The 57025-nt window shown below is 69.7% G+C and carries 47 protein-coding genes, 1 tRNA gene, 1 pseudogene and 1 riboswitch (2 of these 50 cut by a window edge); of the genes and pseudogenes, 29 read left to right on the top strand and 20 right to left on the bottom strand.

Annotated features, from left to right (window positions below):
* The 12 genes and pseudogenes from pobA to OMP39_RS11395 form a co-directional block, all read left to right on the top strand.
* Positions 1-294, top strand: the end of a protein-coding gene (pobA, locus tag OMP39_RS11450; RefSeq protein ID WP_264891854.1) for a 4-hydroxybenzoate 3-monooxygenase. It extends 888 nt beyond the left edge of the window; the window shows 294 of its 1182 coding nt (coding positions 889-1182); the start codon falls outside the window, past its left edge; its stop codon occupies positions 292-294.
* 159 nt (positions 295-453) lie between these two features.
* A complete protein-coding gene (locus OMP39_RS11445) occupies positions 454-2364 on the top strand; it encodes a type IV pili methyl-accepting chemotaxis transducer N-terminal domain-containing protein (protein WP_264891853.1) in 1911 nt (636 codons plus the stop codon).
* Between the two features lie 51 nt (positions 2365-2415).
* Positions 2416-3093: a response regulator gene (locus tag OMP39_RS11440; protein WP_264891852.1), complete on the top strand. Its 678-nt coding sequence runs from the start codon at positions 2416-2418 to the stop codon at positions 3091-3093.
* 165 nt (positions 3094-3258) lie between these two features.
* Positions 3259-4539 carry an MFS transporter gene (locus OMP39_RS11435; RefSeq protein ID WP_264891851.1) on the top strand — a complete coding sequence of 427 codons (1281 nt, stop codon included), beginning with the start codon at positions 3259-3261 and terminating at the stop codon, positions 4537-4539.
* Between the two features lie 26 nt (positions 4540-4565).
* Complete coding sequence (locus tag OMP39_RS11430) at positions 4566-5951, top strand: NarK family nitrate/nitrite MFS transporter (RefSeq protein ID WP_264891850.1); 1386 nt, start codon at positions 4566-4568, stop codon at positions 5949-5951.
* Between the two features lie 25 nt (positions 5952-5976).
* A complete protein-coding gene (locus OMP39_RS11425; protein WP_264891849.1) occupies positions 5977-9756 on the top strand; it encodes a nitrate reductase subunit alpha in 3780 nt (1259 codons plus the stop codon).
* A 19-nt stretch (positions 9757-9775) separates the two neighbouring features.
* Positions 9776-11299, top strand: coding sequence for a nitrate reductase subunit beta (gene narH / locus OMP39_RS11420; protein WP_264891848.1), 1524 nt, complete (start codon positions 9776-9778; stop codon positions 11297-11299).
* A gap of 30 nt (positions 11300-11329) precedes the next feature.
* Entirely contained in the window at positions 11330-11773 is a 444-nt protein-coding gene (locus OMP39_RS11415) for a universal stress protein (RefSeq protein WP_264891847.1), read from the top strand.
* A 10-nt stretch (positions 11774-11783) separates the two neighbouring features.
* Positions 11784-12500: a nitrate reductase molybdenum cofactor assembly chaperone gene (gene narJ / locus OMP39_RS11410; RefSeq protein ID WP_264891846.1), complete on the top strand. Its 717-nt coding sequence runs from the start codon at positions 11784-11786 to the stop codon at positions 12498-12500.
* Between the two features lies 1 nt (position 12501).
* Positions 12502-13200: a respiratory nitrate reductase subunit gamma gene (gene narI, locus OMP39_RS11405; protein WP_264891845.1), complete on the top strand. Its 699-nt coding sequence runs from the start codon at positions 12502-12504 to the stop codon at positions 13198-13200.
* Positions 13201-13211: 11 nt separating this feature from the next.
* Positions 13212-13985: a peptidylprolyl isomerase gene (locus OMP39_RS11400; RefSeq protein ID WP_264891844.1), complete on the top strand. Its 774-nt coding sequence runs from the start codon at positions 13212-13214 to the stop codon at positions 13983-13985.
* 7 nt (positions 13986-13992) lie between these two features.
* A pseudogene (locus OMP39_RS11395) lies at positions 13993-14673 on the top strand (carbonic anhydrase); the annotation flags it as partial.
* A 162-nt stretch (positions 14674-14835) separates the two neighbouring features.
* Here the strand turns inward: OMP39_RS11395 and OMP39_RS11390 are convergent.
* Positions 14836-15414 (bottom strand): TMEM165/GDT1 family protein, encoded by a 579-nt coding sequence (locus OMP39_RS11390; protein ID WP_264891843.1) that lies wholly within the window; start codon positions 15412-15414, stop codon positions 14836-14838.
* Between the two features lie 51 nt (positions 15415-15465).
* Positions 15466-15654: riboswitch (yybP-ykoY riboswitch) on the bottom strand.
* 108 nt (positions 15655-15762) lie between these two features.
* On the opposite strand from OMP39_RS11390, the gene OMP39_RS11385 reads away from it, so the two are divergent.
* Positions 15763-16350 carry a hemerythrin domain-containing protein gene (locus OMP39_RS11385; protein WP_264891842.1) on the top strand — a complete coding sequence of 196 codons (588 nt, stop codon included), beginning with the start codon at positions 15763-15765 and terminating at the stop codon, positions 16348-16350.
* 13 nt (positions 16351-16363) lie between these two features.
* Here the strand turns inward: OMP39_RS11385 and OMP39_RS11380 are convergent, their stop codons facing one another.
* Positions 16364-16555, bottom strand: a complete 192-nt coding sequence (locus tag OMP39_RS11380; protein WP_264891841.1) for a hypothetical protein — start codon at positions 16553-16555, stop codon at positions 16364-16366.
* Between the two features lie 138 nt (positions 16556-16693).
* The gene (locus OMP39_RS11375; protein ID WP_264891840.1) at positions 16694-16921 is read right to left on the bottom strand and encodes a hypothetical protein; all 228 of its coding nucleotides are present in this window, start codon (positions 16919-16921) and stop codon (positions 16694-16696) included.
* A gap of 198 nt (positions 16922-17119) precedes the next feature.
* On the opposite strand from OMP39_RS11375, the gene folE reads away from it, so the two are divergent.
* Positions 17120-17836 (top strand): GTP cyclohydrolase I, encoded by a 717-nt coding sequence (folE, locus tag OMP39_RS11370; RefSeq protein WP_264891839.1) that lies wholly within the window; start codon positions 17120-17122, stop codon positions 17834-17836.
* Positions 17837-17840: 4 nt separating this feature from the next.
* Positions 17841-18266, top strand: coding sequence for a BLUF domain-containing protein (locus tag OMP39_RS11365; protein ID WP_264891838.1), 426 nt, complete (start codon positions 17841-17843; stop codon positions 18264-18266).
* A 114-nt stretch (positions 18267-18380) separates the two neighbouring features.
* On the opposite strand, the gene OMP39_RS11360 is transcribed toward OMP39_RS11365, so the two are convergent.
* Complete coding sequence (locus OMP39_RS11360; protein WP_264891837.1) at positions 18381-19496, bottom strand: DUF748 domain-containing protein; 1116 nt, start codon at positions 19494-19496, stop codon at positions 18381-18383.
* A gap of 191 nt (positions 19497-19687) precedes the next feature.
* On the opposite strand from OMP39_RS11360, the gene OMP39_RS11355 reads away from it, so the two are divergent.
* Positions 19688-20521, top strand: coding sequence for a DUF429 domain-containing protein (locus OMP39_RS11355; RefSeq protein WP_264891836.1), 834 nt, complete (start codon positions 19688-19690; stop codon positions 20519-20521).
* A 19-nt stretch (positions 20522-20540) separates the two neighbouring features.
* Here the strand turns inward: OMP39_RS11355 and OMP39_RS11350 are convergent, their stop codons facing one another.
* Genes OMP39_RS11350 through OMP39_RS11340 form a run of 3 tightly spaced genes read right to left on the bottom strand, consistent with a single transcriptional unit; the run spans position 20541 to position 24872 of the window.
* Positions 20541-21755 (bottom strand): efflux RND transporter periplasmic adaptor subunit, encoded by a 1215-nt coding sequence (locus OMP39_RS11350; protein ID WP_264891835.1) that lies wholly within the window; start codon positions 21753-21755, stop codon positions 20541-20543.
* A gap of 17 nt (positions 21756-21772) precedes the next feature.
* On the bottom strand, positions 21773-24145 hold the full coding sequence (locus OMP39_RS11345) for an ABC transporter permease (protein WP_264891834.1): 2373 nt from the start codon (positions 24143-24145) through the stop codon (positions 21773-21775).
* A 7-nt stretch (positions 24146-24152) separates the two neighbouring features.
* A complete protein-coding gene (locus OMP39_RS11340; RefSeq protein WP_264891833.1) occupies positions 24153-24872 on the bottom strand; it encodes an ABC transporter ATP-binding protein in 720 nt (239 codons plus the stop codon).
* Between the two features lie 77 nt (positions 24873-24949).
* Here OMP39_RS11340 and OMP39_RS11335 point away from each other — a divergent pair, with 77 nt between their 5' ends.
* From OMP39_RS11335 to OMP39_RS11325, 3 genes are read left to right on the top strand one after another with little or no spacing between them, the layout of a single operon-like run.
* Positions 24950-27415: a ligase-associated DNA damage response DEXH box helicase gene (locus OMP39_RS11335; RefSeq protein WP_264891832.1), complete on the top strand. Its 2466-nt coding sequence runs from the start codon at positions 24950-24952 to the stop codon at positions 27413-27415.
* Positions 27412-27807, top strand: a complete 396-nt coding sequence (locus OMP39_RS11330; RefSeq protein WP_264891831.1) for a YkvA family protein — start codon at positions 27412-27414, stop codon at positions 27805-27807. Before OMP39_RS11335 ends, OMP39_RS11330 begins: the two co-directional genes overlap by 4 nt.
* A complete protein-coding gene (locus OMP39_RS11325) occupies positions 27804-28310 on the top strand; it encodes a thermonuclease family protein (RefSeq protein WP_264891830.1) in 507 nt (168 codons plus the stop codon). The genes OMP39_RS11330 and OMP39_RS11325 overlap by 4 nt, the downstream gene beginning before the upstream one ends.
* A gap of 20 nt (positions 28311-28330) precedes the next feature.
* On the opposite strand, the gene rocF is transcribed toward OMP39_RS11325, so the two are convergent.
* The 5 genes from rocF to OMP39_RS11300 all read right to left on the bottom strand — a co-directional run bounded on the left by rocF (position 28331) and on the right by OMP39_RS11300 (position 34217).
* Positions 28331-29248, bottom strand: a complete 918-nt coding sequence (gene rocF / locus OMP39_RS11320; protein ID WP_264891829.1) for an arginase — start codon at positions 29246-29248, stop codon at positions 28331-28333.
* Positions 29249-29589: 341 nt separating this feature from the next.
* Positions 29590-30495, bottom strand: a complete 906-nt coding sequence (locus tag OMP39_RS11315) for an LOG family protein (protein ID WP_264891828.1) — start codon at positions 30493-30495, stop codon at positions 29590-29592.
* A 146-nt stretch (positions 30496-30641) separates the two neighbouring features.
* Positions 30642-31397, bottom strand: a complete 756-nt coding sequence (locus OMP39_RS11310; protein ID WP_264891827.1) for a HesA/MoeB/ThiF family protein — start codon at positions 31395-31397, stop codon at positions 30642-30644.
* A 137-nt stretch (positions 31398-31534) separates the two neighbouring features.
* Positions 31535-32983 (bottom strand): S41 family peptidase, encoded by a 1449-nt coding sequence (locus OMP39_RS11305; RefSeq protein WP_264891826.1) that lies wholly within the window; start codon positions 32981-32983, stop codon positions 31535-31537.
* A 142-nt stretch (positions 32984-33125) separates the two neighbouring features.
* Positions 33126-34217, bottom strand: coding sequence for an ABC transporter ATP-binding protein (locus tag OMP39_RS11300; protein WP_264891825.1), 1092 nt, complete (start codon positions 34215-34217; stop codon positions 33126-33128).
* Positions 34218-34804: 587 nt separating this feature from the next.
* On the opposite strand from OMP39_RS11300, the gene OMP39_RS11295 reads away from it, so the two are divergent.
* Together OMP39_RS11295 and OMP39_RS11290 are read left to right on the top strand one after the other, a co-directional pair.
* Positions 34805-36406, top strand: coding sequence for an ABC transporter permease (locus OMP39_RS11295; RefSeq protein ID WP_264891824.1), 1602 nt, complete (start codon positions 34805-34807; stop codon positions 36404-36406).
* A gap of 169 nt (positions 36407-36575) precedes the next feature.
* Positions 36576-39314 carry a bifunctional diguanylate cyclase/phosphodiesterase gene (locus tag OMP39_RS11290; RefSeq protein WP_264891823.1) on the top strand — a complete coding sequence of 913 codons (2739 nt, stop codon included), beginning with the start codon at positions 36576-36578 and terminating at the stop codon, positions 39312-39314.
* A 21-nt stretch (positions 39315-39335) separates the two neighbouring features.
* Here OMP39_RS11290 and OMP39_RS11285 read toward each other — a convergent pair.
* The 4 genes from OMP39_RS11285 to OMP39_RS11270 form a co-directional block, all read right to left on the bottom strand.
* Positions 39336-39410, bottom strand: a tRNA-Arg gene (locus tag OMP39_RS11285).
* Between the two features lie 49 nt (positions 39411-39459).
* The gene (locus OMP39_RS11280) at positions 39460-43734 is read right to left on the bottom strand and encodes a translocation/assembly module TamB domain-containing protein (RefSeq protein ID WP_264891822.1); all 4275 of its coding nucleotides are present in this window, start codon (positions 43732-43734) and stop codon (positions 39460-39462) included.
* The gene (locus OMP39_RS11275; RefSeq protein WP_264891821.1) at positions 43734-45440 is read right to left on the bottom strand and encodes an autotransporter assembly complex protein TamA; all 1707 of its coding nucleotides are present in this window, start codon (positions 45438-45440) and stop codon (positions 43734-43736) included. The genes OMP39_RS11280 and OMP39_RS11275 overlap by 1 nt, the downstream gene beginning before the upstream one ends.
* 199 nt (positions 45441-45639) lie before the next feature.
* On the bottom strand, positions 45640-46824 hold the full coding sequence (locus OMP39_RS11270; protein WP_264891820.1) for a vWA domain-containing protein: 1185 nt from the start codon (positions 46822-46824) through the stop codon (positions 45640-45642).
* A 187-nt stretch (positions 46825-47011) separates the two neighbouring features.
* On the opposite strand from OMP39_RS11270, the gene OMP39_RS11265 reads away from it, so the two are divergent.
* A complete protein-coding gene (locus OMP39_RS11265; RefSeq protein WP_425340628.1) occupies positions 47012-47512 on the top strand; it encodes a hypothetical protein in 501 nt (166 codons plus the stop codon).
* Positions 47513-47627: 115 nt separating this feature from the next.
* Here OMP39_RS11265 and OMP39_RS11260 read toward each other — a convergent pair whose 3' ends face one another.
* Entirely contained in the window at positions 47628-48470 is an 843-nt protein-coding gene (locus OMP39_RS11260; RefSeq protein ID WP_264891819.1) for an AAA family ATPase, read from the bottom strand.
* Positions 48471-48575: 105 nt separating this feature from the next.
* Between OMP39_RS11260 and OMP39_RS11255 the strand changes: the two genes are divergently transcribed.
* A complete protein-coding gene (locus tag OMP39_RS11255; protein WP_264891818.1) occupies positions 48576-49238 on the top strand; it encodes a c-type cytochrome in 663 nt (220 codons plus the stop codon).
* A gap of 52 nt (positions 49239-49290) precedes the next feature.
* On the opposite strand, the gene cueR is transcribed toward OMP39_RS11255, so the two are convergent.
* From cueR to OMP39_RS11240, 3 genes are all read right to left on the bottom strand, one after another.
* Complete coding sequence (gene cueR, locus OMP39_RS11250) at positions 49291-49719, bottom strand: Cu(I)-responsive transcriptional regulator (RefSeq protein ID WP_264891817.1); 429 nt, start codon at positions 49717-49719, stop codon at positions 49291-49293.
* Positions 49716-52133: a heavy metal translocating P-type ATPase gene (locus OMP39_RS11245; RefSeq protein WP_264891816.1), complete on the bottom strand. Its 2418-nt coding sequence runs from the start codon at positions 52131-52133 to the stop codon at positions 49716-49718. Before OMP39_RS11245 ends, cueR begins: the two co-directional genes overlap by 4 nt.
* A 155-nt stretch (positions 52134-52288) precedes the next feature.
* Positions 52289-52720: a DUF1841 family protein gene (locus OMP39_RS11240; RefSeq protein ID WP_264891815.1), complete on the bottom strand. Its 432-nt coding sequence runs from the start codon at positions 52718-52720 to the stop codon at positions 52289-52291.
* Between the two features lie 40 nt (positions 52721-52760).
* Between OMP39_RS11240 and OMP39_RS11235 the strand changes: the two genes are divergently transcribed.
* From OMP39_RS11235 to OMP39_RS11210, 6 genes are all read left to right on the top strand, one after another.
* On the top strand, positions 52761-53339 hold the full coding sequence (locus OMP39_RS11235; protein WP_264891814.1) for a malonic semialdehyde reductase: 579 nt from the start codon (positions 52761-52763) through the stop codon (positions 53337-53339).
* 6 nt (positions 53340-53345) lie between these two features.
* The gene (locus OMP39_RS11230) at positions 53346-54110 is read left to right on the top strand and encodes a sulfite exporter TauE/SafE family protein (RefSeq protein ID WP_264891813.1); all 765 of its coding nucleotides are present in this window, start codon (positions 53346-53348) and stop codon (positions 54108-54110) included.
* Between the two features lie 147 nt (positions 54111-54257).
* Positions 54258-54884 carry a ParA family protein gene (locus OMP39_RS11225; RefSeq protein ID WP_264891812.1) on the top strand — a complete coding sequence of 209 codons (627 nt, stop codon included), beginning with the start codon at positions 54258-54260 and terminating at the stop codon, positions 54882-54884.
* A complete protein-coding gene (locus OMP39_RS11220) occupies positions 54881-55336 on the top strand; it encodes a MaoC family dehydratase (protein WP_264891811.1) in 456 nt (151 codons plus the stop codon). Before OMP39_RS11225 ends, OMP39_RS11220 begins: the two co-directional genes overlap by 4 nt.
* Positions 55337-55463: 127 nt before the next feature.
* Positions 55464-56180, top strand: coding sequence for a response regulator (locus tag OMP39_RS11215; RefSeq protein WP_264891810.1), 717 nt, complete (start codon positions 55464-55466; stop codon positions 56178-56180).
* A 194-nt stretch (positions 56181-56374) separates the two neighbouring features.
* A protein-coding gene (locus OMP39_RS11210; RefSeq protein WP_264891809.1) for an ATP-binding protein crosses the window boundary here: on the top strand, positions 56375-57025 show its 5' end (the start). 1176 nt of this gene lie beyond the right edge of the window; the window shows 651 of its 1827 coding nt (coding positions 1-651); its start codon is at positions 56375-56377; the stop codon falls past the right edge of the window.

Here is a 57025-nt window from a genome sequence, read left to right as displayed (position 1 = left end):
GCCAAGGGGCTCAACCTGGCCGCGTCGGACGTGCGTTATCTCTCGCGCGCCCTGATCGAACACTACCGGGAGGGCAGCAGCGCCGGCCTGGACCACTATTCGCAGAAAGCCCTGCGCCGCATCTGGAAGGCCGAGCGCTTCTCCTGGTACATGACCAGCCTCTTGCACCGCTTTCCCGAGCATGGGGAGTTCGGGCAGAAGATCCAGGAGGCCGAACTGGACTACCTCGTGCACTCGGAGGCGGCGTCGACGTCGCTGGCCGAGAACTATGTCGGACTTCCCTTCGAGGACTGAATCCCGCCCAGGGTCCGACCTTGACGAACGTCAAGGTCGCCCTGATGTGCGCCGCCTACGATGCCCCTGACCCGGAGCCCCGCCGGGCGGGGATGCGTTCGCCGTGCCGGCCCGGTTGGGCTGGGCCGCGGCGGCGACGACCGGGGACGTGGAGCGCGCATGGGATTCTTTCGCTGGAAGCTCTCGACGAAGCTGTTCGTCGTGGGCATCACCTTTCTGGTCCTGGCTCTGGGCTCGACGGGGCTGACGCTGTGGGTGAGCTGGCAGCTCGAAGGCGGCGCGGCCGCGGTCAACGAAGCCGGGCGGCTGAGGATGATGAGCTACCGGCTCGCGCTGGCCTTGCCCCATGCGTCGCCGGCCGACCTGCAGGCCCAGGCCGAGCGCTTCGAGCGCGGGTTGGACCTGCTGGAGCACGACGACCCGCGCCGACCGCTGTTCGTGCCGCGCGACGGGGAGGTCCACCTGCGCTTCCTGGCGGTGCAGGACCGCTGGAAGGAACTGCGTGCCCGCTGGCTCGGGCCGGCCCGCCCCGACGGCGGGCGCGTGCTGGACGAGGCCGACGCGTTCGTGATCCTCGTCGACGATTTCGTCTCGTCGATCGAGCACCATCTGTCGCGCTGGACGGCACTGCTCCACGTGGTCCAGTTCGCGATCATGGGGCTCGCGCTCGCCAGCGCGATCGCGCTCATGTACACCGGCTACCTGCTCGTGCTGGAGCCTCTGGCCCGCCTGCAACGGGGCTTGCAGCGCCTGGCGCAAGGCGACTTCTCCGAGCGCATCGAGGCCCGCACGCAGGACGAGTTCGGCGACCTGGCGCGGGGCTTCAACCTCATGGCCGAGCAGTTGGGGCAGGCATACGGCGACCTCGAGGACAAGGTGCGCGAGAAGACCGCGCGGCTCGAGGTGAAACGCGAGCGGCTCTCGGCGCTGTACGAGATCTCGAGCTTCGTGTCGTCGGCGACCTCCATCGAGGCGCTGATGCAAGGCTTTGCGAAGAAGGTGCGCACCGTCGCGAAGGCCGATGCCGTGGCCGTGCGCTGGAGCGATGCGAGCCGCCAACGCTTCGTGATGGCCGGCAACGACTGCCTGCCCGAGCCGATGGCCGAGGCCGAGCGGTGCCTGGTGGCCGGCCAGTGCCACTGCGGCACGAGCGACGACGCCGCCCCGGTGCGGGTGATCCCGATCCGCGAAGCGCGCTCCGGCCCCGCGCTGCCGCATTGCGAGCAGGCCGGCTACCGAACCCTGGTGACGGTGCCGGTGCGCACCCACCAGCGCACGCTGGGCGAGATCGACCTGTTCTATCGCGGGGACGTGGTGCTGGCCGAAGACGAGCGCGGCCTGTACGAGGCCATGGGCCAGCACCTGGCCGGCGCGATGGAAGCCCTGCGCGCAGCCGCGATCGAGCGCGAGTCGGCCATCGCCGAGGAGCGCGCTTTGCTCGCGCGCGAGCTGCACGACTCGATCGCGCAGTCGCTCGCCTTCTTGAAGCTGCAAGTGCCGTTGCTGCGGCAGGCCGTGGCGCGCGCCGACGCCGAGGGCATCGAGCGCGTGCTCGGCGAGATCGAGATGGGCATCCGCGAGAGCAATGCCGACGTGCGGGAGCTGCTGCTGCACTTTCGCACCCGCGCGCACGCGGACGACATCGAGGTGGCCCTGCGCACGACTTTGCAGAAGTTCGAACATCAGACCGGTATCGGGGCCAGCCTAGAGGTGCGCGGGCCGGGGCTGCCGCTGGACGCGGACGTGCAGATCCAGGTGCTGCACGTGGTGCAGGAGGCTTTGTCCAACGTGCGCAAACATGCCCAGGCGACGCATGCCTGGGTGGAGGTGGACCAGTGGCCGGTGTGGCGCTGTCGCATCCGCGACGACGGCAAGGGATTCGATGCCCGCTCGGGCGCGCCGGACTCCACCCACGTCGGACTGGCGATCATGCGCGAACGGGCGGCACGCATCGGCGCGACGATCGAGATCCAGTCCGCGCCCGGGCAGGGCACCTCGGTGCTGCTGACGCTGCCGCCGCGCACGGCGGCGGCCGAGCAGGCGCGCACCTTGCCGGAGGCGGTGTCGTGACGGTATCGTGAGGCTTCGCACACTTCCGTCCGGACTTCCGATCGCTTGCCCATGAACGCGCCGATCCGCATCCTCCTGGTGGACGATCACAACCTGTTCCGCCGCGGCCTGGCCGCCTTGCTGGCGCAGGAGCCCACGTTGCAGGTGGTGGGCCAAGCCGGCGATGCAGGAGAGGCGCAGCGCCTGCTGGCCGAGCTGCGCCCCGACGTGATGCTGCTCGACAACCACCTGCCCGGCGTGCGTGGCGTCGACGCGATCCCCGGCCTGCGCGAGGTGCATCCCGGCTGCCGCATCATCGTGCTCACGGTGAGCGAGGATGGGGCCGATCTGGCGGCCGCGCTCAAGGCCGGTGCGGCCGGTTACCTGCTCAAGACGGTCGAGGGCGAGATGCTCATCGACGGCATCCGGCGTGCGATGCGCGGCGAGTCGGTGGTGAGCCCCGAGATGACCGAAAAGCTCATTGCAGCCTTCCGCAGTGCGACCGCCAGCCCCGCACAAGCCGAGGAAGCGGAGGAGCCCGAGTCCGACGCTGGCCACGGAGGGCTCTCGCCGCGGGAGACGGAGATCCTGCGCGAGATCGCGCGCGGTGCGAGCAACAAGGAGATCGCGCGCACCCTCGGCATCGCCGAGACGACCGTCAAGATCCACGTGCAGCGCATCCTGCGCAAGCTCAACCTCACCTCGCGGGTGCAGGCCGCCGTGTATGCGAGCGGGCGCGGCCTGGCTTGAGGCAGCGCAAACACCGGCGCGAAAGCGGCCGGTGTAGTTCTTTCGAACGACAGGGCCCGCGGGCCCTGTCGTTCTTTGGAAGCAAGCGTTCGACCCAAGCGGAGAATGTTCGCGCAGGCGCGCTCTTCCTACAGTGGAGCCATCGTTTGAAAGAAGGAAAACACGATGGCCGCAACCCCTGTCGCGAGTGACGCCCGCCGGCGCCAGGCCGTGTCGGTGCTCATCGTCAGCACGCTCGCGTTCACCGTCTGCTTCATGGTGTGGATGATGTTCGGCGTCATCGGCATCCCGCTGAAGAAGACGCTCAACCTCAACGCCACCGAGTTCGGCCTGCTCACGGCCACGCCCGTTCTCACCGGCTCGCTCGTGCGCGTGCCGCTGGGCATCTGGACCGACCGCTACGGCGGTCGCATCGTGATGGCCATCCTCATGGCTGCCACCGTCCCGGCCATCTGGATGATGTCGTATGCCACCGAGTTCTGGCACTTCATCGTGATCGGCCTGTTCGTTGGCCTGGCCGGCGGCTCGTTCTCGGTGGGCACGCCTTACGTGGCCCGCTGGTTCCCGAAGGAGCGGCAAGGCTTTGCGATGGGCGTGTATGGAGCAGGCAACTCCGGGGCCGCCGTCAACAAGTTCGTGGCGCCGGCGCTGGTGGTGGCGTTCGGCTGGACGATGGTGCCTCAGGTGTACGCGGCAGTGATGCTCGGCACCCTGATCCTGTTCTGGATCTTCAGCTACCACGACCCCGCCCACCTCGTGCCCAGCAACGTGCGCTTCGTGGACCAGCTCAAGGCGCTGAAGGACCCGACGGTCCTCAAGTACTGCCAGTACTACAGCATCGTCTTCGGCGGCTACGTGGCGCTGTCGTTGTGGATGGTGCAGTACTACGTCGGCGAGTACGGACTCGACATCCGTGTCGCGGCGCTGCTGGCCGCGTGCTTCTCGTTGCCCGGCGGCGTGCTGCGTGCGATCGGCGGCTGGCTGTCCGACAAGTACGGCGCCCATGCCGTCACGTGGTGGGTGATGTGGGTGAGCTGGATCTGCCTGTTCCTGCTGAGCTACCCGCAAACCGACTTCACCATCCTCACGCTCGAAGGCCCGAAGACCTTCCACATCGGTCTCAACGTGTACGCCTTCACCGTCTTGATGTTCGTGCTCGGCATCGCGTGGGCGTTCGGCAAGGCGAGCGTATTCAAGTACATCGCCGACGACTACCCGAAGAACATCGGTGCGATCTCGGGCATCGTCGGGCTGGCCGGCGGGCTGGGCGGCTTCATCCTGCCCATCATGTTCGGCGCACTGCTGGACATCACCGGCATCCGTTCGAGCGCCTTCATGCTGCTGTACGGCGTGGTGTGGGTGTCTCTCATCTGGATGTACTTCACCGAGGTGCGGCGCACCCGTGTGATGGGCCCCGAGGCCGGCACGGCACCGGCGCGGGCCTGAGCCCCGATCTTCGAAGGAGCGTTTCCATGGCTTCGCATGTCATTCGTCACTGGAACCCGGAGGACCCGGCGTTCTGGTCCAAAGAGGGGCGCGCCGTCGCCCAACGCAACCTGTGGCTGTCCATCCCCGCGCTCACGCTCGCGTTCGCGGTCTGGATGGTCTGGTCGGTGGTGGTGGTCAACCTGCCCGCGGTCGGTTTCCGGTTCTCGACCAACCAGCTCTTCTGGCTGGCCTCGCTGCCGGCCCTGTGCGGCGCGACCCTGCGCATCTTCTACTCGTTCGCAGTGCCGATCTTCGGTGGGCGGCGGTGGACGGCCATCTCCACGGCCTCGCTCCTGCTGCCGTCCATCGGTATCGGCCTGGCAGTGCAGAACCCGGAGACGCCCTACGAGGTGTTCGTGCTGCTGGCGCTGCTCTGCGGCTTCGGCGGGGGCAACTTCGCCTCGAGCATGAGCAACATCAGCTTCTTCTTCCCGAAAGCGCAGAAGGGCACGGCGCTGGGCCTCAACGCCGGCCTGGGCAACCTGGGCGTGTCGCTGGTGCAGTTCGTCGTGCCGCTCGTGATCACCGCCGGGGTGTTCGGCTCGCTCGGCGGCCAGCCTCAGATCGTGGAGAAGGCAGGCACGCAGACGCTCATGTGGCTGCAGAACGCCGGGTACATCTGGGTGCCGTTCATCGCCGTGTCTGCGTTGGCCGCATGGTTCGGCATGAACGATCTGTCCGAGGCGAAGGCCAGCTTCGCGGACCAGGCGGTGATCTTCAAGCGCAAGCACAACTGGCTGATGTGCTGGCTCTACATCGGCACCTTCGGCAGCTTCATCGGCTACTCGGCGGGCTTCCCGCTGCTCATCAAGAGCCAGTTCCCGGGCGTGAACGCGCTGTCGTACGCCTGGCTGGGCCCGCTGGTCGGTGCGCTGATCCGCCCGGTGGGCGGCTGGCTGGCCGACAAGCTGGGTGGCGCCCGCGTGACGTTCTGGACGTTCATCGTGATGGGTCTCGGGGTGCTGGCGGTGCTCGCCTTCCTGCCCAAGGGCGGGCAGGGCGGCAACTTCACGCTGTTCCTGATCTCCTTCTTGTTGCTGTTCGCCGCTTCGGGCGTGGGCAATGGCTCGACGTTCCGCATGATCCCGGTGATCTTCCTCACCGAGCGCACGCGGGAGGCGGCCGGCAAGGGGCCCGCCGCGCAGGAACAGGCCGTGCGCGACGCCAACAAGGAAGGCGCCGCCGTGCTGGGGTTCAGTTCCGCGATCGGCGCCTACGGCGGCTTCTTCATCCCCAAGAGCTACGGCACCTCGATCGCGATGACCGGCGGCCCGGAGGCAGCGCTGTACCTCTTCATCGGCTTCTACATCACCTGCGTGCTGATCACGTGGTGGTACTACAGCCGCAAGAACGCACCGATGCCGTGCTGACCATAAAGACAAGCAAGGATTCCCCATGAGCCACTTTCTGGACCGACTGACCTTCTTCTCGCAGCCCAAGGAGCGGTTTGCCGACGGCCACGGCGTGACCACCGGCGAAGACCGCAGTTGGGAGGACGGCTATCGCCACCGCTGGCAGCACGACAAGGTGGTGCGTTCGACGCACGGCGTCAACTGCACCGGCTCGTGCTCGTGGAAGATCCACGTCAAGGGCGGGATCGTGACGTGGGAGACGCAGCAGACCGACTACCCGCGCACCCGGCCCGACCTGCCCAACCACGAGCCGCGCGGCTGCGCCCGCGGCGGGAGCTACAGTTGGTACCTCTACAGCGCCAACCGCGTGAAGTACCCGATGGTGCGCGGGCGGCTGCTCAAGCACTGGCGGGCGGCGCGCGCGGTGCTGGGGCCCGTCGACGCGTGGGCGAGCATCGTCGAGGACGACGCCAAGCGCCGTGACTACCAGAGCAAGCGCGGGTTGGGCGGCTTCGTGCGCTCCAGCTGGGACGAGGTCAACGAGATCGTGGCCGCGGCCAACGCCTACACGATCAAGAAGTACGGCCCGGACCGCATCATCGGCTTCTCGCCGATTCCGGCCATGTCGATGGTGTCGTACGCGGCCGGCTCTCGGTACCTGTCGCTCATCGGCGGCGTGTGCATGAGCTTCTACGACTGGTACTGCGATCTGCCGCCGTCCAGCCCGCAGACCTGGGGCGAGCAGACCGACGTGCCGGAGTCGGCCGACTGGTACAACTCCACCTACATCATCGCCTGGGGCTCCAACGTGCCGCAGACGCGCACGCCAGACGCCCACTTCTTCACCGAGGTGCGCTACAAGGGCGCCAAGACGGTGGCCGTCACGCCGGACTATGCCGAGGTCAGCAAGCTGGCGGACCTGTGGCTGCACCCCAAGCAAGGCACCGACGCCGCGATGGCGATGGCGATGGGTCACGTCATCCTCAAGGAGTTCTACTTCCAGAACAAGTCGGCGTACTTCGACGACTACGCGCGCCGTTATACCGATTTGCCGATGCTCGTGCAGCTGGAGGAGCAGACGCTTGCCGACGGTCGGCGCGTGCTCGTGGCCGGCCGCTACGTGCGCGCCAGCGACTTCAACGGCAAGCTGGGCCAGCAGAACAACCCCGAGTGGAAGACGGTGGCCTTCGACGAGCAGGGCAAGGTCGTGCTGCCCAACGGCAGCATCGGTTTTCGCTGGGGCCCGGAAGGGCGCGACGACGCAGGCAAGTGGAACCTCGAAGCGAAGGAGGCGCGCCACGGGCACGACGTGAAGCTCAAGCTCTCGGCGCTCGAGGGCCGGCAGGCCACGGAGGTGGTCGATGTCGGCTTCCCGTACTTCGGCGGGGTCGCGTCGCCCCAGTTCCAGGCCAACGACCAAGGCAGCGACGTGCTGGTGCGCAAGGTGCCGGCCGTGCGCATCACTCTCGGCAAGGAAGGTGAGCAGCGCGAAGCCCTCGTGGCGACGGTGTTCGACCTGCTCGCCGCTCATTACGGCATCGACCGCGGTTTGGGCGACGACTGCCCCGAGAGCTACGACGACGACAAGCCCTACACGCCCGCCTGGCAGGAGCGCATCACCGGTGTCAAGCGCGAGCTGGTGGTTCGCGTGGCGCGCGAGTTCGCCGACAACGCCGACAAGACGCACGGCAAGTCCATGGTGATCATCGGCGCGGCGATGAACCACTGGTACCACAGCGACATGAACTACCGCGGCATCATCAACATGCTGATGCTGTGCGGATGCATCGGTCAAAGCGGCGGCGGCTGGGCGCACTACGTGGGCCAGGAAAAGCTGCGGCCGCAAACGGGCTGGACGGCGCTGGCGTTCGCGCTCGACTGGATCCGCCCGCCGCGCCAGCAGAACTCCACCAGCTTCTTCTACGCGCACACCGATCAATGGCGCTACGAGCGCCTGGGCGTGGACGAGGTCCTCTCGCCGCTAGCCGACCGCGCGCGCTTCGCGGGCAGCATCATCGACTACAACGTGCGCGCCGAGCGCATGGGGTGGCTGCCTTCTGCACCGCAGCTCAAGACCAACCCGCTGCAGGTGGTGCGCGACGCGCAGGCCCGCAACATGGACCCGAAGGAGTACGTCGTGCAGGCGCTCAAGAGCGGCGCGCTGCAGATGAGCTGCGAGGACCCGGACGATCCGGCCAACTGGCCGCGCAACATGTTCGTCTGGCGCTCCAACATCCTCGGTTCCTCCGGCAAGGGCCACGAGTACTTCCTCAAGCACTTGCTGGGCACGAGCCACGGCGTGCAGGGCGAGGAACTGGGCCGCGGTGAGCCGAAGCCTCAGGAAGTGAAGTGGCACGACCGGGCACCGCAAGGCAAGCTCGACCTGTTGGTGACGCTCGACTTCCGCATGAGCACGACGTGCCTGTACTCCGACATCGTGCTGCCCACGGCCACCTGGTACGAGAAGAACGACCTCAACACCAGCGACATGCATCCGTTCATCCACCCGCTATCGACCGCGGTGGACCCGGCGTGGCAGTCGCGCAGCGACTGGGAGATCTACAAGGGCTTCGCCAAGAAGTTCAGCGAGGTATGCGTGGGCCATCTCGGCGTCGAGAAGGAGGTGGTGCTCACGCCGCTGATGCACGACACCCCCGCCGAGTTGGCGCAGCCGTTCGGTGTGGCCGAGTGGAAGAAGGGCGAGATCGACCTGATCCCCGGCAAGACCGCGCCGCAGATCACCGTCGTCGAGCGCGACTACCCCAACACCTACAAGCGCTTCACGGCCCTGGGTCCGCTGATGGACAAGCTGGGCAACGGCGGCAAGGGCATCGGCTGGAACACGCAGGACGAGGTGCGCGAGTTGGCCGAGCTCAACGGTACGGTGACCGAGCCGGGGCCCACGCAAGGGCGCCCGCGCATCGACAGCGACATCGACGCGGCCGAGGTGGTGCTGATGCTGGCGCCTGAGACGAACGGCCACGTCGCGGTCAAGGCGTGGGAGGCCTTGTCCAAGGCCACCGGCCGCGAGCATGCGCACCTGGCCTTGCACCGCGAAGACGAGAAGATCCGCTTCCGCGACATCCAGGCCCAGCCGCGCAAGATCATCAGCTCGCCGACCTGGTCCGGCCTGGAGAGCGAGAAGGTCAGCTACAACGCCGGCTACACCAACGTGCACGAGCTGATCCCCTGGCGCACGCTGACGGGCCGGCAGCAGTTCTACCAGGACCATCCCTGGATGCGCAGCTTCGGCGAGGGCTTCGTGGCGTACCGCCCGCCGGTGGACTTGAAGACGATCCACGACGTGATCGGACGCAAGCCCAACGGCGAGAAGGAGGTGGTGCTCAACTTCATCACACCGCACCAGAAGTGGGGCATCCACTCCACCTACAGCGACAACCTCATCATGCTCACGCTCAATCGCGGCGGGCCGGTAGTGTGGCTGAGCGAGGCGGACGCCAAAGCCGCGGGCATCGAGGACAACGACTGGATCGAGCTGTTCAACACGAACGGAGCGATCGCAGCGCGCGCCGTGGTGAGCCAGCGCGTGAACCCCGGCATGGTGATGATGTACCACGCCCAGGAGAAGATCGTGAACACCCCGGGCAGCGAGATCACCGGCTTGCGCGGCGGCATCCACAACTCCGTGACGCGCGTGGTGCTCAAGCCCACCCACATGATCGGCGGCTACGCGCAGCTGTCCTACGGCTTCAACTACTACGGGACCATCGGCACCAACCGGGACGAGTTCGTCGTCGTGCGCAAGATGAAGAAGATCGACTGGATGGACGACGAGCCGGTCGCGACAACCGGGGCGGTCTGAGGGAACAAGGAGTCAGAACATGAAAGTACGTGCTCAGATCGGCATGGTGCTGAACCTGGACAAGTGCATCGGCTGCCACACCTGCTCGGTCACCTGCAAGAACGTGTGGACGAGCCGGCCCGGCATGGAGTACGCCTGGTTCAACAACGTCGAGACCAAGCCCGGCATCGGCTACCCCAAGGAGTGGGAGAACCAGGACAAGTGGAACGGCGGCTGGGTGCGCAAGGCCGACGGCAGCATCGAGCCGCGGCAGGGCGGCAAGTGGAAGCTGCTCATGCGCATCTTCGCCAACCCCAACCTGCCGCAGATCGACGACTACTACGAGCCCTTCACCTTCGACTACGACCACCTGCAATCGGCCCCCGAGATGCGGGCGTCGCCGACGGCGCGGCCGCGCAGCCTCATCACCGGCAAGCGGATGGAGAAGATCGAGTGGGGCCCCAACTGGGAGGAGATCCTGGGCGGCGAGTTCAGCAAGCGCAGCAAGGACAAGAACTTCGACGAGGTGCAAAAGGACATCTACGGCCAGTTCGAGAACACCTTCATGATGTACCTGCCGCGCCTGTGCGAGCATTGCCTCAATCCGGCGTGCGTGGCCTCGTGTCCCTCCGGCAGCATCTACAAGCGTGAGGAAGACGGCATCGTCCTGATCGACCAGGACAAGTGCCGCGGCTGGCGCATGTGCGTCTCGGGCTGCCCCTACAAGAAGATCTACTACAACTGGCAGACGGGCAAGGCCGAGAAGTGCATCTTCTGCTATCCCCGCATCGAGGCGGGCCAGCCCACCGTGTGCTCTGAGACGTGCGTCGGTCGCATCCGCTACCTGGGCGTGCTGCTCTACGATGCCGACCGCATCGAACAGGCGGCCAGCACCGAGCATGACCGCGATCTGTACCAGGCGCAGCTGGACATCTTCCTGGACCCGAACGATCCGAAGGTGATCGAGCAGGCGCGGGCCGACGGCATCCCCGAGGCCTGGTTGGAGGCCGCGAGGAAGAGCCCGGTGTACAAGATGGCGGTGGACTGGAAGGTCGCGCTGCCGCTGCACCCGGAGTACCGCACGTTGCCGATGGTCTGGTACGTGCCGCCGCTGTCGCCCATCACCTCGGCCGCACATGCCGGGCAGATCGGCATCAACGGCGAGATCCCCGACGTCAGCGAACTGCGCATCCCCGTCAAGTACCTGGCGAACCTGTTGACTGCCGGTGATACGGCCCCGGTCGTGCGCGCCTTGGAGCGCATGCTCGCGATGCGGGCCTACCAGCGCGGCCGCCACGTCGAAGGCCGCGAGAACCTGGCAGCCCTCGAGCAGGTGGGCCTCACGGTGGACGAGGTGAGTGAGATGTACCAGACGATGGCGATCGCCAACTACGAGGACCGTTTCGTCATTCCGTCCACGCACCGCGAGTACGCCGAGAACGCCTTCGACCTGAAGGGCGGCTGCGGCTTCTCGTTCGGCAACGGGTGCTCCGACGGGGCCAGCGAAGCGAGCCTGTTCGGCAACGGAAAGAAGCGCACCATCCCCATCAAGGTGGGCGCCTGACGCGCCGCGGCGCACAGGAAAGGAGCGGCCATGTTCCAGCATCTGCTCGTTCCAGTTGACGGCAGCGAGATCGCGGCTCGCGCGATGCAGGTGAGCATCGAGCTGGCACGCAAGCTCGGTGCCTCGATCACCGGCTTCATCGTCGAGCCGCCCGCGCCGCCGCCGCCGCCCGCGCAGCGGCCGGTGCGGTATCTCGACACCCTGGAGCAGCACGAACGTCGCATCACCGAACATGCGCGCGACGTGCTCGCCGGCTTCGAGGCCCGTGCGCGGGCCGCCGGCGTCCCGTTTCAGGGCCGCACGGCGTGCACCGGGTTGGTGGAGGAGGCCATCGTCGAGACGGCCCAGCGTGAAGGCTGCGACCTGATCGTGATGGTCACCCACGGGCGGCATGGCTGGTCCGAGCTGCTCCATGGATCGCATACCAAAGGCGTGCTGACCCGCAGCCGGCTGCCGCTCTTGGTGCTGCATTGAAGGACAAGACATGAAGACAAGCACTGCCGCACAGCCGCTGACATGGCGCGTGCTCGCCAGGCTGCTGTGCTACCCCGATGCCGCGTGGCGCGAGGCGCTGCCGGCCTTGGCCGCGCAACTGCGCGCCGAACCCGCGCTCGCGGCACGCCGGCGCTCTGCGTTGCTGGAGCTCGTCGAGGAGCTCGCCGCGGCCGATCCCTACGAGGTCGAAGCGGCGTACGTGGAGCTGTTCGATCGCGGCCGCGCCACGGCGTTGCACCTGTTCGAGCACGTGCACGGCGAGTCGCGCGACCGGGGCATGGCGATGGTCGACTTGCGCGCGACGTACGCGCAAGCCGGTCTCGAGCTGCAGGCCCACGAACTGCCCGACTACCTGCCGGTGGTGTTGGAGTTCCTCTCGACCCAGCCTCCCGAGATCGTGCGGGGTTTCGTTGCCGAGGTCGGCCACATCCTGAATGCCTTGCACGGGGCCCTGGTTCAGCGCAAGAGCCGCTATGCCGAGGTCGTCGCCGCTGCGCTCGAGCTGGGCGGCCAGGAGGTGGCGGCCGTGAGCGCCCGGGCCACCTACGCCGACGAGCCGATGGACGCCGCCTGGGAAGAGCCGGAAGCCTTTGGCGGCTGCTCGTCGCGCGGCCAGTCGCGCCCCGAGCAGGCCCAGCCTGTCCATATCGTCCGCCGCGCACCCCAGGGCGGCACCACCTCCACCTCCTTCGTGTCCGGGAGCTGAGATGAGCACCTTCGAACGTTTCCTCTTTGGCATCTATCCGTACATCGCGCTGACGGTGTTCCTTTTCGGCAGCCTGGTGCGCTTCGATCGCGAGCAGTACACGTGGCGCAGCGAATCGAGCCAGCTGTTGCGCACCGGCATGCTGCGCTGGGGGTCGAACCTCTTTCACATCGGCATCATCGGCTTGTTCTTCGGTCACTTTGTGGGCATGCTCACACCCAAGGCCGTGTTCAACGCGCTGGGCGTGACCGCCGCTCAGAAGCAGGTGCTGGCGGTGGTGGTGGGCGGCATCCTGGGCGCCATGTGCCTCGCGGGCCTGCTCCTGCTCGTCGTGCGCAGGCTCTCGGACCCGCGCATCCGCGCCACCTCGCGGCCGATGGACTTCATCGTGCAGTTCTGGATCCTGGCCACGCTGCTGCTCGGGTTGTCGACGCTGCCGCTGTCGCTCGCCCACCGCGACGGGGCCACGATGCTGCAACTGATGAACTGGGCCCAGTCCATCGTGACCTTCCAGCCCGATGCGGCCTCGCACCTCCAAGGCGTGTCCAGGCTCTTCAAGGCGCACATGTTCATGGGCATGACGCTGTTCGCGATCTTCCCGTTCAGCCGCCTCGTGCACGTGTGGAGCGGATTCGCCTCGGTGGGCTATGTGCTGCGTCCGTATCAGGTGGTGCGCAGCCGCCGGGCCGGCGCGCGCTGAAGGGGCCGGACATGGGCATCGATCTCGATGTGCCGGCCGTGCCCCGCGTGAACGGGGTGCCGATCGCCGAGGCCGGCGAAACGCCGCCGCAGGAGGAGTTGCGCCAGCGCGCGTGCACGGAGTTGCTGCGCCAGGCGGCGCAGGCGCGAGGGTACCTGGACCGCGATGACCCGCCCCTTGTGCAAGGGGTGCCGACGGAAGCAGCCTCCATCGCGATCGAGCGCTTGCTCGACGACACGCTCACGGTGCCCGAGCCTTCCGAGGAGGCCTGCCGCCGCTACTACGAGGCCCACCGGGCGCACTTCCGCCAGGGCGAGCGGGTGCATGCGCGCCACATCCTGTACGCCGTGGTGCCCGGGGTGGACGTGAAGGCACTGCGTTTGCAGGCGGAGCAGGTGCTGCTGGACGTTCGTACCGACCCCACCCGGTTCGCCGAGGCCGCGGCCGCCCATTCCAATTGCCCGAGCGGGGCCGCGGGCGGCGAGCTCGGATGGCTGGAGCGGGGCGACTGCGTGCCGGAGTTCGCACAGGCCTTGTTCGGCCAGCCCGAAGTGGGGGTGCTGCCACGCCTGGTGCACAGCCGTTTCGGCTTGCACGTGGTGGAGGTGCTGGCCCGCGAGCCGGGCGAGACGCTGCCCTACGAGCAGGTGCGCGCCGGCGTCGCGCGGGCGTTGCAGCAGCAGAGCTACGCGACGGCGTTGCGCCAGTACCTGAGCCTCCTGGCTGCCGAGGCCGAGCTCGAGGGGGTGGAACTCGCCGGCGCGACCAGTCCCCTGGTTCAGTGAGACCCACATGGACGACCTGCTGGTGCGGCTGCGCCGCTTCCACGACGAAAGCTTCCCGAACTACCAACGGCGCTTCGAGGAGCTGGTGGAGCAGGGGCAGCATCCGACCACGCTCTTCATCGGCTGTTCCGACTCACGGCTCGTGCCGTACATGCTGACGGGCGCGGGGCCTGGGGAGCTCTTCATCGTGCGCAACGTCGGCGCGCTCGTGCCCCCTCACGACGGGGCGCACGGCTGGCACGGCACGGCGGCCGCGATCGAGTTCGCGGTGCTCAACCTCGGCGTGCGCGACATCGTCGTGTGCGGGCATTCGCATTGCGGCGCCATGCGTGCCCTCTACGAGGGCGTGCCGGAAGAAGCCCGGCACCTGCACGAATGGCTCGAACTCGCCCGCGAGGCCGCGCTGCCGGTGTGCCTGGAGGACCCGCAGGCCCATGGCCCGCGGCAGGAGGTGTTGAGGCGCACCGAGCAGCGCGCCATCGTGCTGCAACTCGAGCGCCTGATGAGCTACCCCATGGTCAGCCGCCGTGTGGACGAGCGGCGTCTTGCCCTGCATGGTTGGCACTACGTGATCGAAGAGGGCGAGGTGTACGTGTTCGACGTGCATTCCGGGCGCTTCCTGCCCGCCTCGCAGGCGCCTCACAGCGGCACCGGGCCGTATCCGGCGCCCCCCTCCGACGGCGACCTCCCCGGGCTGTCCGAGGGCGCGGCGGTCGGCAAGGCGCCGGAGGGCGGGGCCCGGACGGATGCAGCGCCCCGGGCCGCGGGGCAGCCAATAGGCGGCGCCTCAGCGGCTGGTGATGGAGAGCCGTCCTCAGGGGCGGGATGCGGCTGTTGCGACCGTCCCCGGTCATAGCCCCCACCGCTCGCCCCACCCCAGGAGTGTCGCCACGCCGAGGAGCGCCATCACCAGCGCCGCCAGGGCGTGAATGAAGCGCACCGGCAGCTGATGCGACATGCGGTCGCCGAGCAGCACGGCCGGAACGTTGGCGATCATCATGCCGAGCGTCGTTCCCGCGACCACCGGGATGAAGGCGGCGAACTGCGCCGCCAGGGCGACGGTGGCGATCTGGGTCTTGTCCCCCATCTCGGCGAGGAAGAAGGCGAGGAAGGTGGTGCCGAACACGCCGAACCGCGGGCGCTCCGCGCCTTCGGCCGCTTCGAGCTTGTCGGGAACGAGCATCCACACCGCCATCACGAGGAACGAGACGCCGAGCACCCAGCGCAGCCATTGCGGCCCCAGCCAGGACGTGATCCACGCTCCGAGCGCGCCCGCTCCGGCGTGGTTGAGGAGGGTCGCAGCGAAGATGCCGAGGATGATCGGGGCGGGCCGGCGAAACCGGGCCGCGAGCAGCAACGACAGCAGCTGGGTCTTGTCGCCGATTTCGGCGAGGGCCACCACACCGGTGGAGACGATGAGAGATTCCATCCAAGCAGTCCGGGGCCGGTGGCAGACGATCGACCGCTCGCACGCCGGCCCGATCCCGTGCGTGAGCGGTCAAAGGTCTTGCCAGGTCCGCGGGACCGCCTGCGCCATGCCTGCCCGGCCCTCGGTGCGGCCGCCGTGGTCGGCCCGCGCTCGGGGGGATGTCGGGCGAGCAAGTATGTTGACGCAGGCTCCTCGTCGCCAGGGGGGGCGAGGAGGCGGCTACTCCCCAATGACGGGCTGCAGTGTACCAGCCCCTTGCCGGCGCGCTCAGCCACGGGCCTCGCGGGCATGGCATTTGCTGAACGCGGAATGCCGCTTGCGGTGCGGTCCCACGAAACGTCTTCTGCCATGGCTCTCCTTCACACCCTCGCCCCGTCCGTCACGGAGCAGATCCGAGCGGACCACGCGCATGCGTTGGCCACCTTCCATCAGTTCCGCGCGGACATGCCGGCCGAGCGCAAGCAGGCGTTGGTGCGCAATGTGTGTCTCGCCGTGGAGATCCACGCGGACCTCGAGGAGGAGATCTTCTACCCGGCCATGCGTGAGCTCGGCCCGGACTCCGAATTGGTCGCCAAGAGCTTCCCCGAGCACGACCACATGCGGCTCGCCATCACGCGCCTGCGCAGCATGGCGGCCAGCGAGCCCGACTACGACAAGACGTTCCTCGACTTGATGCGCGACGTGCTGCACCACGTGGCCGATGAGGAGACGACCTTGCTGCCCGCCGCCGAACGGCTGCTGCCCGAGCGGCTGGGCGAACTGGGTTTGCGAATGGCCCGACGCCGGGTCGAACTGACGGCCCAGCGCGCCGGCGAGCTGGGAGCCACGGCCTGGCAAGCGCTGCCCGAGAGCGCGGTCGGCGCGGCGACCGCTGCCTGGCATGCCGGCACCCAATGGGCCGGGCGTATGACCTCGTCGTGGTGGCGACGCCGCTGAAGGGGCCCGCGCTTCAGCGCCGGTAGTCGACGGCGCAAGCGGCCGCCAGGGCTTCCGCCGTGCGTTCGGGGCATTGCCGGCCTTGGCAGGCCTGCCATGCGGCACGTGCCCATTCGTGCACCGCATCCCGGGGCGCTCCCATGCGGGCGCGCAGCCGTGCGGCGCACCGTTCGATCCACCGGCGTTGCTCCTGGCGCTCTTTCATCACGTGTGCTCCTCGTCGTGTCATCGATGCGATGGAGACCATCGTAGCGACGAGGGCCGCGATGCGCACTTCGCGCATGCCTGTCGGCGATGTCAGTGTTCGCCTACAGGCCGGGCGGCGCCGCGCCAAGCCGGGCGGCTAGCTGGCCACCGGCTGCTGGGTCCAGAGGATGGCCTGCTCCTGCGCGTAGCGGGCCGCAGCCTCGGCGCTTTCGAAGCGGCCGGTGAAGCGAATCACGCGATCGCAGCTGGCCAGCCCTTGGCCGGAGCGGATCGAGACGGAGGCGCGATAAGTGCCGTCGTCCAGGGCCTTGACCAGGGGCGAGATGCGGTACTTGCCGATCACCAGGGTGTGATTGCTGCTCATGTTGTCCTCGTGGTGTGCAGGGGGCGTCGGTGACGCCAGCGGCAGGGGTGGAGCAAACCATATGCCCACACGGGGCCGCGGCGTTCGTCGGCGCCCGGGCGGGGCGCTTCCCAAGGGGCGCCGGCCCCCCGGCGGGGCGGTCGGCAGCGTCCGGCCCCATGGGTTAGCATCCTTTGCAACCACACGAGATTGCCTGCCATGACGACCCACTCTCCCCACTCTGCCGCCGATGAAGGCGTGCCCGTGTCGGTGCGCATTCGTGAGCGCCTGAAGGCGGCGCACCGCCGATTCCATGCCAACGACAACATCTCCGACTTCATCCGGCCGGGCGAGCTGGAGCAGCTGCTCGACGAGGTGCAGGGCAAGATCGCCGGTGTGCTGGAGAGCCTGGTCATCGACACCGAGAGCGACCACAACACCCAGGACACGGCGCGGCGAGTGGCCAAGATGTACCTGCACGAGGTGTTCAAGGGACGCTATGCCAAGATCCCGGCGGTCACCGAGTTTCCCAACGTCGAGCGTCTGAACGAGCTGATGATCGTCGGGCCGGTGACGGTGCGCAGCGCCTGCTCGCACCACTTCTGCCCGATCATCGGCAAGCTGTGGATCGGCGTCATGCCGAACGAGCACTCCAACCTCATCGGCCTGTCGAAGTACGCGCGGTTGGCCGAGTGGATCATGAGCCGCCCCCAGATCCAGGAAGAAGCGGTCACGCAGGTGGCCGATCTGCTGCAGGAGAAGATGCAACCGGACGGCCTGGCCATCGTGATGGAGGCCGATCATTTCTGCATGCAGTGGCGCGGCGTCAAGGACATGGGCTCCAAGATGGTCAACAGTGTCATGCGCGGCGCGTTCCTCAAGGACGCCAACCTGCGTCGGGAGTTCCTCGCGCTGCTCAACCAACGAAGGGATTGACGCCATGCTCATCCGTCTGCTCTACGCGAGCCGCGCCGCCGAGGCGCTCACGCAGGAAGTGATCGAATCCATCCTGGCGCAGTCTCGCGAACACAACCCCGCCCTGGGCATCACCGGCATCCTGTGCTGGAGCGGCGACATCTTCATGCAGGTGCTCGAAGGGGGCCGCGAGGCGGTCAACCACCTCTACAACGAGATCGTGCGCGATCCACGCCACCGCGACGTGACCCTGCTCCACTACCAAGAGATCAGCGAGCGGCATTTCGCCGGCTGGACGATGGGTCAGGTCAACCTCTCGAAGGTCAACCCGTCGCTGCTGCTCAAGTACTCGGAGAAGCCGACGCTGGACCCCTATGCGGTGTCGGGCCGGGCCTCGCTGGCGCTGCTCGAAGAACTGATCGCCACCGCCTCGATCATCGGGCGCTGTTGAGGACGAGGCGCCAGAGCCGGGGTGCCGGAGCGCAGGCGGCCGCGGCCGGGCACTTCCCCCGGCTGGGGGCGGGGTGAGCCTGTGCCGCGACCAGCGCCCGTCTCAGCGCCCGCCTCAGCGCCCGAACAGCCCCTTGATGACGTCGCCCACCCCCTGCACGACGCCCCCGACGCTCACGCCCAGGCTTTCGGCCAGCCCGGATGCGATCTTGGTGGCGACGTTCTCGTTGAGCGAGAAATCGGGGTCGTCCAGGCGGCCCTCGAGTGTGAAGTCGAGGTCGATGCGACCGTTCTTGCTCATGGCCGCCACGACCGCCTGCCGGGGCACCCCGGCGAAGGTGCCGAGCACGCCGCCCGAAGCGTTGAGCTCCAACCCGGTGAGCGTGACATGGCCGGGCGCGTTCAGCCGTTCCTGCCTCACGGTGGCCTGCATGCGCAGGTCCAGGCTGCCCCGCTTGACGCCTGCCTCGGTCACCTTGAGCAAGTAGGGCTGCAGCGCGACCAGATCGACGCCGCGCAGGTCGGTATGCAAGCGCACCTCGCGCCTTCCGAAGACCGCCTCCCCGCTGAGATGGACGCGACCGTCGCGCTGCACGCCCTTGAGCACGCCGTCCATTCGCAGGCCGGTGGTGCTGTCCAGTCGCGGCAGGTCGAGCGGGCCCACGCGCGCATCCAGTCGCTCCAGCCGCAGCTTGAGCGCAGGGCGGCGCACCGATGCGTCGAAGAACTCCAACGCGCCGCCCACCCATCGCACTTCACCGAGGTGCACGGCCACCGCCTGGCCCTGCGCCCCGCCGGCGGTGCGCCCGCTGTCGAGCAAGGCGGGCAGTACCTTCAGCCGGCCGTCGCGGGTGCGCAGCAGACTCACGTAGCCGTCCTCGATCTCGACCCGGCGGATGCGCACCGTTGCGCTGAGCAGGCTGCGCAGATCCGGCACCACGACCACGCGCTCGGCGCGAAGCTCGTCCTCGGCGGGCCACGCCGTCGGGCCCTGCCGTGCCGCGCGGATGCGCAGATGCCGCACCTCGACGGCCTGCCAGCCGACGACGATCTCGCCCACCTCGCTGCGCGGACCGAGGGCCGTCTGCAGTTGGTCGTGCAGTTCGCGCACGGCCAGCCGCCAACCGACGGCCAACAGCACACCGAGCACGGCCAGGATCGCGGCCGAGCCCAGGAGCGCTCGCGCGAGCCGTGGGCGGCGCGCGCAGGCAGCGGCAGGGGAAGAGGGCACGGATGGAGGCAAGGGTTCGGGCATGGGTCGCACCGGAACTCGAACGACGGCGACGGACGGCAGAAGGCGCGGGCCGGCGGCGGCCGCGGAAGCAGCGATCATAGGGGTTGCGGCCCAGGCCGACGTGCTGCCTGCGGGTGCCGACCGGGCGGGCGCTGCACTTTTTCACCCGGAACCCGTCGTCGATCTGCATGAACGCGTGTGCACCTCCTTTCCCGTCCGCCCGCGTGGCGGGGGTCGATTTCACCAGCCGGCCCACACGTCGCAAGCCGATCACCGTGGCCTGCGGCGAGCTGGAAGGCGGCGCGGTGCGTCTGCACACGCTGGAGCGGCTGCCGGACGAGGCGTCGTTCGCCAGGTGGCTGGCCACGCCCGGCCCGTGGGTCGCGGCGCTCGACTTCCCCTTCGGGCTGCCGCGCGAGCTGGTGGTTCACCTGGGCTGGCCGACACACTGGCGCCCGTTGATCGAGCACTATCGCGGCCTGGACCGAGACGAGATCCGCGCGACCTTCGCCGCCTTCTGTGCGGCGCGGCCGGCGGGCGCCAAGTTCGCGCACCGCGCGTGCGAGGCATCGGCCGGCTCCTCGCCGTCGATGAAGTGGGTCAACCCGCCGGTCGCGCTCATGCTCCATGCCGGCGCGCCGGCCCTGCTCGACGCCGGCGTCCATCTGCCCGGCCTTCACGAAGGTGACCCGGCGCGCGTGGCGCTGGAAGGCTACCCTGGGCTGCTCGCGCGCGAGCTCGTCGGGAACCGAAGCTACAAGGCCGACGACAAGGCGCGGCAAACACCCGAGCGGCTGATCGCGCGCAAGGACATCGTCGAGGCGCTGGAACAGGGGCGCACCCGGCTGGCACTGCGGCTGCGGCTCACGCACGCGCAGCGCGAGGCGCTGGTGGACGAAGCGATGGGCGACCTGTTGGACGCCGTGCTCTGCATGATGCAGGCCGCCTGGGCGGCACGGCAGCCGCGGTGGGGCCAGCCTGCCGAGATCGACCCACTGGAAGGCTGGATCGCCAGCGCGTGAGGGCGGGGCAGGGCGCGGATCAGCGCGGGTTGCGCTTGCGCGGCTGCACGCGCACCCCGTCGTGCACGTTGGGCGGCGGGTACACGATGACCTGCTCTGCCTCGTCCAGCCCCTGGCGCACCCAGGCGTGCACGCCATTGCGACCGCCCACCTCCACCGTGCGCAGCAAGGCGCGACCGTCGCGCAGGGTGAAGGCGGCCATGCGCCCGGGCTGCTCCGGATGCGGGAACACCGCACTCACGGGCACCAGCAGCGCATCGGGCACGGATTGCGCCACGAGCCGCACCCCCACGCGGTAGCCGTCGCCCAGCGCGGCGCGCTCGGCCGGCGAAGAGGCCAGCTCGAGCAGCACCTCGACGCGCTGTTCTTCCACGCCGAGGGCCGACACCTTGGTGAAGGCGCCGGGCTCGACGCGCTTCACACGCGCCTCGAGCACCTGAGGGCCGCCCCAGCGCTCGATGCGCGCCGGCATGCCGGGCTGCACCTGCACCGCGTCGGACGTCAGCAACTCCGCCACGATCTCCAGGTCGGCGGTGTCGCCCAGTTCCATCAGGGGCGTGCCGAGGGCGACGACGCCCTCGCTCGTCTGGGGCACGCGCAGCACCTGCGCCGCGATCGGCGAGCGCACCTCGAACAGCCGGCCGGGGGCCGGGTCGCCGGGCTGCGTCGCCCGCACCGCGGCCCGCGCCTGCGCCAGCAGGTGCCGGGCCGTCTCGAGTTCCTGCGCGGCGGCAGCCTGTTCGCGCAGGGCAGCTTCCCGGGTCAGGCGCGCCGAGGTCAGGCGGCTCTCCGAGATGAAGCCCTGCTGCGCCAGGGCCTGGTTGCGCTGCCATTCGTCCTCGGCCTGGCGCTGCCGCACCTGCGCGAGCTGCGCGCGCGCGCCGGCCGCGCGCACCTGGGCCTCGGCCGCCCCGACGCGCTCGCGCAGCTCGGCGAGGGTGCGAGCGTCGAGCATCGGCGCCAGGGTCGGGGCGAGCCGCGCGACCACCTGCTGCGCCTCGACCCGGTCGCCCTCGCGCAGGGTGATGCGCTCCAGGCGGCCCGCCAGCGGCGCAGCCACGACATAACGGTCGCGCACGCGGGTCTTGCCATCCTCGTCGATCGTGCGCTCGAACAAGCCCCGCTGCACGGTGGCGAGTTCGACGGCTTGGGGTCGCGGTGCGAAGGCCCAGGCGAGCACCGCCACGACGCTCGCTGTCACTGCCGCGGCGATGAGCAGGCGTTTGGTGTTCATCGTTTCTTGATTCTTCTTCATTCACGGGTTTTGAGAGCCGCCACCATGTCGAGCCGGTCGATGCGGCGGCGCACCACGAGCGCGCTGGCCAGGCCGGCGGCCACCACGCACACCGCCGCCCAGGCGTAGGTGCGGGGCAGGATGACGACCGGAAAGTGAAACTGGTCGGACTTGAGGGCCTCGGCCACGGCGTGGGTCAGACCCAGCCCGAGCAGCATGCCCAAGGGCAGGGCCACCGCGATGCCGATCGCCATCTCGCCGAGCAGCAGCGACGACACTTCCGCCCGGCTGAAACCCAGCACCCGCAGGCTCGCCAGCTCCCAGGTGCGCTCGGCCAGGGCGATGCGGGCGTTGTTGTAGACCACGCCGACCGCGATGACACTGGCGAAGATGGTGAGCACCGTGCTCATCAGCCGGATGTTGCGGGCGCTGACTTCCTGCATGTTGCGCAACAGACTGGCCTTGCTGAAGGTGCCCACGACGCGGGGCACGCCTTTGAGCGCCTGCAGCAACTGCGCCTCACGACCGCGCTCGACGGCGAGCGAGTACTGCGAGGCGATGCGGCCTTCACGCAAGGCGCGGTTCAGTGCATGGCGGTTCATGTAGGCGTTCAGGCCCATCATCTCCTGCACCGTGGCGACCACCGTCAGCTCCAGCTGCGGGCGGCTGCCCTCGATCGCCTCGACGAGCACACGGTCGCCCACCCGCACCCCCAGCTTGGCGGCCAGCCGGTCGGTGAGCAGCAGCCCCTCCTCGGGCACCGGCACTTCGCGGCCGTCCACGCCGACCACGCGGCGGAGCTCGGCCGGAGTCTCGTAGCCTTGGATGGAGCCTCGTTCGCTGCGATGGCCGTGCACGAACCGCACCGCCAGGTCGCGCCCCGGCTCGACGGCGATCACACCGGGCAGCCGCGCGAGCTCGTGGCGGGCCGACTCGTCGGTGATCTCGGCCATCCAGACGATGACGTCGCTGCGCAGGACCCGGTTGAACTGCGAATCGACGATGTAGTCGATGGCGTCCCGCACGAAATTGCCCATCACGATGATGGCGACGGCCGCTGCCACGCCTCCGATGGACAGCCCCGTGCGCACCGGCCGCCGCTCCATCTGGCGCAGGATCATCGTCAGCGCGGGGGGCAGCCCTCGCAGGCCCAGTCGTTCCACCAGCGTGCGCCGGTAGCGTCCGGGCGCGGGGGGGCGCATGGCCTCGGCCGGCGAGAGCCGCACGGTGGCCGCGATGGCGTGCAGCGCGCCGGCCACCGAGGTCAGGACCGTCAACCCGACGCCGGTCACGACGAGCCACGGCGCCAGGCGATGCTCCATCGAGGGGAAGTGGAAGAACTCCGCGTACAGCCGGGTGAAGGCGCCGCCCAGCCAGTCGCCCACCGCGATGCCGAGCACGATCCCCCACCCGACGATCACCATGACGAAGCGCAGGTAGTGGCCCGCGATCCGGATGTTCGGATAGCCGAGCGCCTTGAGCGCTGCGATCTGTTCGCGCTGGGTCGAGACCATGCGCGAGACCACGACGTTGAGAAGGAAGGCCGCCACGCCGAGAAAGATCGCCGGCAGCACCGTGCCGAGGACGCGCTGCTCCTTGATCTCGGCGTCCAGCATCGCGTGCGAGGGCTGGTCCTCCCGGCCCACCGCCTCGCGTGCGCCGTAGCGCTCCAGCGCTCGCGTGAGCCGGTCGGCCACGGCGCGTTCGCTGGCGCCCGGCGCGAGCTTGACCGCCACCTGGTTGAAGGCTCCCTCCATGTCGTAGGCCGCGTCCAGCGCACTGCGGTCCACCCAGAAGACGCCGAAACTGCGCTGGTCCGGCATCCCGGACAGCCCGGCGAAGATGTACTCGGGCGAGACGGCGATGCCGGCGACCCACAGCGCGCGGCGTTTGCCGTTGAGCAAGGCGGTCAGGCGCGAGCCGGGGCGCAGCCCTCGGCCGGTGGCGAAGCCCTCGGAGACCAGCACGGCCAGCGCGCCTTCCAGGCTGTCGCCCTCCACGGCGTCGAGCCCCCGCCCCTGGCGCACGACGACCTGATTCATGCGGCGCGGCAGGCGCGGGTCGATGCCGATCAGGCGCCCCAGCATCGGGTCGACCACGCCCTCGATCTCCAGCCGCACCACCTGCTCGTGCGAGGTCTGCACGTCGGCCACGCCGGGCAGCGTGTGCAGCGTCTGCGCCATGGACTGCGGCGCGCGCTTGAGCGACGCGAACACGTCGGCGAAGCGGCCGCTGGCGTAGAAGCTCTCGCGGGCCGCCGCGAGCGAGTCGACCGCGCTCAGGCTCGTGAGGAACCCCGCAATGCCGCTCGCCACCACCAGCGCGACCGTCAGCGCCTGGCTCCACATCAGGCGCAGATCGCGCCACAGCTTGCGGTCCAGCGCCTTCATGCCGGTCTCACCACGACAGCTCGGCCGGCGAGATCTTGTGGGCGTTGACGTCCACGCGTTGAATGCGTCCGTCGGCGAGCACCACCACCCGATCGGCCATGCCCGAGATGGCCGCGTTGTGCGTGATGACGATGGCGGTCGTGCCCAGCTCCTGGTTGATACGCGCGATCACGTCGAGCACCAGCTTGCCGGTCTGGTAGTCGAGCGCGCCCGTCGGTTCGTCGCACAGCAACACCTCGGGCCGCTTGACGATGGCCCGCGCGATCGCCACGCGCTGCTGCTCGCCGCCGGACAGTTGCGAGGGGAAATGGTCGCGCCGAGAGCCGAGGGCGACCAGGTCCAGGGCTTCGTCCACCGGCATCGGGTCGGGCACGATGTCGGTCACCAGCTGCACGTTCTCGCGCACCGTGAGGCTGGGGATGAGGTTGTAGAACTGGAACACGAAGCCCACGTGCTCGCGGCGGTAGCGCGTGAGCTCGGTCTCGTCGGCGTCGGTGAGGCGCTGCTCGCCGAAATACACCTCGCCGGCCGAGGGCACGTCCAGCCCGCCGAGGATGTTGAGGAGCGTGGACTTGCCGCTGCCCGAGGCTCCCAACAGCACGATGAACTCGCCGCGAAAGACATCGAGGTCGATGCCGCGCAGCGCGTGCACCTCCACCTCGCCCGTCCGGTACACCTTGGTCACGGCGTGCACACGGAACAGGGGAGCGCCGGGGGTCGGGGGCATGGCGCCATGGTGCCCGCCCACGCGGCCACCGGGTTGACGAACATCAAGACCGGGTGCGACCTTCATAATCGGCGTCGATGGACGATGCTTCGCATCCCGCCGAGGGGTGGTTCCGCGAGCAGGGTTGGCAGCCGTTCGACTTTCAGCGCGCCGTCTGGCACGCGATGCTGGAGGGCGACAGCGGCTTGCTGCACGCCACCACCGGCGCCGGCAAGACCTATGCCGTGTGGTTCGGCGCACTGCTGCGCCAGTTGACGCGCGGCGCCGAGGGCAGCCGCGGCTTGCGCGTGCTGTGGATCACGCCGATGCGCGCGTTGGCTGCCGACACGGTGCGCGCGCTCGAGCGCCCGGTGCCGGCCTTGGGCTTGGGCTGGCAGGTGGGTCTGCGCACGGGCGACACCCCGGCCGGCGAGCGGGCCCGCCAAGACCGGCATTGGCCTGCGGCACTGGTGACGACGCCCGAGTCGCTCAGCCTCATGCTCACCCGCGAGCACGCGCGCGCCGAGCTGAGTGGCGTCGATGCCGTCATCGTGGACGAATGGCACGAGCTGCTCGGCAACAAGCGCGGCGTGCAGGTGCAACTGGCACTCGCCCGGCTGCGGCGCTGGAATCCCGGCCTGCTGACCTGGGGGCTCAGCGCCACGCTCGGCAACCTCGAGCAGGCGATGCACGTGCTGCTCGGCAGCCCGCACGGCCGTCTCGTGCAGGGGCGGGTGGACAAGGCCTTGGTCATCGACACGCTGATGCCGGCCGAGCCCGGCCGCTTCTCGTGGGCCGGCCACCTCGGCGCGCAGATGCAGCAGCCGGTGGTCGAGGAGATCGACCGCGCCCCGACCACGCTCGTCTTCACCAACACCCGGTCCCAGGCCGAGATCTGGTACCAACTCCTGCTCGAAGCGCGGCCGGACTGGGCCGGCCTCGTCGCGCTGCATCACGGCTCGATCGACAAGGACGCGCGCGAATGGGTGGAGCTCGGGCTCAAGGAAGGTCGGCTCAAGGCGGTGGTGGCCACCTCGTCGCTCGACCTCGGCGTGGACTTCCTGCCCGTCGAGCGGGTGTTGCAGATCGGCTCCGCGAAAGGGGTGGCGCGCCTGCTGCAACGCGCGGGGCGCAGCGGTCATGCACCCGGGCGCGCGAGCCGCGTCACGCTCGTGCCCACGCACACGTTGGAACTCATCGAGGCGGCCGCGGCGCGACGTGCCGCGCTCGCCGGGCGCATCGAGAAACGCGCGTCGCCCGACAAGCCGCTGGACGTGCTGGTGCAGCACCTCGTCACCGTGGCGCTCGGCGGCGGCTTCCGGGCCGACGAGTTGTTCGACGAAGTGCGCACCGCCTACGCTTACCGCCATCTCACGCGCGAGGAGTTCCTCTGGGTGCTGCGCTTCGTCGAACAAGGCGGCGACAGCCTGCATGCCTATCCCGAGTACCACCGGGTGCGGCAAGTCGACGGCGTGTACCGCGTGACCGACCGGCGCACCGCGATGCGGCACCGCCTGCAGGTGGGCACCATCGTGGGCGACGCGACGATGCAGGTGAAGTGGCTGTCCGGCGGCAAGATCGGCACCATCGAAGAGAGCTTCATCGCCCGGCTGCGCCGGGGGGACTGCTTTCTCTTCGGCGGGCGGATGCTGGAGTTCGTGCGCGTGCAGGACATGGCCGCCTACGTCCGCAAGCCCGAGCATCGCCGCGCGGGCGCGGTGCCGCGCTGGAACGGCGGCAAGATGCCGTTGTCCAGCGAGTTGGCCGATGCCGTGCTCGAGCTGCTCGAGGCGGTCGATCGCGGCCAGTACCTCGACCCGGAACTGCAGGGCGCGCGACCGATGCTCGAGACGCAACGTGCGCTGTCGCGCCTGCCCACCCCCGGCACGCTCCTCGTGGAGCGCTTGCGTTCGCGCGAAGGGGTGCACCTGTACCTCTACCCCTTCGCGGGCCGCCATGTGCACCTCGGGCTCGCGAGCCTGCTGGCCTGGCGGCTCGCCAAGGACCGGCCGCGCACCTTCAGCATTTCCGTCAACGACTACGGCTTCGAACTCCTGAGCGCGCAGGAGACGGACCTCGCGCCGGTGTACGACAAGCGCGTCTTCACCACCGACCAACTGCTGGAGGACGTGCTGGCCAGTCTCAACTCCTCGGAGCTCGCCGAGCGGCGTTTTCGCGAGATCGCCCGGGTCGCCGGCCTGGTGTTCGTGGGCTACCCCGGCGCGCCGAAGAGCATGAAGCAGTTGCAGGCGTCGAGTTCGCTCTTCTACGAAGTGTTTCGCAAGTACGATGCGGGCAATCTGCTGCTCTCGCAGGCCGAGCGCGAGGTGTTGAGCCAGGAGCTGGACATCGCGCGACTGCGCGACAGCCTGGAACGCATGGCCGGCCAGCGCATCGAAGCGGTGGAGTTGCGGCACCCCAGCCCCCTGTGCCTGCCGCTAATGGTGGAGCGTTTTCGCGAACAATTGTCGACCGAGAAGCTCGGCGAGCGGCTCGAGCGCATCGTACGCGACGCCACGCGCGCGCTGGAGGCCGCCCCGACAGCAAAGACCCGATCCGCATGACCCGATTGCGCAAGATCCTTCGTGTCGCCAACACCACGCGGCTGGCGACCTACCTCATCGCGCTGTGGAAGCTCTTCAAGCATCCCCAGACGCCCCGGCTCGCGAAGTGGACGGCCGTGGCCGTGCTCGCCTACGCCGTGAGCCCGATCGACTTGGTGCCCGACTTCATCCCGGTGCTGGGCCAGCTCGACGATCTGGTGCTCATCCCGCTGGGCATCGCGCTCGTCGTGCGCCTCACGCCGCCACCGCTGTGGCAGGCGCGTCTGGCCGAGGCCGAGCGCTCGCGCGACCAGTTGCCGCGGCTGCTGTGGGGCGCTGTGTTCATCGTCTTGCTCTGGGCGGTGCTGCTGGCCGTGGCGATATGGGCCATCGCGCGCGCATGGGGCGCATGAAGGGCGCCCGCACGAGGGCCGCCGCGCTGCTGGCGTGGGTGGTCGCCTGCGCCGCGTGGCTGCCGCTGCCTGCCGCGGCGGCCTGGCTCGCGACCGTGGAGCGGGTGAGCGACGGCGACACGCTCTGGGTCCGCTCGCTGGCCGAGGAGCACCGGTTGGTGAAGCTCAGGCTCTTGGACGTGGACGCGCCCGAACGCTGCCAGCCGTGGGGCGAGGAGGCGACGCAGGCGCTGCGCGCTCACGTGCTGGGGCGACCGGTGCGCGTCGAGCCCGTGGGGCGGGACGTCTATCGCCGTGTGCTCGCGCGCGTGCAGGTGGAGGGCGAGGACCTGGGCGCGTGGCTGGTGATGCAAGGCCACGCCTGGAGCGTGGGGCCCGGCGGGTACGCCGGCGGCGCCTACCGGCAGCTGGAACACGAGGCCCGCGCCGCGGCCCGCGGCCTGCACGGCGAGCGCGACCCGATGAGGCCGGTGGTGTTCCGCCGCTGGCACGGGCCCTGTTGAGCCCCTCGCGTGCGGCTCTTTCAGCCGCGGCGCATCAGCGTCGACTTGCCGAACAAGCTCGCGATCAGTTCCACCGCCACTTCGGCCGTCTGGTTGCGCACGTCCAGCGCGGGGTTGAGCTCCATCACGTCCAACGAGCCGAGGCGACCGCTGTCGGCGATCATCTCCATGCACAGCTGCGCTTCGCGGTAGGTGGGCCCGCCCCGCACCGTGGTGCCCACCCCCGGGGCCACGTCGGGGTCGAGGAAGTCCACGTCGAAGCTCACGTGCAGATGCGTGTGGGCATCGAGCATCGCGAGCGCCAGCTCCATCGTGTGGCGCATCCCCATCTCGTCGATGTAGCGCATGTCGAAGACTTCCAGACCCATCTCGTGCACGAAGCGCTTCTCGCCTTCGTCCACGCTGCGGATGCCGATCTGCCTCACCCACGAGGGCTGGATGGCCGGCACATGGCCGCCCAGTTCGACCAGCGGTGCCGGCCCGTGGCCGCACAGGCACGCCACCGGCATGCCATGGATGTTGCCGCTGGGCGTGATGAGGCTGGTGTTGAAGTCCGCATGGGCGTCGAGCCACAGCACGCGCAACTTCTTGCCCTGTTCGCGGCAGTGCCGGGCGACCGCGCTGATCGAGCCGATGCCCAGACAGTGGTCGCCGCCGAGCAGGATGGGCAGGCGGCCGGCCTGGAGCTCGTGGTAGACGGCGGTGTGCACCTCGCGGTTCCAGGCCACCACCTCGCTCAAGTGACGGTATCCGTCCACCGGGGCCTGCCACGGGTTGGGCGGGCCGTTGAGGTTGCCGCGGTCCAGCACTTGGCAGCCCAGGCGCTCCAGCACCGGCTGCAAGTTGGCCACGCGCAGGGCCTCCGGCCCCATCGAGACGCCGCGGGCGCCGGCTCCGACGTCGGTCGGCGCGCCGATCAGGCTCACCAGTCTGGGCATGTTCCGTCCTCTTGCGGCAGTGGTACTCATCCTTGTGCCCCCGGGGCTTGCGCCCTACCCCGCGAGGGGGTCACGGCCCGGCTCCGGGCGGCCGAGCGCCGGCCTTATATCTTTGCCCCCGGGGCTTGCGCCCCACCCCCCGAGGGGGTCACGGCCCGGCTCCGGGCGGCCGAGCGCCGGGCCTTATATCTTTGCCCCCAGGGCTTGCGCCCCACCCCCCGAGGGGGTCACGGCCCGGCTCCGGGCGGCCGAGCGCCGGGCCTTATATCTTTGCCCCCGGGGCTTGCGCCCCACCCCCCGAGGGGGTCACGGCCCGGCTCCGGGCGGCCGAGCGCCGGGCCTCAGGGCGTGTCATCCGGCTCACCCGCGCCGGTCGGCCGCGGGTCGAGGGTGTACGACGCGCAGATGATCTCCCACGCCTCCTCGGCGCTCTCGACGAAGCGGAAGAGCTCGACGTCCTGGGGCGAGATCATGCCCGTGTCCACCAGCACGTCGAAGTTGACGAGCTGGCTCCAGAACTCGCGGCCGAACAGCAGGATCGGGCGGCGGCGGCACTTGCCCGTCTGCATCAGTGTCATCACCTCGAACAGTTCGTCCAGCGTGCCGAAGCCCCCCGGGAAGCACACCAGCGCGATCGAGCGCATCAGGAAGTGCATCTTGCGCAGCCCGAAGTAGTGGAACAGGAAGCACAGCTCCGGGGTGATGTAGGGGTTGGGCTCCTGCTCGTGCGGCAGCACGATGTTCAGGCCCACGCTTTTGCCGCCGGCTTCGAAGGCGCCGCGGTTGCCCGCCTCCATGATGCCGGGCCCGCCGCCGGTGGCGACGTAGATCGGCTGGTCGAGTTCGCGCGAGGCCTGCGTGACCAGGCGCGCGAATCGGCGCGCCTCCTCGTAGTAGAACGACATTGCCAAGCGCCGCTGCGCCTGCGCGATGAGATTCGCATCGCCTGTCTGGCGGGCCTCCTCGAGGAGTTGTTCGGCCACGTCGCGCGGCGGGATGCGCGCACTGCCGAAGATCACCACCGTCGATTCGATCCCGTGCTCGCGCTGCACCAGCTCGGGCTTGAGCAGCTCGAGCTGCAGCCTCACGGGGCGCAGTTCGTCGCGCAGCAGGAACTGGGTGTCCGTGAAGGCCAGGCGATAGGCACTTTCCGGTCCTCCGTAGCGGGGCAGCTCGGTGGCGGCGGCCGCGTCGTCTCGCGCGGTCGGGAAGTTGCGCGCTGTCAGGTTCTGGCGTCTGTTGTCCATCGTGATTGCCATGTCAGTTGCTCCACTGCGCATCGCGCGTTCGGCCGACGCACGCCGGCGTCGCGCCCGCCCGCGTCGGCGCGGGTCGAAGGTTCGGGGGCGAGTTCATCTCACCGGGGGCGAGGGCGCGCTCGGGGCTGGTGCGCTCATCGCCATGCGCCGCCGCACACGGGGCATCCGGGCTGGCGGGGCAGGCGGATCTCGTTCCATTCCATCGTGCGCGCATCGAGCATCTGCAGCCGACCGGCAAGCGAAGTGCCGACGCCCGCGAGGAGCTTGAGGGCCTCGGCCGCCTGCACGGCGCCCACGATGCCCACCAGCGGCGCGAACACGCCCATCGTCGCGCAACGCACTTCCTCGAACTCCTGGTCCGGCGGGAAGATGCAGGCATAGCAGGGCGAGGCCTCGTCGCGCGTGTCGTACACGGCGATCTGGCCGTCGAACCGGATGGCCGCGCCGCTGACCAGCGGCCGGCGGTGCCGCACGCATGCGACGTTGACGGCGTGCCGGGTGGCGAAGTTGTCGCAGCAGTCCAGCACCACGTCGGCGCCGGCGACGAGTTCGTCCAGGAGCCGGGCGTCGGCGTGGGCGCACACGGGCTCGACATGCACCTCTGGGTTGAGCGCCGCGACACGCCGTGCGGCCGAGCGGGCCTTCGGCTCGCCGAGCGACGACATGTCGTGGATGATCTGGCGCTGAAGATTGGTGAGATCGACTCGGTCGTCGTCCACGATCGTGAGACGGCCCACCCCCGCCGTGGCGAGGTACAGGGCGGTGGGCGAGCCCAGGCCCCCGGCGCCGATCACCAGAGCGTGCGCGGCCAGGAAGCGCTCCTGGCCTTCGACCCCGACCTCGTCGAGCAGCAGGTGACGGCTGTATCGCAGCAGCTGGTCGTCGTTCATGCCGGCAGGATACCGAAGAAGCCGGCCCGCGTGCCCCCCGGCGAAACGACATCGCCCGCCACAGGGCGGGCGATGGGAAGGTGGAGGAGGGGCGATGCGGCGGCGCGGCCGACAAGCCGCACCGCGTCGGTGCCGCGTCAGTTCGTCTCGCCGTCCTGGTCGGGCTTGCGCTCGGTGAGCGTCTTGGAGACGAGCACCGGCTTGCCCTTCAGGCGGTTGAGCGCCTGTTGCAGCTGGAAGTCCTCGGGGCTGCCGAACTCGGGCAGCGGCTTGGGCGCGCTCTTGCTCTGCTTGGCGGCTTCTTCCTCCAGCCGCTTGAGCGCTTCCTCGCGCGCTTTCTCGCGCGCCGGGTCCTTCACCTCCGGCTCCTTGCCGCTTTGCAGGTGTTTTTCGAGGTCCGCCTCGCGCAGCCGCAGCGCCGAGTAGACGTTGCCTTCCGGCGTCTCGTCCAGCATGACGTCGGGCACGATCCCCTTGGCCTGGATCGAGCGGCCCGCCGGCGTGTAGTAGCGCGCCGTCGTGAGCTTGAGCGCAGTCTCGGCCGAGATCTGGCGCACCGTCTGCACCGAGCCCTTGCCGAAGGTCTGCGATCCCATCACCACGGCGCGTTTGTGGTCCTGCAAGGCGCCGGCCACGATCTCGCTGGCCGAGGCCGAACCCTCGTTGACGAGCACCACCAGCGGCACCGTCTTGACGGCTTCCGGCAGGCGCTTGAGGGGATCGGGGCCGCCGCGGCGCACGTAATACTCGGGGCTGGCCTTGAACACTGCCTTGGACTCCGGAATCTGGCCGTTGGTGCTCACGACCGTCACGTCCTTGGGCAGGAAGGCCGCGGCGACGGCCACCGCGCCTTCCAGCAGGCCGCCCGGGTCGTTGCGCAGGTCGAGCACCAGGCCCTTGAGGTTCGGGTCCTGCTTGTACAGATCCTCGAGCTTGCGCACGAAGTCCTCGACGGTGCGGTCCTGGAACTGGCTGACGCGCAGCCAGGCGTACCCGGGCTCGACCATCTTGGCGCGCACGCTCTGCACGCGGATCTCCTCGCGCACGATGCTCACCGGGAAGGTGCGGCCCTCCGACTTGCGGAAGATCGTCAGGATCACCTTGGTGTTCGGCTCGCCGCGCATGCGCTTGACGGCCTGATCCAGCGTCAGGCCCTTGACGGCGGTGTCGTCGATCTTGGTGATGAGGTCGCCGCTCTTGAGGCCGGCGCGAAACGCGGGCGAGCCTTCGATGGGGGAGACTACCTTGACCAGGCCGTCTTCCATGCCGATCTCGATGCCCACGCCGACGAAACGGCCCGACGTGCCCTCGCGGAATTCCTTGAAGCTCTTCTTGTCGAAGTACTGGGAGTGGGGGTCGAGCCCGGCCACCATGCCGGCGATCGCGTCGGTGATGAGCTTCTTCTCGTCGACCGGCTCGACGTAGTCGGACTTGACCATCCCGAAGACCGCGGCCAGTTGCTGGAGCTCTTCCAGCGGCAGGGGAGACAACGCGTTGCGCGCGGTTGCCTGCAATTGCATCGTGGCCAGCGCGCCCGCGACCGCTCCGAGCGAGATCCAGCCTGCAATCTTCAGTTTGGCACCCATGATGCGTGCAGAGTCCTTTCGGGGGGTGGGGCAGGCCCAGCGAGAAGAGGCCGGCCCAGGGGCTTCAGTATAGGTTCGTTGGAGTCCCGCTTGCTGCAAAAAGTTGCAGTCCCCACCGCCAGCATGGGGCCGCGCGGTCGGCTCAATCGCGAGCGGCCCGGGGAAAAGTCACGACGTGGTCCACTTCGGGGCGGATGCCGATCCATTCGCCCACGGAGTGGTTGTGGTGGGAGGGCACGTGCGCCAGCACCTCCTCGCCGGAGGCCAGTCGCAAGGTGTACAGGAACTCCGACCCGCGGAAGGCCTTGCGCTCGATGCGGGCCTTCACCGGACTCGCGTCGTCGTGGACGATGTCGTCGGCGCGCAGCAGCACTTCGCACTCGCCGCCCGGATAGGCGCCCGGCAAGGGGCACTCCTCGAGGTCCAGCAGGTCGCCCAAGGGGGTGCGCACCACGGGGCCGTGGTCCGAGTCCACGATGCGGGCGGGCGTGAAGACGCCGTGCCCGATGAAGTCCGCGACGAAGCGGGTGGCCGGGCGGTGGTACAGGTGATAGGCGTCGTCCCACTGCTCCAGGCGCCCCTGCTGCATCACGCCGATTTCGTCGGCCACCGCAAAGGCCTCGAACTGGTCGTGCGTGACGAGCAAGGCGGTGATGGAGGCCTGCTTCAGGATGTTGCGCACCTCCTGGGCCAGCCGCTCGCGCAGCTCGACATCCAGGTTGGAGAAGGGCTCGTCCAGCAGCAGCAGCCGCGGGCGGGGGGCGAGCGCGCGCGCCAGCGCGATGCGCTGTTGCTGGCCGCCGGACAACTGGTGCGGAAAGCGCGAGGCCACCGGCCCCAGGCCGACGAGCTCCAGCATCTCGGCCACGCGCCGTTCGCGCTCCGCCCGCCCGAGGCGGGGCAGCCCGAAGGCGACGTTCTCGGCCACGGTCAGGTGCGGGAAGAGGGCGTAGTCCTGGAACACCATGCCGATCTGCCGCTTCTCGGGCGCCAGGTGGACTCCCCGGCCCGCAGAAGCCTCGCTCAGCACGTCCTCACCCAGCCGGATGCAGCCCTCGGCGATGCGTTCCAGGCCCGCTACCGCCCGCAGCAGCGAGGTCTTGCCGCAGCCGGACGGGCCGATCAGGGCGCCGATCTGGCCGGCCGAAAGCGCGAGGCTCACCCGGTCGACTGCCGGGTGCAGCGCCGCGGCGCCCGGGTAGCGCACGGTGACTTGCTGCAGTTCGAGGAACATCGAAACAACACCATGTGCGCCCCGCAAGGCCGCACATGGGAATGAGTGTCATTTGCACCATTGTAGGGCCGCGGCGAGGCGGCCGAGTGCCGGGCCTTAGGCGGGCTGCAAATGGGTGGTTGCGAGCACGGCGGTGTCGTCTCGTGGCCAAGTCGCGCACCATGCTCAGGCCCAGTCCCGTGCCCTGGCCGGCGGGCCTCGTCGAGAAAAAGGGCTCCACCACCCGCTCCATTACTTCCGGCGAGATGTCGCCGCCAGCGTCAGCCGCCAAGGGCAAGACGTGATCGCCCGGCTGCACATCGTGACGCCGGGCGGCGCAGGAGGCGTCGATGTGCACGTTGGCGACCATCCTTGATGGCCTCGCCCAGCGTGCGGCGCGGCAGGCTCTCCATGCCACGCGCATGGGGCGGAACACGGAAGGCGTGCGCACAGAAGCAGCGGGCATGCCCGGGCGAGGGCGGGCCGGGCGGCGGGCCCTATCATACGCACCGCCTTCGACAACCTCTCGCCGCGGCGGCCGTGCCGCGGCTGCCCTCGGGCCTGGTCGCCCCCCTGGGCCGACCGCACAAGTACCCTCTTGCGTCTCGATGCGTCTGCTCACGCTTTGTGCCTTGCTGCTCGCGCTGCCCGTGCTGGGCGTGGTCGGCTCCTGGGCGCTGCTCGATGCGGGCAGCTGGTCCACCGTGGTGCATCAATGGCAGACGGTGCTGCCCGGCTACGCCGGCACCTCGCTGCTGCTGGCCCTGTGCGTCGCGCTCGGGGTGGCCGCCGTCGGCGGAGCCACCGCGGCGGCGGTGACGCTGTTCGAGTTCCCCGGACGGCGGATCTTCGAATGGGCGCTGCTGCTGCCGCTGGCGATGCCCGCCTATGTACTGGCGTATGCCTACACCGACTTCCTGCAGTACAGCGGTCCACTGCAGACGGCCCTGCGCCGCTGGACGGGCGCCGAAGGAGCGATGCTGCCCGACGTGCGCAGCTTCGGCGGCGCGGTGCCGGTGTTCGTGCTGGCGCTGTATCCCTACGTCTACCTGCTCACCCGCGCGGCGCTGCAAGAGCGCGGCGTGCACCTGATGGAAGCGGCCCAGCTGCTGGGCGCTGGCATGTCGCGGCGGGTGTTGAAGGTGGCTTTGCCGCTGGCGCGGCCGGCTCTGGCAGCGGGCGTGGCGCTGGCCTTGATGGAGACGCTGGCCGACTACGGTGTGGGCTCCTACTTCGGCCTTGCCACGTTCACCACCGGCATCTACCGGGCCTGGCTGTCCATGGACGATCGCCTGGCGGCGGCGCAACTCGCGACGGCCTTGCTGGCCGTCGTGGCCCTGCTGCTGTGGCTGGAGCATCGGGCCCAGCGGCGCATGCGTTTCGTGACGGCGCGCCCCGGCGGGCCGCGGGGGCAGGAGGCGCGACCGCTTCCCCTCGTCGGGCGCGGACGCTGGATCGCCTGGGCGGTGTGCGCCACGCCGATCGTGCTCGGGTTCCTGCTGCCCGTCGTGGTGCTGCTGCACTTGCTGTGGCAGGAGGCGCAGTATTCCGAATTCGGCATCCCCTGGGGGCGCTTCGCGCAGTGGAGCTGGACGAGCTTCAAGCTGGCCGGCATCGCCGCCTTGGCTGCGGCCGTGCTCGCGCTGGCCTTGGCCTTCGGCATTCGACAAGGGGCTCGGCCCGGCCTGCGGCTCGCCGCGCGTGTGGCGGGGCTGGGCTATGCGGTGCCGGGTGCCGTCATCTCGGTGGGCATCCTGCTGCCCGCGGCCTGGGTGCAGGGCGCCTGGCCGGGCAGCGGTGCCACGGCTTGGGTGACGGGGACGATCCTCGGGCTGCTCTACGCCTACCTGGTGCGGTTCTCGGCCGTGGCGCTGCAGTCGGTCGAGGCCGGCTATGCTCGCATTCCCCCCAGCATCGACGAATCGGCGCGGATGTTGGGAGCTTCGCGCGCCCGGCTGCTGGTCGGCGTGCACCTGCCGCTGCTGCGGCGCTCGGTGGTGGCTGGCGCGCTGCTGGTGTTCGTGGACGTGATGAAGGAGTTGCCGGCGACGTATTTGCTACGCCCCTTCAACAACGACACGCTGGCCGTGGTCGCCTACCAGCTCGCCAAGGACGAGCGGTTGGGCGAAGCCGCGCTGCCCTCGCTGGCCATCGTGGTCGTGGGGCTGGTGCCGGTCGTGCTGCTGTCGCGGGCGATGCACCGGCGATGAGCTGCCGCTCTGGTGCCCGCCGGCCCCGCCCGGGGCGGCGAACCGTGCATTGTTGGCAACCGCATGTCGCCCGGGCCATACATGCCGACCGTTTGCGTCCGATAAAGCAAGGGCGCCTCCCTGCGTTCACGGGGGACCACGGCGTCGCCGACAAGAGCTAGGGATGTGCATGAGCGGCTTCAGAGGGCCCCCGACCGGCGGGTTGTTCACGAAAGCGGTCCGGCCGATGGCGTGGCTGGTGCTCGTGCTCGGCCTCGCCTTCACCCTGTGGGGCTGGCGCGACGCCGCACTTCGGCTGCAGGAACAGGCCGATGCGTCTTTCGACGACTATGCCGCCAGGGTGTCCAGCCGCATCGGCGAGCGCTTCGAGCAGTACATCGACTTCCTGTTGACATTCCAGAGCCTTTTTCATTCCAGCGAGCACGTCACGCGCGAGGAGTTCCGCCGCCACTTCGAGGCGCTGCAATCGCGCTCCCGCTATCGCGCGGTGCTCGCGGTGCAGTACTCGCAACTCGTGGAGGAGCGCGAGCGCGAGGCGTTCGAGCGCCGCGTGGACGGGGAGCTTCACGGGCTGCTGCCCGCGGGGGCGCATTACCGGATCCACCCGGCTGGCGGGCGTGCGCTGTACCTGCCGGTCATCTACAACGAGCCGATGCGCGGCAACGAAGTGGCGATGGGCTTCGACAGCCTGGCCTCGCCGCTGCACAAGCGCACCGCGGAGATGGCGCGCGACGAGGGGCGGCCGATGGTCTCCGGCCCGGTGGAGCTGATGCAAGGCGGGCGGGGGCTGTTGATCCGCGTGCCCGTCTATGCGGGCGGGGCCGTGCCCTCCACGCTGGAGGGCAGGCGGGCCCGCTACGTGGGACAGGTCTCCGGCGTGTTCCGGGCGGTGAACGTCATCGAGGACGCCATTCCCGATCTGCCCCCCACCATGCGGCTACGCGTCGAAGACGTCGGGCCGACAGGACTGCCCGGGAACCTGCAGCCGTTCAGCCGGCCGGAGCTTTTCTACGACAGCCAGGAGGGCGTGTTCCAGCCGGACGGCGCCGACCTGAGGCAGCATGGCGTGTCGCTTGCCGGGCGGCTGTGGGTCGTGCAGGTGGCGCGCAGCCCGGTGTCCTGGCTCACGCAGCCGCTGCCGCTGTCCATCCTGGTCGGCGGGACGCTCGCCACGCTGTCGGCGTTCGGGGTGCTGCTCGGCTTTGCGAACCGATACCAGCATGCGATGCGCATTGCGCACCAGCTCGACATCCAGGCCCGTCAGAGCGCACGCCGGTTGGCGGCGGTGATCGAGAGTTCGGCCGATGCCATCGTCACCCTTGACGCCGAGGGCGTCGTGCGCAGCGCCAATGCCGCCGCGCAGCGCATGTTCGGCGTACCCGACGGCCGCGTGATCGGGCGCTCGATGCGCGACTTTCTCGACGACGGTGCTCCCGCCCAGCTCGCCGGTCGCGGCCTGCGCGAGACCATCGCCACGACGATGAGCGGCGCCCGGTTTCCGGCGCAGGTCGCCTTCAACGAGATGTCGATGGAGGGCGAGCGGCACTACGTGGGCATCGTGCGCGACATCTCGCAGTGGCACGAGGCGCAACAGCGTATCCATCACATGGCGCACCACGATGCGTTGACGGGCCTGCCCAACCGTGTCTTGCTGGAGGACCGTCTGCGACAGGCCGTGGAGCGCGCCAAACGCGAGAAGGGCCGGCTGGCCGTGCTGTTCGTGGACCTGGACCGGTTCAAGAACATCAACGACAGCCTCGGTCACCACGTGGGCGATCGGGTGCTGTGCGAGGTCGCACGGCGCCTGAGCGGCGCCGTGCGCTCGAGCGACACGGTGGCACGTATGGGCGGCGACGAGTTCGTCGTGCTGCTGCCGCAGATCGCCGCGTTGGAGGACGCGGAGCTGGTGGCGCACAAGATCCTCCACGTGCTCGAAGCCCCGATCGACGACGGCGGTCACGAACTGCGGGTGACGGCCAGTGTGGGCGTGGCGCCCTATCCGGAATGCGGCGAGGACCCGGCCACGCTGATGCGCCATGCCGACAGCGCCATGTACCACGCCAAGGAGGCCGGGCGAAGCACCTACCGCGTGTACGGACCGGACGGTCGGGCCCCGTCGGTGCGGCTGTTGCGGCTGGAGGCCGAGTTGCACCGCGCGCTGGAGCGCGACGAACTGCTGCTGCATTTCCAGCCGCAGTTCGACTGCGCCAGCGACCGGCTGGTCGGCGCCGAGGCGCTGCTGCGCTGGCACCGCGAAGGAGAGCTGGTGTCTCCGGCCGAGTTCATTCCCCTTGCGGAGGAGACGGGACTGATCGTGCCCATCGGCGCCTGGGTGCTGCGCTGCGCGTGCACCCGCACTCAGGCCTGGCGGCGCACGCATGGCGTGCCGTTGCGCGTGGCGGTCAACATCTCGCCTCGGCAGCTCGAGGCAGGCGGGTTGGTGGAGACTGTGGCGTCGGCGCTGCAAGCGTCGGGGCTGCCGCCCGAGGCGCTCGAACTCGAGCTCACCGAGAGCGCCCTCGTACGCGACCCGCAGGCGGCGGCGCGCACGCTGGGCGAGCTGAGGTCGCTGGGGGTGAGCCTGGCCATCGACGACTTCGGCGTGGGCTACTCGAGCTTCGCGTACCTGCGCGAGCTGCCGGTGCACAAGATCAAGATCGACCGCTCGTTCATGGCGGCGGTGCGCACCGCCCAGGGCGATCCACGCCTGGTGCGCGCGCTCATCGCGATCGCGCACAGCCTCGAAATGGGCATCGTCGGCGAGGGGGTCGAGACGCCCCACCAGCTCCAGCTGCTCAAGGCCAACGGCTGCGACATCGCCCAGGGGTACCTGCTGGGCGCACCGATGGACGAGACAGTGTTCGCGCGACTGCTGGAGGGGGCGCGCCAGGTGGCGGCGGCCGAATGAGGCCCCAGGGCACGGCAAGGCTGGTCCCCCCGACAGGAATCGAACCTGTATCTAGCGCTTAGGAGGCGCTCGTTCTGTCCATTGAACTACGGCGGGACTCAAGCTCCATTGTAGGCAAGCGCCGCCGCCCTCCGCTGCGGGCGGGTCAGTTCCACCGGAAAATCCAGATCAGGTCCACCCCCGCGTCTTCCCCCGTCTGGGCGCGCAGGGTGAAGCGTTGTGCGACGCGGTAGATGAGCTGCCAGGACCCGACGGTGGATCTGAGGCTGCGCTCGTAGCCCACGTACACGCGCTCCGAAATGCGCTTGCCCACGGAAACGATGGTTTCCTGCACGGCGCCGTCGGTCTGGCGCACCGAGAGTTCGTCCAGCGGCAGGTTTTTCAGGACGCTGCCCGCATCGCCACTCCCGTCGCCGGCCAGCAGGGCCCAGGCGGCGCGCTGCAACAGCAGCGTCTGGTTGCCCGCGAGGGTGTCGTAGCTGCGGCCGGTGACGAGCAAGGCGAGCTTCTCGGTGTCCGGCAAGTTGGGGTCGGAGAAGAGATTGACGCGCGGGTTGAGCGCGCTGCCGGTGACCGTCACGCCCACCCGCGTTTCCATCCTGGGGCGCACGGCGACGATGTCCAGCCGGGGGTTGTCCAGCGCGCCGACGAAGGTGAGCACGCCGCGCTCGATTTCCAGCTCCTGCCCGTAGGCCTCGTACTTGCCCTCGACCGTGCGGATCTCGCCGTGGGCGGCGAGCCGGCCTTGGGGCGAAGTGAGCCGCAGCTCGCCGGTCAGCCGGCTGTCGATGCCGCGCCCGCGCAGCTGGAAGCGCTGGCCCAGATTGAGCACGAGGTCCAGATCGAGTGCGCGGGCGAGCGGGCCGGGCTGGCGGGGCAGCGGGGCGGTGTCTTCGAGCGGCGCGTCGCCCGGGCGGCGCACCACCACGTCCTCGGAGAGACTGGGTGCATCGGCCCGACTGATGTCCACCAGCCCTTCGTCGGCGCGCACCCGTCCCCGCACCACGACGCGCTCGGGCTGCAACTGCACCTGGGCATCGCCGCTGATGACGACGCGCCGGTCGACGCGCGTCAGGAGCGCGAAGCGCTGCGCCACGAGTTGCAGTTGCGCCTGCGGCGCCTCGCCCAGGCGGGCCTGGCCGGTCAGCTCGATCTGGCCGTCTCCGGCAGCAAAACGGAAGGCGTCGATGCGCGCCGACTCGCCCTGGAAGGTGATGCGCACGACGCCATCGCGCAATGCCACACCTTCGAGGGCGTTGCGCACCGCCAGGTGCTGGCCGACGAGCTCTCCGGTGAGGTAGGGCGAGCCGAAGGCGCCCGACAGCGCGAGCTGGGCCGATGCCTGTCCCCCCAGGCGCCATCCGGCCGGCACCCACACGCCCCACGCCGCGAGGTTCTCCACCGCGATCTGCAGGCGCCCGGTCACCGGCGCCTGCGGTTCGGGCCACAAGGCCAACGGCGAGGTTCGCACCGTCTGCTCGCCGGCCACGAGCCCCAGCCCCGCGCCTTCGACGCGCTGGGTCAGGCGCCACAGACCGGCCTGGGCCTCGAAGCGCAGCGCCGCGTGCCGCAGACCGAGCCTTTGCACGCTGCCGAACTCCACGATCTGCAAGTCGCCGCCGGTGCGTTGCAGTTCGATCAGGCCGCTCACCTCAGGAGTGGAGCGCAGCCGGAACCGACCGCCCACGCGCAGGTCGCCCGCCCAGCCGAAGTCCGGCTGCAACCGCTTGAGCAACGGGGCCACGGCGAACGGCTCCACGTCGCCGTCCAGCGCCAGTTCGCGCCGATCGCCCTCGCGCGACCAGCGCGCCTCGCGCCAGGTGAGCGAGGCCCCCAGCCCTTGCAGCCGGCCCGGTTCGAGCGTCCACGATTCGCTCGCCCCTGCGCGCCTCCACACGAGCCGCAGGTCGCGGGCTTCGAGCAGGGGCAGGGCCTCCTCGCGCGGGGCCGCCGTGGCCGAGGCGGCGGGCCGCAGGAGGAAGGCGGGGATGCGGACATTCCATTGCGACGCCTCGCCCACCTGGGTGTAGGCGCCGTCGAGTTGCAGCGTGAGCAGCAGCGGCGAAGTGACCGGCGCATCGACCGCCACGCCCGGCGCGGCGGCCGCGCCCTTGTCGGGTTGGCTGGCCGCCACGGCCGCTTCGGTGCGTGCCCCCTGGCGCAGATGGGCTTCCAGCGTCAGGCGGTGGTCTCCCGCGTGCCCTTGCGCGGTGGCGTGGGCGCGGGTCACGGTGAGGCCCGCGAGCTGCAGCCCTTCGAGGTCGAGCAGGCCCTCGATGGGCGCGCCTTCCCGCAGCGCGCCTTGCCAGCGGCCGTCCAGACGGTCCAGCGCGTACCCCCCCAGCCGCCCTCCGCGCAGCTGGGCCTGGCCGTCGGTCTGCAGCCCGGCGGGGGGCGCGCCGTCCACCCACCACGCGCCCAGCCCGCCACGGGCGCGTGCCTCGAGGCGGCCGCTGCCCTGCAACCCGCTCCAGCCCAGCGCCTGTGCCCACGCTTGCAGTTGCCGCAGGTCCGGGGCGTCCACCGACAACGTGAGGCGATCCCCCGGGTCGGGCGCTTGGCCCGCGGCCGGCGGCCGCAGACGCGCCTCCAAGCGCGCGGTGTTGCTGCCGGCGCGCGCGTGCGCCTGGGCATCCCACACGCCCTGCCGGGCACGGGCGGTGGCCTCCAGCTCGAGCGCTTGGCCGGCGAGCACGCTGTCGACGAGTTGCACGAGGACTTCGCCGCTCGCGCGTCGGCGCCAGTCGCCCGCCGCCGCGCCGAGCGGCCATGCGCCTTGCAGGCGGGCCCTTGCATTGAGACGGCTGTCCGTCGTCGCCCAGGCCGACCCGGGCTCGGGCGACCACCACAGCCGGGGGTCGAAGTCGCGCGCGTCCACCTCGCCCGTCACGTTCCATGCCTCGGGGGCGCGTTGCGCCATCCCGCGCAAGGCCAGCCGGGCGCCGCCTGCGCGCACTTCCGAGGGCAGCAGTTCGATGCGCTGCGGCGTGGCCCGTGCCCGCGCCTCCAGTGTGAATTCGCGCGGTGCCGCGGCCGCCCGGCGCCCGCGCCCCGGCGCAGGGGCAGGCGGCGTCCACAGGCCCTGCAAGCGCGCGCCGAGTTCGACCAGGCTGTAAGGGGCCCCGGTGCCGGCCGGCGCGCGCTGCACGGCGGCCTCGAGCGGGCCGTTCAACTGCACTGGCGGGGCCCGCCGGTCCAGGGCGGCCAGGTCGAGCCCGTCGAAGCGCAGGGCCAGCGTGAGACGATCCTGGCGGTAGCCGCCGCTGCCCGCGAGCCGCCCGGCCGGCCGGCCGTCGGCACCGAGTGCGGCCAGTTCGGCGCGTTGCAGCGTCCAGTCGTCCCGGGCGCCGCGGGCTTCGAGGCGCAGTTCGCCCACGGGCAGCCGGCGCGTATCCCAACGGCCCGCTGCTGCATTGCGAAGCTGCAAGCTGAGGGAGAGCGGCTCCCCCGCCGCCTGCGGCAGTCGGGCCGTCGCCTGGCCGTTCAGCTCCGTCGTGGGGGCGCGCGGGGTGAAGGCCGCCAACAGCCGGGCGAGATCGACCCGCTCGAACGATGCTTCGACGCGCGCCAGAGGCGCCGCGGAGAACGGTGTGAGCGTGCCGCGCGCCTGCAGGCGCTGGTCCTGCATCGCCACGTGAGCCTGAACCTCGACCTGCGCCAGCGGGCCGCGCGCCGTGGCCTCGGCCTCCACACCGCGAGCCCAGGCCGGCACGGCGTCGGGCCCGGTGGAAGGGTCGCTGCGCACCGAGCTGCGCGCCTGCAAGGCGAAGGGCGCCGCCGCCTCCAGCCGCGCCTCGCCCTGGAGGAGCAGTCCGTTCCAGCGGGCGGACAGCGCGCCCAGCTCGTGCACGTCTGCGAGCACGAGGCGCTGCACCCCGAGGTCGCGCACCGGCACGGCCACCCCGGGCAGGAGCACTTCCGCGATGGCGAGGCGCCCGACCGTCAGCCAGACGGGTGAGCGCAGCGTGGCGGGCGGGCCGCCAACGCGGGCCGAGGGGCGCGGCGCCCCGCGCTCGATGATTGCCCGCTGCGCCTCGAAGATGGCCACCTCGACGCGCGCGTGGGGGCTCGCCCATTGCCAGCCCCCCCAAGTCAGCCCTTGCCAACGCAGCCCGTGCAGGGTCCAGCGCGTCGAGCCGAGATCCAGCCGCACCAGGCGGGCCTGGAAGTCGCCGAGCAACGCCCCCTCGACGCCTTCCACCTGGACGCGCGCCGTGCGGCGCTGGAGCTGATCCAGCAGCCACCGGGTGCCCGCCGGCTCGACGAGCATCCACCGCGCCGCCAGCCCCAAGCCGAGCACCAGGGCCAGCACGAGCCCCAGCACCGCGGCGATCGTCACTCGCGCGTTGCGACGCCGGCCCGGCGCGGCGGGCGGGCGCGGCGCCGTGTCGCCAGGCGAGGGGGCGCGCGGCTCGTCCATCAGAAGGTCACTCCCACGCTCAGATGCAAGCGAAAGCGCTTGACCTCGTCGCCGTACGCGATGTCGGCGCGCAGCGGCCCGATCGGGCTGCGCCAGCGCACCCCGGCGCCATAACCGACCACCGGCTTCCAGTCGGCCCAGCGCCGGGCGGCATGGCCCGCATCCACGAAGACCGCGCCGTACCAGTCGCGCAGCCGGCTCGAGATCGGCCACATCAGCTCCGCGGTGCCGGTGGCGATCACCGGGCCGCCCACCACGGCGCCGTCGCGCACCGGGCCCAGGGTGCGGTAGCCATAGCCGCGCACCGAGTCGTCGCCCCCGGCGCGGAAGAGCAGCGAATCCGGCACGCGCAGCCCGTCACGCGTGAACACCTGACCCACCTGGCCGCGCAGCAGGCCGATGCGCTGGCCGGGCAGGGGCCAGTACGTGTGAGCATGCAGCACCGCCCGCGCGAACGGGCCTCGGTCGCCTTGTGCATCGTCGGTCACGCCGCCGCCGCCCTGGGCCTGGACCACGACACCGCGCGTGGGAAAGACGATGCTGTCCACGCGGCGCCAGGTCCACTCGTAGTTGGCCCACAAGGCCCGGTCGGTGGTCTGCCCCGAGGCCGTCTCCAGGCGGGTGCGGTTGAACTCCAGGTAGTACAGGCGGCTGATGCGCTCCGTGTCCTGCGAGCGGCCGTACCGCACCGACTGGGTGTCGGTGCGCGCGCCGCCCGCATCGAGCATCTCGGCCGCGAGCGAGAAGAGGTTGCGGTAGCCGTCCTCCTTGGGATAGGAGAGCAGGTCCAGCCCGATGTCGCGCTGGTCCCGAGCGAGCTTGATACGGCCGGTGGCGATCCATTCGAAGCCGAAAACGCGGCGATGGGTGTACTCCACCCCCGCGCGCGGGCCCGTGTTGGTGCTGAAGCCCACGCTCACCGTGGCCGACTGCAGCTTGTTCTCCCTCACGCGTACGATGACGGGGGCCGCTTGCGCCTGTTGCGGGTCGCCCTCCAGTTCCACCGCCACGCCGGCGTAAAGCCCCGAGCGCTGCAAACGCTCCTGGTAATCGAGGAGCATCTTCTCGGTGAAGATGTCGCCGGTGTCGAAGGGGGCCAGGTTGCGCACCGCGTCTTCGGTCGTGCGTTCCACCCCTTCGACGCGGATGGGGCCGACCCGGAACAACGGACCGCTGTCGGCCACGACGAAGATGCGCACCTGATGGGTCGTCGCATCCACCTGCGCGACCGTGCCCGCATACGAGGCCGCGGGGTAGCCGTCGGCGCGCAGGCCGCCCAGGAAGGCGTTCTTGGCGGCGGTCCATGCCGCTTGGGTGAACGGCGTGCCGGGTTTCAGCGGCCAGCGTTCCTTGAGCGTCTGCGTCAGGCTGGCCGCATGCGCATCCCCGCCCTCCGCCAGATCCTGCAGGTCGCCCTGGATCTCCAGCGTCAGGCGCCCGATGGAGGCGCGAGGCCCGGGCTGGACCTCCACCACCACCTGCGCGGGCTCTCCGGGCGCGCTCGGCTCGCGGCGCGCCTGGACTTGGGCCGCGAAGTAGCCTTCGGTCTCCAACAGGGCGCGCGCTTGGGCCGGGGCGGCGGCAATCAGGCGGCCGAGCTCGAGCTCGGTGATGTCGCTCTGCCCCCGGAACCGCGCCAAGTCCAGGTGCCGCTCGAGCAGGTCGTCCAGCCCCGAGGGCGCTTCCACCCGCAGCCGGTATTGCACGGCAGGCAGGCCACCCGCACCGGGAGCCCCTGATTCCTCAGGCGCAGAAGCAGGCGCCGCGGGCGGCTGCGCGCCGCTTGGGGCTTCGGCTGCGGCCTCGGGGGCGGAGGCGGGGGCCGAGGTCTCCTGAGCCAACGCCGGCCCCCCGAGACCGAGCGCCGCGACCAGCCAGAGCGCCAGGCACCATCTCATCCGGCGCTTACTTGCTGAGCAGCCGCATCGCCTGTTCCAGGCCCGTGAGCGTGAGCGGGAACATGCGCTGGTTCATGATCTGCTGGATGATGGAGATGGACTGTCGGTAGGCCCACACCCCCTGAGGCTCCGGATTGATCCACACGTACTTGGGGAACGCATGGGTGAGCCGCTGCAGCCACTCGGCGCCCGGCTCCTCGTTGTTGTACTCGACGCTGCCGCCCGGCTGCAGGATCTCGTAGGGGCTCATCGTCGCGTCGCCGACGAAGACGAGCTTGTAATCCTTGTTGTACTTGCGGATCACGTCCCAGGTCGGGAACTTCTCGCTGTAGCGCCGGCGGTTGTTCTTCCACATGTAGTCGTAGACGCAGTTGTGGAAGTAGTAGAACTCCAGGTGCTTGAACTCGGCCTTGGCCGCGCTGAAGAGCTCCTCCACCCGGTGGATGTGCTCGTCCATCGTGCCGCCCACGTCCATCAGCAGCAGCACCTTCACGTGATTGTGGCGCTCGGGCACCATCTTGATGTCCAGCATCCCCGCGTTGGCCGCGGTGCTGTGGATGGTGTCTTCCAGGTCCAGCTCCAGCTCGGAGCCCTCGCGCGCGAAGCGGCGCAGCCGGCGCAGTGCGACCTTGATGTTGCGGGTGCCCAGTTCCAGGGAGTCGTCGTAATCCTTGAACTGGCGTTGGTCCCACACCTTGATCGCGCTGCGGTTGCGCGAGCGGTCCTGGCCGATGCGGATGCCCTCGGGGTTGTAGCCCCACGCGCCGAAAGGCGACGTGCCGCCGGTGCCGATGTAGCGGCTGCCGCCTTCGTGCCGCTCCTTCTGCTGCTCGAACAGCTCCTTGAGCCGCTTCATCAGCTCGTCCCAGCCGAGCTTTTCGATCTGCGCCTTTTCCTCGGGCGAGAGCTCCAGCTCCAGCCGCTTCTGCAGCCACTCCAGCGGAATGTCCTTGCCGAAGTCGGTGAGCAGCTCCACGCCCTTGAAGTAGGCCGAAAAGGCCCGATCGAACTTGTCGAAGTGGGCCTCGTCCTTCACCAGCGTCGTGCGCGCCAGGTAGTAGAACTTGTCGATCGTGGGGCCGCCGTCGTCGTCGATCACGCCGTGCTGGAGCGCCTCGAGCAGCGTCAGGTACTCCTTGATCGAGACCGGCAGCTTGGCCGTGCGCAAGGTGAAGAAGAAGTCGATGAGCATGGCGTGTCCTTCGCTCGGCTATTGTGGCAGCGCCGCGCGGCGCGTGGTGTATCGCCGGGTTCGCGGTGGGTGCCTGCACTCAGGCGGTCGACGGGGCCGCGGCAGGGGCTGGGCGCGCCGGCACGCCGTTTGCCTGCCGGGCGCAGCACCCATTGACCTGCATCCAAAGACAGGGAGCCGAACGACCATGGACACCCACCGCCCGAGCGACAGCGCTCTGATCGACCGCGACCTCGTCGCCCGCGCCCTCGAGATGGCCCGCCCCATGATCGAGGCGGCCACGCTCGACGGCCGCATCAACGGCAGCGGCGTGTTCCATGTCGTGGTGATGGACCCGGCCCGCACGCCGCTCAATGCCAGCTTCGAGGAGGCGATCCTGTGCGAGCACACCTACGGCAAGCAGCGAGCCGAATGGGACGCGGACTACGCCGGCTTCGCGCGGGCCAAGGCGCGGCTGAGCTGGCTGCACGGGCAGGACAGCTTCCGGCTGCAGACGGCCCAGGCGCACCGGCTGCGCCCGGGCGACACCGCGCTGTGGGGCAGCGTCTGGCTGGACGGCATCGTGGTGGCCGCCAGCGGCGCCGAGGCCGAGTTCGACGAGGCTTTCTCGGGCGCCATCGCGATGCTGCTGCGGGCGCTGGCCAAGGAGGCGCTGCGGCAGCGCCCGCGGGAGCTGTACTACCGCTGAGCTTCCCCGCTGAACGCGAGCGGGCCGACGCCCCGCCCAACTCGCCGGCGTGCGCGGGGGGCCAGGGGCTCCGCACGCACGCCGTGGCCTTCGAGCACCACCGGCCGCGGGTCGATCACCGGTTGTGCTTCTGCATGAACACGAGCTTCTCGAAGAGCGTCAGGTCCTGCTCGTTCTTGAGCAGCGCGCCCACCAGCGGCGGCAACACCACCTTCTCGTCCTTGCTCTGCAGCGCCTCGGGCGGAATGTCTTCGGCCACGAGCAGCTTGAGCCAATCGAGCAGTTCGCTGGTCGAGGGCTTCTTCTTCAGGCCCGGCAGGTTGCGCACGTCGTAGAAGTTCTTCAGCGCCGCGGCGAGCAGCTCGCGCTTGAGGCCGGGGAAGTGCACCTCGACGATCTTCTTCATCGTCTCGGGATCGGGGAAGCGGATGTAATGGAAGAAGCAGCGGCGCAGGAAGGCGTCGGGCAGCTCCTTCTCGTTGTTCGAGGTGATGAAGACCAGCGGCCGGTGCCTGGCGCGCACCATCTGCCGCGTCTCGTACACATAGAACTCCATGCGGTCGAGTTCGCGCAGCAGATCGTTCGGGAACTCGATGTCGGCCTTGTCGATTTCGTCGATCAACAGCGCCACCGGCTGCTCGGCCTCGAAGGCCTGCCACAGCACTCCCTTGACGATGTAGTTGTGGATGTCCTTGACGCGCTCGTCGCCGAGCTGGCTGTCGCGCAGCCGGCTCACCGCGTCGTATTCGTACAGGCCCTGTTGCGCCTTCGTGGTCGATTTGATGTGCCACTGCAACAGCGGCATGCCCAGCGCGCGCGCCACCTCCTCGGCCAGCATCGTCTTGCCGGTGCCCGGCTCGCCTTTGACGAGCAGCGGGCGCTTGAGCGTGATCGCCGCATTGACGGCGAGCATCAGGTCCTGGGTGGCGACGTAGGTGTCCGAGCCTTGGAACTTCATGGAAGCTGAGCTGGATCAGAGCGTTGAAGGGGTCCGGCGAGTATAAGAGCCCTGCATATAATGAGGGGTTGCTTTCGAAAAACCCGAAACTTCCCGCGCAACCCCATGAAGAAAGTGCTTTCCACGATGACGGTGCTGGCCGCTGCGGCCGGTGTCATGGCCGGCTTTGCAGGCGCTGCCCACGCGCAGGACGCGAAGGCGGGTGAAAAGAAGGTGTCGCTGTGCATCGGCTGCCACAACATCGCGGGCTACCAGTCCAGCTTCCCCGAAGTGCACAAGGTCCCGAAGATCGCCGGCCAGAACGCCAAGTACATCGTGGCCGCGCTCAACGCCTACAAGAAGGGTGAGCGCAAGCATCCGACGATGCGCGGCATCGCCGAATCGCTGAGCGACCAGGACATGGCCGACATCGCGGCCTACTACGAGCAACTGGCCCAGGCCGCGCCGGCCCCGGCCAAGCCCACCAAGGAGCCCAGCGCGCAGGTCGCGCAGCTGCTGCAAAAGGGCGCGTGCGTGTCGTGCCACGGCGAGAACTTCAGCAAGGCCATCGATCCGAGCTACCCCAAGCTCGCGGGTCAGTACGCCGACTACCTCTTCGTCGCGCTCAAGTCGTACAAGACCGAGAACAACCGCTACATCGGCCGCGCCAACGCGATCATGGCAGGGCAAGTCAAGCAGTTCAGCAACGTCGAGCTCAAGCAGATCGCCGATTACATCGGCTCGCTGCAAGGCGAGCTCAAGACGGTCGAGCAGGACCGCTTCCGCTGATCGCCGGCCCGGCGCCCGGCGAACCACCATGCCGCCTGCGGGCGGCATTCGTTCACCTGAAGCGCGCGCCGTTGCTCGCGTGGCAGCCCGGCGGATGCGAGGCGAGGTCCTCCAGGATCGGGCACTCGGGCCGGTCGTCGCCGTTGCAATGGGTGGCGAGTTGCTCCAGCGTGTGCTTCATCGCCTGCATCTCCTCGATGCGGCGCTGCAGATCGGCCGCATGTTGCAGCGCCACGCGCTTGACCTCGCTGCTCGCCCGCTGGCGGTTGCGCCACAGTTGCAGCAGCGTGCGGATCTCCTCGATGCCGAAGCCCAGATCGCGCGCACGTCGAATGAAGCGCAGCGTGTGCAGCGAGTTGTCGTCGTACTGGCGGTAGCCGGAGTCGGTGCGCGCCACCGGGGGCAGCAGGCCCAGGCTCTCGTAGTGCCGGATCATCTTGGCGGACACGCCTGTGGCGGCCGCGGCTTCACCGATGTTCATGACGCGTCTCCTTGCTGGGGCGCCTGCTGACCGGACGGGCGCCAGCGGGTGAGCGTGAGCGCGTTGGTCACGACGCTCACACTGCTCAAGGCCATGGCGGCCCCGGCAATCACCGGGCTCAGCCCGCCCAGCGCGGCCAGCGGGATGCCCACCACGTTATAGACGAAGGCCCAGAAGAGGTTCTGGTGGATCTTGCGCGTGGTTCGGCGCGAGATGTCGATCGCGTCGGCCACCAGCGCCGGGTCCCCGCGCATCAGGGTGATGCCGGCGGCGTGCATCGCCACATCGGTGCCCGAGCTCATCGCCATGCCGACGTCGGCCGCGGCCAGCGCCGGCGCGTCGTTGATGCCGTCGCCCACCATGGCGACGCGCCGCCGGCCCTCGCGCAGCTGGGCGACGATCGCCGCCTTGTCGGCCGGCAGGACCTCGGCGCGCACTTCGTCGATGCCCAGCTGCGCGGCGACCGCCTGGACGCTCCCGGCGTTGTCGCCGCTCACCAGCACGGTGTGGATGCCGCGCCTGTGCAAGGCCGCCACGGCCTGCCGGGCGGTGCGTTTGACCCTGTCGCCGAAGGCGAGCAGGGCGATGAGCCGCGGTGCCTCGGCGCCTTCGGCCAGCCAGGAGACGGTCCGGCCTTCGGACTGCAGGCGCGCGGCCAGCTCGGCGAGCGCCGAGCGATCGACCCCCAGTTCGTCCATCCACCGCGTGCTGCCCAGGCTCAGCGTGCGGCCGTCCACCTCGGCCTGCACCCCTCGCCCGGGGACCGCCTTCACGGCCGAGGCCGGCGCGGGCGCGATGCCTCGGGCCTGCGCGGCTTCCATCACTGCACGGGCCAGCGGATGCTCGCTGCCGGCCTGCACGCAGGCCGCCAGCGCGAGCGCCTGCTCGTCGGTGCCTCCCGCCACCGCATGCAGCGCCACGAGCTGCGGCCGTCCTTCGGTCAGCGTGCCGGTCTTGTCGAACGCGACCACCTGCACCGAGTGCGCGATCTCCAGCGCCTCGGCGTCTTTGATGAGAATGCCGTGGCGGGCGGCCGTCCCGGTGCCTGCCATGATGGCGGCCGGCGTCGCCAGGCCGAGCGCGCACGGGCAGGCGATGACGAGCACCGCCACTGCATGCAGGACCGCGGCCTCCCAGTCGCCCACGGCCAAGCCCCAGCCGAGCCACGTGAGCACGGCAATTGCGACGACCACCGGGACGAACACCGCACTGACCCGGTCCACCAGCCGCTGGATCGGGGCTTTGGCCGCCTGCGCGGATTCCACCAGGCGCACGATGCGGGCGAGCGCCGTCTCGGCGCCCACGGCGGTGGTGCGCAGCCGCACCAGGCCCTCGCCGTTGACCGAGCCCCCGGTCATGCGGTCGCCCGGGTGCTTGGCCACCGGCAAGCTCTCGCCGGTCAGCATGGATTCGTCCGCATGGGTCTGTCCTTCGACCACCTCGCCGTCCACGGGCACGCGCTCGCCGGGGCGCACGATCACGACGTCGCCCGGCTTCACCTCGCCGATGGGCACCGGCACCTCGCGTCCTTCGCGCCACAGGCGGGCGGTGTCGGGGCGCAGAGCCTGGAGCGCCCGGATGGCCTCGGTCGTCTGCCGCTTGGCACGCGCTTCGAGCCACTTGCCCAGCAGCACGAGCGTGATCACCACCGCCGAGGATTCGAAGTACAGGTGCGGCATGCCCTCCGGGTCCTGCAGCCAGAGCCAGACGCTCAGGCCGTACGCGGCGCTCGTGCCCAAGGCGACGAGCAGGTCCATGTTGCCGGTGCCGGCACGCAGGGCCTTCCAGCCCGCCCGGTAGAAGCGGGCACCCAGCCAGAACTGCACCGGTGTGGCGAGCAGCCATTGCCACCACGCCGGCAGCATCCAGTGGCGGCCCAGCAGATCGCCGACCATCGGCACGACGAGCGGCAGCGACAGCACGGCGGCCAGCGCGACGGCATGGCCTTCGGTGAAGCGCTGCGCCCTGGCGCCCGCGGCCGGCCGTTGGTCGGGCAGCCGGGCGTCGTAGCCGGCCCGGCGCACCGCCTCGCGCAGCGCCTGCGGCTCGACGGTCGGCAGGGCCTCCACCATCGCCGTCTCGGTGGCCAGGTTGACGCTGGCGGACGCCACCCCCGGCACCTGGCGCAGCGCCCGCTCGACACGAGCGACGCACGAGGCGCAGGTCATGCCCTCGATGCACAGGGCCACCGGGCGGTGCGGCACACCGTAGCCCGCCTCCTGGACGGCCTGCACCAGCCCCGGCAGGACGTCCGGGGTGGCGGCCTGCACGGTGGCCGTCTCGGTGGCAAGATTGACGTTGACCTGCCGCACCCCGGGCACCTTGCCCAGGGCGCGCTCCACGCGGCCGACGCAGGAGGCGCAGGTCATGCCTTGCACCGGAAAGGACAGTTCGATGGGGGAAGCGGTGTTCATGGCGCCAGACTAGACCTTCACATGATGTGAAGGTCAAGCCCCGTGCCGAAGGCCCCGCGCGCCGCGGGGGACGGCGCCTCCATTCTTGCCTTTGGCACACACGCCGGTCTGCGGCAGGGGATACGTGCGGGCCCTTGGCACGGCGGAGCAGGGCTTCAGCGCGTGGCGCGCCGCCTCACGCAGTCGATGTACGCCTCGCCGTCGGGGGGCAGGCCGCTGCGTTGCGACTTCCAGATCATCTCGCCCAGGCACTCCATGATCTCGTGCTGGGCCTCGTGCGCCGAACCCAGCTTGCGCGCCAGCAGCTCGTAGGCCTGCTTGATGCCGCGGGGCTGGTCGATGCTCACCTGCTCGCTGATCGACAGGTGCATCGCCAGATGCAGGAAGGGGTTGGTGCGGCCCTCCTCGACGGTGTAGCTTGCCGCAACCGCCGCATCCGGGTCCGCCAGGTCGTCGTGGTACTCGGGGTGCTCGGCGATCCAGTCCGCCGCCAGCGCCTCCAGCGGGGTCAAGGGGGCCTGGGCGCGGTGCTTGCGATGCGCCTCGCAGAAGAAAAGCCGGACGTCGTGTTGGGAGGGGGCGAACATCGGAGAATTGTCGCCTTTTCCGCAAATCCTTCTTCGAGCGATGAACATCACGACCGAACAACTGTTCGACGATGCCCGTACGCACAACGCCTGGCTCGACCGGCCCGTGCCGGACGAGCTCCTGCACCGCCTGTACGACCTGATGAAGTGGGGGCCCACCTCCGCCAACTGCTGCCCGGCGCGCATCCTCTTCGTCAAGACGCCGGAGGCCAAGGCGCGGCTCGTGCCCTGCATGAGCGAAGGCAACCAGGCCAAGACGGCTGCCGCGCCGGTGACGGCGATCATCGGCATGGACATGCACTTCTACGAGAAGCTGCCGCAGCTCTTCCCGCACAACCCCGAGGCCCGCTCGTGGTTCGAGGGCAAGCCCGAGGTCATCCACTCCACCGCGTTTCGCAACTCCAGCCTGCAAGGCGGCTACTTCATCATGGCCGCGCGTGCGCTCGGGCTGGACTGCGGTCCGATGAGCGGTTTCGACGCGCCGCGCGTCGACGCCGAGTTCTGGCTGGGCACGGCGGTCAAGACCAACTTCATCTGCAACCTGGGCTACGGGGATCCCTCCCAGCTCTTCCCGCGCAGCCCGCGCCTCGCGTTCGAGCAAGCCTGCCGCATCGTCTGAGACACGGTGGACTGGACGCAGGCGCTCGTCGCCGACCCGGCCTTCTATGCCGTGGCGGTGCCCGCGGTGCTGCTCACCGGCCTGGCCAAGAGCGGCGTCGCGGCCGGCTTCGGGGCGCTCGCGGTGCCGCTGATGGCGCTGGCGGTGCCGGTCCCCCAGGCTGCGGCCATCATGCTGCCGCTGCTGGCGGTGATGGACGTGATCGGGGTGGCCTCCTACCTGAAGTCCGGCGATCGGGACCTGCTGCGGCTGATGCTGCCCGCCGGGTTGGCGGGCACGCTGGTCGGAACGCTCCTCTTCGGCCTGCTCGCGCCGGCCATGGTCGCCGGGCTGGTCGGTGTCTTGACGCTCCTGTTCCTCGTCCAGCGGCTCTTCTTCCCGCCCCGCGCCGACGCGCCGCCTCCGCCGCGCTGGCTGGGGGCGCTGTTGGCGATGGCCTCCGGGTTCACGAGTTTCGTCGCCCACGCGGGCGGCCCGCCTCTGCACGCCTACCTGCTTCCCTTGAAGCTCTCGCCGGTGAGGTTCGCCGCCACCTCGGCGGTCTTCTTTGCCGTCATCAACGCCTCCAAATGGGTGCCCTACGCCTGGCTGGGCCTCATCGACCTGCGCAACATGGCGACCGCGGTCGTGCTGATGCCTCTGGCGCCCGTGGGAGTGTGGATCGGGGTGCGGATCGTGCGGCGCATCGACCCGCGCTGGTTCTATCGGCTGCTGTACGCCGGGATGCTGTTCGCCGGCCTGAAGCTGCTGTGGGACTCGTGGGCCGCGTGACGAGCGCCCGCCGGGGCAGACCGGGTCCGCTCACGGCGAGGGCCGGCTGTCGCCTGGGTGACGCCGGATGCTGGTTTGTCTCGGGGCGGTGCGCGCGTCGGGACCGGTAACATTGCCCGCATTCCAGCGAGGGGCGCGGAGGACGCGATGCCGGTGATCGTGGTGGCCAATCCGAAGGGCGGAGTCGGCAAGTCCACGCTCGCCACCCAGCTCGCCGGCTACTTGGCCTCGCGCGGCCACAAAGTGATGCTGGGCGACACCGACCGCCAGCAGTCGTGCCTGACCTGGCTGCGCCTGCGGCCGGCGCAAGCGGCGCCCATCGCCACCTGGGAGACGCGGCACGGCCACGTCGTCAAGCCGCCGAAGGGCACGGCGCATGCCGTGCTCGACACACCGGCCGGCCTGCACGGCAAGCGCCTGGACGAGATCGTGCGCCTGGCCGACACCGTGCTCGTGCCGCTGCAGCCCAGTCTTTTCGACATCTATGCGACGCGGGCGTTCCTCGACGAACTGCTCGCGCACCGGAAGTCCTCGCGCGTGCAGGTGGGGGTGGTCGGCATGAGGGTGCGGGAACACACCCTCGCGGCGGAGCAGCTCAGGGCCTTCTGCGGCTCGCTGGAGGTGAGCGTCGTCGGCCACCTGCGCGACACGCAGAACTACGTGCAGCTGGCCGCGCGCGGCTTGACGTTGTGGGACGTGGCGCCGAGCCGCGTCGAACGCGATCTGCAACAGTGGCAGCCGATCCTGGAGTGGATCGAGCAGGGCAAGGCATGAAAGTATTCGAGCGTCTTACCGACTTGCAGGGCCTGGTTGGTCAATCGCTGGGCACCAGCGACTGGGTGGAGATCGATCAGGAGCGCATCGATCGTTTCGCCGAAGCTACCGGGGACCACCAATGGATCCACGTCGATCCGGCACGCGCGCGAAAGGGGCCGTTCGGCACGACGGTGGCCCACGGCTTCCTGACGCTGAGCCTCTTGCCGCTCTTCTTCGAGTCGGCGTTCGCGATCCGGGATGTGGCCATGGGCATCAACTACGGGCTCAATCGGGTCCGCTTTCCGGCGCCGGTGCCGGTGGGCAGCCGCCTGCGCGCCCATTTCACGCTGCTCGCCTGCGAGCCGCTCGAGCCGGCCGGGGCCCAGTTGACGGTGCAAGTGACCGTCGAACGCGAAGGCTCGGACAAGCCGGTGTGCGTCGCCGAGTCGGTGACCCGCCGTCATCCCTGATCGGCCCCGCCCGGCGTTGCGCCCTCGTGGCACCATCCCTCTTAATGGGGGGATGGGGGACCGGGCCCCTGCATTAGCATCCACCGCGCCGTCCAAAAAGAACATGCGCGGGTGCGCAAGAAGAATCATGCGAGTGCTGTTGGTCGATGATCACCCGCTGATCCTGTCGGCGCTGCAAAGCGTCATTCAGCGGCTGGGCGACGGGATCGAGGTGGTGGGGGTGGGCAGTGCCGGCGCGGCACGTCAGACCTTGAGCGAGGACGCGCAGTACGATCTGGTGCTGCTCGACCTCCAACTGGGCGACGCCAACGGCTTCGACCTGCTGGCCGACATGCGGCAGCTCTATCCGGCGCTGCCGGTCGTGGTCATCTCCGCCTCCGACCGCAGCAGCGACGTCATCCAGGCGATCGACATGGGCGCGATGGGCTTCGTGCCCAAGCGGGCCTCCAACGATCAGTTGCACGAGGCTCTGCGCACGGTGATGTCCGGCGGGGTGTACGTGCCACCCATGAGCATGGGCTTCGACGCCACCCCGCAGTCGGCCGCGCCCGCCGCACATCCCGTGGCCGCCCACGCCGCCCAGGCCGGCTACCAGACGCCCCCGACGCTGGCCGCGCTCGGTCTGACGCCCCGGCAGACGGACGTCCTGGCTCTGTTGCTGCAAGGCAAACCCAACAAGCTCATCGCGCGCGAGCTCCATCTCTCCGTCGAAACCGTGAAGGACCACGTCGCGGCGGTGCTCCGGGCGCTCGGCGTGAGCTCGCGCACGCAAGCGGTGCTCGCGGTCAGCCAGATGACGCAGCAGGAGGGCGGCTTTCCCGCCTGGCGCAGCAGCCGATCCTGAGACGAGCCCTGATCCGCCTGGCAGTGCGCCCGCGTCCCGGCATGCCCTCCTCTGCGCGGCAGTGGCCGACTCTCATGCAGCCCCTGGCGCATGCGACACTCTGCCCGGCGTGTGAGCGCAGGTGCCGCCAGCCGCACGGTCGCACCGAGCAGCACCGCCGTCGCCCAGTTGCACCCACGTGAGGAGATTGCCGCGTGACTTCCGTCTCCACAGGTCTGCCGGCCCCCGCCCCAGCCTTTCGGGCGGGCGCGCCGGGCCTGCCTTTGCCGGATGCCGTACGCAACGTGTTCCAGCAGACCGTCCCCTCGCTCCTGGGCAACCTGCTGGGCGCGCTGGTCCTGGTGCTGCTCTACCGGGATGAGGCGCAGCCCCACATCCTGTACGGCTGGGTGGCCCTGTTCATGCTCGTGTGGCTCGGGCGCCTGCTGACAATGCTCCGATTCAAGACCGCCGCGCCGCAGGAGCCGGCCGAGTTCGGCCGATGGCGGCTCGCGTGGAACGCGGGAACCCTCGCCTCCGGTGCCGCGTGGGGCTCGGTCGCGTGGTTGCTCTACCCGGTGGGGGAGTCCGTCCACCAGACGAGCCTGCTGCTCATCGTCTACAGCTACTGCGTCGGTGCGATTCCTCTGCTCGCCACGCAGTCCCGGGTGTTCTTCGCGTTCATCGCGCTGTGCTTCGTGCCGACGATCGCGCGTATCGCCACGCTCGGGACGCCGGACAGCCTGGATCTCGCTGGCGTGCTGGTGCTGACCTTCCTGATGACCGCCGTGCTCGGCCGGTACTACCGCAGGTCGTTCGACCACGTGGTGCAGCTCAAGGTGGACACCGAGCAGCTGCTCGAGCAG

The organism is Schlegelella aquatica, assembly GCF_026013905.1.
Lineage (GTDB): Bacteria > Pseudomonadota > Gammaproteobacteria > Burkholderiales > Burkholderiaceae_C > Caldimonas > Caldimonas aquatica.
This window is presented reverse-complemented; position numbering and strand designations above follow the sequence as displayed.

Coding starts and splice junctions, on each gene's coding strand:
- OMP39_RS11445 (WP_264891853.1), top strand. CDS start 454: ATGGGATTCTTTCGCTGGAAGCTCTCGACGAAGCTGTTCGTCGTGGGC.
- OMP39_RS11440 (WP_264891852.1), top strand. CDS start 2,416: ATGAACGCGCCGATCCGCATCCTCCTGGTGGACGATCACAACCTGTTC.
- OMP39_RS11435 (WP_264891851.1), top strand. CDS start 3,259: ATGGCCGCAACCCCTGTCGCGAGTGACGCCCGCCGGCGCCAGGCCGTG.
- OMP39_RS11430 (WP_264891850.1), top strand. CDS start 4,566: ATGGCTTCGCATGTCATTCGTCACTGGAACCCGGAGGACCCGGCGTTC.
- OMP39_RS11425 (WP_264891849.1), top strand. CDS start 5,977: ATGAGCCACTTTCTGGACCGACTGACCTTCTTCTCGCAGCCCAAGGAG.
- narH (WP_264891848.1), top strand. CDS start 9,776: ATGAAAGTACGTGCTCAGATCGGCATGGTGCTGAACCTGGACAAGTGC.
- OMP39_RS11415 (WP_264891847.1), top strand. CDS start 11,330: ATGTTCCAGCATCTGCTCGTTCCAGTTGACGGCAGCGAGATCGCGGCT.
- narJ (WP_264891846.1), top strand. CDS start 11,784: ATGAAGACAAGCACTGCCGCACAGCCGCTGACATGGCGCGTGCTCGCC.
- narI (WP_264891845.1), top strand. CDS start 12,502: ATGAGCACCTTCGAACGTTTCCTCTTTGGCATCTATCCGTACATCGCG.
- OMP39_RS11400 (WP_264891844.1), top strand. CDS start 13,212: ATGGGCATCGATCTCGATGTGCCGGCCGTGCCCCGCGTGAACGGGGTG.
- OMP39_RS11390 (WP_264891843.1), bottom strand. CDS start 15,414: ATGGAATCTCTCATCGTCTCCACCGGTGTGGTGGCCCTCGCCGAAATC.
- OMP39_RS11385 (WP_264891842.1), top strand. CDS start 15,763: ATGGCTCTCCTTCACACCCTCGCCCCGTCCGTCACGGAGCAGATCCGA.
- OMP39_RS11380 (WP_264891841.1), bottom strand. CDS start 16,555: ATGAAAGAGCGCCAGGAGCAACGCCGGTGGATCGAACGGTGCGCCGCA.
- OMP39_RS11375 (WP_264891840.1), bottom strand. CDS start 16,921: ATGAGCAGCAATCACACCCTGGTGATCGGCAAGTACCGCATCTCGCCC.
- folE (WP_264891839.1), top strand. CDS start 17,120: ATGACGACCCACTCTCCCCACTCTGCCGCCGATGAAGGCGTGCCCGTG.
- OMP39_RS11365 (WP_264891838.1), top strand. CDS start 17,841: ATGCTCATCCGTCTGCTCTACGCGAGCCGCGCCGCCGAGGCGCTCACG.
- OMP39_RS11355 (WP_264891836.1), top strand. CDS start 19,688: ATGAACGCGTGTGCACCTCCTTTCCCGTCCGCCCGCGTGGCGGGGGTC.
- OMP39_RS11350 (WP_264891835.1), bottom strand. CDS start 21,755: ATGAACACCAAACGCCTGCTCATCGCCGCGGCAGTGACAGCGAGCGTC.
- OMP39_RS11345 (WP_264891834.1), bottom strand. CDS start 24,145: ATGAAGGCGCTGGACCGCAAGCTGTGGCGCGATCTGCGCCTGATGTGG.
- OMP39_RS11340 (WP_264891833.1), bottom strand. CDS start 24,872: ATGCCCCCGACCCCCGGCGCTCCCCTGTTCCGTGTGCACGCCGTGACC.
- OMP39_RS11335 (WP_264891832.1), top strand. CDS start 24,950: ATGGACGATGCTTCGCATCCCGCCGAGGGGTGGTTCCGCGAGCAGGGT.
- OMP39_RS11330 (WP_264891831.1), top strand. CDS start 27,412: ATGACCCGATTGCGCAAGATCCTTCGTGTCGCCAACACCACGCGGCTG.
- OMP39_RS11325 (WP_264891830.1), top strand. CDS start 27,804: ATGAAGGGCGCCCGCACGAGGGCCGCCGCGCTGCTGGCGTGGGTGGTC.
- rocF (WP_264891829.1), bottom strand. CDS start 29,248: ATGCCCAGACTGGTGAGCCTGATCGGCGCGCCGACCGACGTCGGAGCC.
- OMP39_RS11315 (WP_264891828.1), bottom strand. CDS start 30,495: ATGGACAACAGACGCCAGAACCTGACAGCGCGCAACTTCCCGACCGCG.
- OMP39_RS11310 (WP_264891827.1), bottom strand. CDS start 31,397: ATGAACGACGACCAGCTGCTGCGATACAGCCGTCACCTGCTGCTCGAC.
- OMP39_RS11305 (WP_264891826.1), bottom strand. CDS start 32,983: ATGGGTGCCAAACTGAAGATTGCAGGCTGGATCTCGCTCGGAGCGGTC.
- OMP39_RS11300 (WP_264891825.1), bottom strand. CDS start 34,217: ATGTTCCTCGAACTGCAGCAAGTCACCGTGCGCTACCCGGGCGCCGCG.
- OMP39_RS11295 (WP_264891824.1), top strand. CDS start 34,805: ATGCGTCTGCTCACGCTTTGTGCCTTGCTGCTCGCGCTGCCCGTGCTG.
- OMP39_RS11290 (WP_264891823.1), top strand. CDS start 36,576: ATGAGCGGCTTCAGAGGGCCCCCGACCGGCGGGTTGTTCACGAAAGCG.
- OMP39_RS11280 (WP_264891822.1), bottom strand. CDS start 43,734: ATGGACGAGCCGCGCGCCCCCTCGCCTGGCGACACGGCGCCGCGCCCG.
- OMP39_RS11270 (WP_264891820.1), bottom strand. CDS start 46,824: ATGCTCATCGACTTCTTCTTCACCTTGCGCACGGCCAAGCTGCCGGTC.
- OMP39_RS11265 (WP_425340628.1), top strand. CDS start 47,012: ATGGACACCCACCGCCCGAGCGACAGCGCTCTGATCGACCGCGACCTC.
- OMP39_RS11260 (WP_264891819.1), bottom strand. CDS start 48,470: ATGAAGTTCCAAGGCTCGGACACCTACGTCGCCACCCAGGACCTGATG.
- OMP39_RS11255 (WP_264891818.1), top strand. CDS start 48,576: ATGAAGAAAGTGCTTTCCACGATGACGGTGCTGGCCGCTGCGGCCGGT.
- cueR (WP_264891817.1), bottom strand. CDS start 49,719: ATGAACATCGGTGAAGCCGCGGCCGCCACAGGCGTGTCCGCCAAGATG.
- OMP39_RS11245 (WP_264891816.1), bottom strand. CDS start 52,133: ATGAACACCGCTTCCCCCATCGAACTGTCCTTTCCGGTGCAAGGCATG.
- OMP39_RS11240 (WP_264891815.1), bottom strand. CDS start 52,720: ATGTTCGCCCCCTCCCAACACGACGTCCGGCTTTTCTTCTGCGAGGCG.
- OMP39_RS11235 (WP_264891814.1), top strand. CDS start 52,761: ATGAACATCACGACCGAACAACTGTTCGACGATGCCCGTACGCACAAC.
- OMP39_RS11225 (WP_264891812.1), top strand. CDS start 54,258: ATGCCGGTGATCGTGGTGGCCAATCCGAAGGGCGGAGTCGGCAAGTCC.
- OMP39_RS11220 (WP_264891811.1), top strand. CDS start 54,881: ATGAAAGTATTCGAGCGTCTTACCGACTTGCAGGGCCTGGTTGGTCAA.
- OMP39_RS11215 (WP_264891810.1), top strand. CDS start 55,464: ATGCGAGTGCTGTTGGTCGATGATCACCCGCTGATCCTGTCGGCGCTG.